We start from the raw sequence: 57,671 nt of genomic DNA, 5'->3' as shown, positions 1-57,671 counted from the left end.
TATGTTATCAATAGCTTGAAAGGAAATGAATATATACAGAATGACCTTTTTTGGATCTCGGCTTTACAGCTAATCGTATTTGTAGTCATGGTATATGTAATCATTTCTACGCTCTATTACTACGGAACCAAGGAAGGGAAAGAATCTCGATTCTTTTCGATAGGAGCGTTGATCACCACCTTGTTGTTCATGCTAACGACCTACCTGTTTGGAATTTATATTAATAATTTTTCCAATTATAATGAGTTGTATGGATCCATTGGTGCACTTTTAATAATGATGTTATATATTTGGATCAATGCAAATCTATTGCTGCTAGGATTTGAATTGAATATTTCACTGCAGCGACTTAAGGACAAATATTAATTTTAATACTAAATAACGTAAATACTCTCTCATGAAAAATCTACTTGTACTTATTATTGCTTTGGTCACCGTGAATGTGTCCATGGCACAAACCCAGGTTGGCAGTGTCACCTTGCCTAATACGCTTAGCTTTGGCGGCGACGATTTGGTGTTGAATGGCGCCGGTATTCGAAAAAAGGCGATGATACTTAAATTGTATTCCGGCGGATTATACCTTACAAAAAAATCAAGCGACGCCAAATCCATCATGAATGCCGATGAGACCATGGCCATTCGATTGGTCATCACTTCTAGTTTTGTATCCAGCGATGCGATGAAAGAAGCCGTGGAAGAAGGATTTGATGCTTCGATGGGTGGTGACACCTCTTCTTTAAACACAGAGATACAAAAGTTCATAAAATTCTTTAATGATGAGATCGTAGAAGATGACACCTTCGATATTACCTATCAAAAGGGGAAAGGCGTTGTCGCGTATAAAAATGGTAAAGAACTTGGCACTATTTCCGGAATGAAATTCAAAAGAGCACTTTTTGGTATTTGGATGGGGAATGACCCGGTGGATAGCAAGTTGAAAAAAGCCATGCTTGGTAACTAAGAAAACAGGATGATAAAAAATTTGATCTTAGTATTTGTTCTTGCTTTCGTAACAGCTGGCGTGCACTCCCAAAGTGTCCTTGGAAAATGGAAGACAGTAGACGATAAGACCGGCATTACCAAATCGGTGGTGGAGATCTACGAACAAGACGGAAAGGTGTATGGAAAAGTTGTGGAGATCTTGAATAAAGACAGACAAGACGCTGTCTGCGATCAATGTGAAGGCGCCGACAAGAACAAAAAGATCTTGGGTCTAACTATTATTCGCGGACTTGAAAAGGATGGTGATGAATACAACGGCGGACACATTTTAGATCCCGAGAACGGAAAATTGTACAAATGTTATATTGAATTAGAAGCGCCTAATAAGCTAAAAGTAAGAGGTTATATAGGATTTTCCTTACTAGGGCGATCCCAATTCTGGTATCGCGTAAAATAATACTTGTTTATAAGTAATGAGAAAGGCCGTCTATTAAATGGATGGCCTTTTTTAATTTTATAAAATAGTTCTAGCTCCTATGCTTTACAAAGGAATTATCATTTAATTACGGGAAACCTTTAATCTTAAACCAAAACAATTGGCAGGGTGCCGCCATTACAAGTTGTGTATTTTATAGATGTCATATTACCCATTCCTTTAAAACAAGCGTTCACATACCATGTGAACAAAGATGAAGCGGCATTTTTAGAACAGGGGATGCGGGTGGCTGTACCCTTCGGTAAGTCCAAAATATACACCGGAATCGTTTATGCTGTCTATGCCAATAATCCACCGGGTTATGAAACAAAATCGATTGACCAGATCTTGGATGAGTCACCCATCATTACAACGACTCAAATACGTCATTGGGAGTGGATGGCTAATTATTATATGTGTACCCTTGGGGAGGTAATTCGGGCGGCTTTGCCAAGTGCATTTTTACTGGAGAGTGAAACCATAGTGATGTTAGCTTCGGAAAAGGAAGTAGACGAATCCGGATTTTCTGATGAGGAGTTCTTGGTTTATGAGGCATTGCAGCATCAGTCCGCACTGCATATAAATGATATTCGGTCGATCTTGGACCGAAGCAATGTAGTAAGAGTGTTGCAAACCATGCTTCAGAAAGGGGTGATCCAAGTTCAAGAAGAAGTGTTCGAGCAGTATACCCCCAAATTAAAGCGCTACATTAAACTTAGTGCGCATTATTCCGAAGAAGAGAACTTAAAAGAGTTGCTGGACCTTCTAACCCGTGCTCCGAAGCAGCGTGCGGTATTGATGACACTCTTTATGCTTTCGTCACAGCAAAAGCGACCGGTGGACTCAATCACACTTCAGAAAAAAAGTGATGCCTCGGCAGCAGTCCTTAGAACATTGCTTGACAAAGGAATCCTTGAAGAATTCTACATTCAAAAAGACCGAATTGAATATTCCGGAGCGGATACAGCGGCCATCAAGACATTGAATCCTGCACAAGAGCAGGCGTTTAATGATATTAAAACCTCCTTTGAATCCTACGAAGTTACCTTATTGCACGGTGTTACTTCCAGTGGCAAGACAGAAATCTATGTGCGCCTTATGGAAGAACTGCTGGATAGCGGAAGACAAATTTTGTATATGTTGCCGGAGATCGCTTTAACGACCCAATTGATCTCCCGGCTTCAAAATTATTTTGGCGAACGGGTGTCGGTCTATCATTCTAAACACTCTATTAATGAGCGGGTGGAGGTATGGAACAATGTGTTGGATATGAAACCGAAAGTCCAAATCGTTATTGGTGCACGTTCGTCTCTTTTTCTGCCCTTTCAGAATTTAGGATTGGTGATCGTGGATGAAGAACACGAACCCTCTTTTAAGCAATACAGTCCCGCCCCTCGTTATCACGGTCGTGACAGTGCCGTTGTCTTAGCGCAATTACATAACGCCAAAGTGATTATGGGTTCTGCGACACCAGCCATAGAAACCTATCACAATGCCAAGACTCATAAATATGGTATGGTGTCTTTAAAGAAACGTTATGGGAATGTGCTCATGCCCGAAATAACCCTTATTGATATCAAGGAAAAGCATCGAAAAAAACAAATGACAGGTCATTTTAGTGATCAGTTATTGAAAGAGATGTCCGAAGCATTGGGTCATGGAGAACAAGTAATGTTGTTTCAGAACAGAAGAGGATTCTCTCCTGTTGTAGAATGTACTACCTGTGGCATAGCACCTCAATGTCCCAATTGTGATGTAAGCTTAACCTATCATCAACATAAAAATGAGTTACGCTGTCACTACTGCGGGTATCACATGATAATGCTCATAAGCTGTATGGCCTGCGGTAGCGAAACGCTGGATACGAAGGGTTTTGGAACAGAGCAAATAGAATCTGAGCTTTCTGTTTTATTCCCCGATCATCGCATTGCCCGAATGGACCAAGACACCACCAAAGGGAAATACGCTTATGCAAAATTGATCGATGCATTGGAAAATCAGGAGATCGACATATTAGTAGGAACACAAATGTTGGCAAAGGGACTGGATTTCAGGAATGTGAGTCTGGTAGGGGTGATGAATGCAGATAATCTACTCAACTTCCCCGATTTTAGAGCACATGAGCGAAGTTTTCAATTATTACAACAGGTTTCGGGTAGGGCAGGTCGTACACAAAAACGCGGTAGGGTATTGATCCAAACCTATAATCCGTACCATCAAATCCTGCAGCAGGTTAGTATGAATGATTATGAAGGAATGTACAAACAGCAAATAGAAGAACGTTATCAATACCATTATCCGCCGTTCCACCGACTTATAAAAATCACGTTCAAGGATAAGAATCAATATAAGATGCAACAAGCCGCAGCTTGGTATGGGCGTGCATTGGAGCTAAAGTTGGAAGAACATGTGCTAGGCCCCGTAGCGCCGCCGGTTGCACGAATTAGGAATAAATATATATCCAATATTCTGGTGAAAGTACCTAAGACACTCTCTTTGAAAAAAACAAAAGCATATATAGATGGAGTGCAGCGAAGTTTTAATTCACTGAAAGAATTCTCTACAGTACGCGTGTTGATAGATGTTGATACCTTTTAAGAACGGATGCTAGCGGCAAGCGCCTCCACCAAGTCAGCTTTTCGGTTTCTGCTAAGCGGCAACTGCTCTTTATCTAATTCGATCACCTTACTGTTATAACGCTCCACTTTGTCCAGATTCACTATATACGATTTATGGATACGTAAGAAGCGATCTTCCGGTAATAAGGATTCGAAGGCCTTCATAGTAGAGAGGACTACAAGCGCATCGTGTTCGGTGACAAGCTTTACGTAATCACCCAAAGCTTCGATGTACCGAAGTTCGTTAAGGAATACTTTTCGTTTTTTAAGGTTGCTCTTCACAAAAATAAAGTCTTCCTCGTCAAATCCGTCGTCATTCTTAAGCTTGTAATTGGTGATCGCTTTGTGCACTGCGTTTAGGAAACGCTCTTTAGAGATCGGTTTCCGAAGGTAATCGACAGCATCGTAATCGAACGCTTTAAAAGCGTATTTGGTCTTACCCGTCACAAAGATGATCTGTGGTTTGTGGGTAAGGTCATCTAAAAGGTCAAAACCGGACAGAATAGGCATTTCAATATCCAGAAAGATAAGATCGATCTCGGTAGTGGCCAACCCCATTTTCGCTTCAATAGCGTTGTTGTATTCGGCTACCAAATTTAGAGATGGATGATTTTCAATAAGTTTGACGATGGAAAGTCGCTGCAACGTCGAATCGTCAACAATAGCACACTTAAGTATTGGTTTATCCACTGTTAGCTAGTTTAATAATACAGCAATTATAAGTAAAAAATCGATGAATGGCAAGTTTTTTTAACATTTGTCGTGAAAATTACACACTTTATCTTTTTGTGTAGGAAAAAAACCATGTTTTGAAAGTATTTTAATAAGGGTTTGAAAATTAGAATTAATGTAGTATTTTTGCACGCTCTTGGCAAAGCGCCATGAGTATATAAATAATTTTAAGTACGATTTTTTATGAATCATTATGAAACTGTTTTCATCTTAAATCCCGTTTTATCTGAAGAACAGATAAAGGAAACAGTTAAGAAATACGAAGATATTCTTGTTTCTAAAGGTGCTAAGATGATATCAAAAGAGAATTGGGGGTTAAAGAAATTAGCCTACGCAATTCAACACAAAAAGAGTGGTTTTTACCATTTGTTCGAGCACACCGCTCCCGGTGACGCTATCAACGATTTAGAGGTTGAGTTTAGAAGGGATGAACGCATCATGCGTTATCTTACCGTTACTTTAGACAAGCATGCGATCGCTTGGGCAGAGAAGAGAAGAAACCGTAACAAACAAACCGCATAATCATGGCAACTTTACAACAACAAGCAAAAGGAAAAAAGGACGGAGAGATTAGATATCTTACTCCTTTGAACATTGAGACGTCTAAAGCTAAGAAATACTGTCGTTTTAAAAAGTCTGGTATTAAGTATGTGGATTATAAAGATCCGGATTTCTTATTGAAGTTTGTGAACGAACAAGGTAAGATCTTACCAAGGCGTTTAACAGGAACTTCGTTGAAATACCAACGCAAAGTGGCTGTTGCCGTTAAGAGAGCGCGTCATTTGGCACTAATGCCATATGTGGCCGATTTATTAAAATAAAAAGCAGATAGGATTATGGAACTTATATTAAAGAACGACGTAGAGAACCTAGGATTTGCAGACGACGTAGTGACTGTAAAGAGTGGATACGGAAGAAACTTCTTGATTCCTAACGGGCACGCTGTGTTGGCAACTCCTTCTGCGAAGAAAGTGTTGGCAGAGACGTTAAAGCAACGTGCTTACAAAGAAAAGAAGATTATTGAAGATGCTCAAAAAGAGGCTAATAAATTGAACGGTCTTGAAATAAAAATGTCTGCTAAAGCAGGAGAAGGTGACAAATTATTTGGATCTGTTACCAATGCCGATCTAGCGGAAGCTTTGGAAAAAGAAGGTGTTTCTATCGAGAAGAAATACATTTCAATATTGGGGGGTAGCATTAAGCGTACCGGTCAATACGAAGCGACAATTCGCTTCCACCGAGATGTGATCTCAAACTTCACATTCGACGTAGTAGCGGAAGCAAAGTAATTTGTTGACCAAAACATATAAAACCCTCCCTGTGAAAGCTTCGGAGGGTTTTTTTATTACATACTATGAAATATACCCGACTTACAAAAGAACAGTTTGAAGAATTACATCCCGAATTCATCAACTTCCTGGCAACACAATCTATTACGGCAAAGGAATGGGCCTCTATTAAGGAGAAGCAACCCGAAGTAGCCGAACAGGAGTTGGACGTTTTTAGCGATCTCATTTGGGAAGGGGTGTTGTCCAAAGCTGGCTATCTGGAGAACATATCGCCTCAGCAACTGTTCCTATTTAAATTAGAAGCCACGAAGATGCGCTTGATCGTTGTAAAGGTAACCGATACGACTAAAGATATTACAACGCCCGAAGGATACCGCTGGCTTCAACAAAACTATGCTTCAGATACTGTAGAGTTTCTTCAAGCCTCGAAGGAATATTCGAACGACAAGCATGGAGATATCTTTGACTTGATCCAACAAGGATCGGTCATTACGAAAGGGGAACTCTATACGTTTTTCAGCAACTTGCTTCAGCAATAAGAGTTTACTCCCACGTTGTCACTACAATTCAACCGGCGTTTCGCCATTATTCGTAGCGCAAACTCTCTATGGGATCCAATTTCGCTGCTTTTGCAGCAGGGTAGGAGCCTGCGATCACGGCTACCAGGAAAGTGATCAGTGTGGCCCAGAGCATGGCCGCCCACGGGAGCGAATAATCAAACTCAAAGATCTTGGCGATCACGAATCCGGCGACAACACCTAACAGAATCCCTAGAATACTACCAAACTGACCAATCACAATAGTTTCCATAAAGAATTGTGTAGAGATGGTGGAGCTTTTGGCGCCCATCGCTTTTCGCACGCCAATTTCCCGAGTACGTTCGGTAACCGAAACCAGCATGATGTTCATAAGCGCAATGGAAGACCCTAGAATGGTAATAATGCTAATGATCCATGCCGAAATCTCCAAAACGCCCGTGATCTGCCCAATACGATTAATGAGGTCGTCACTACGCTCGATGCCAAAATTATTCTCTTCTACAGGATTCAAACCTCGTACATTTCGGAAGGATACAATGGCTGCATCCTGAGCCCCTTGCATCATTTCCTTATCCTGCACCATCACACTAATGGTATAATTGATATTCGGGTCGGTAAAAATACCCCGTGCGACCTGAATGGGAATTAGTACTTTGAGGTCTTGGTTATTTCCAAAGGTGGACCCTTTGGATTCCAAAATTCCCACTACCTTAAACTTTACGCCGCGAATACTAATGGTCTTGTTAAGGGGATCGTCATTCTTAAAAATACTCTTGACAAAATCCGATCCAATAAGACATACCTTGTTGTTATTCTGAATATCGAAAAAAGTAAATTCCCGCCCGCGATCGACCTTGGTTCCCGTATTTTCCAAATAATGCTCGTTCACGCCATAGACTTGAACTTCGGGGTCTGTCTTCTCACTCTCGAATTTCACTTCCGCCGAACCCGTACCTCGAAAGCTCACCGATGTTTGAGAATAAGGGAAATCATACACATCGATAAATTCCCGAATATTGTCATAACTAATAATAGGATTGATCTTTTCCCGTTCCCCGCTCCCTCGGCGTTGGACATTGAATTCGTACTGTTGAATGTTAAAAGTATTCGCTCCCATCGACGCAAAATCGTTGGAAATAGTATTCTCTAATGCTTTGACCAGACTTAAAATACCCACCAAAGCAAAAATTCCTATCGCAATGATAACGATGGTAAGAACCGTTCTAAGCATTTGGCTTTTTATGGAATCCAGCGCGATACGAACATTTTCCCGAAAGAGTGAAAACATAAAGAAGAGGTTTGGTATTTCGTTAGACTATAATATGTCCATAAAGTTACAATTTCATCATTATTTTAAGATATTTGCAAGGTAATTAATTTCTGGTTCGGGACATTAGGTATCTGCATATCTATCCCTCCAATAAACCAATCATTCAACAAGTGTCTAAAAAACCCTCCATACCTAAAGGAACCCGGGATTTTTCTCCCCAAGAAGTTGCAAAGCGCCACTACATCATGGACACCATAAAAGGAAGTTTTACAGCCTTTGGTTTTCAGCCTATTGAAACACCTTCTTTCGAGAACAGCGAAACGCTTATGGGAAAATATGGAGAGGAAGGGGATCGGTTGATCTTTAAGATCTTGAATAGCGGCGATTATCTTGCGAAAGTGGATGACACTCTTTATGCTGAAAAAGACAGTACTAAAATAACTGCAAAAATTTCAGAGAAAGCCTTGCGCTATGATCTAACGGTGCCTTTTGCACGCTATGTAGTTCAGCATCAAAACGAGATCACCTTTCCTTTTAAGCGTTACCAAATACAGCCGGTTTGGCGTGCCGATCGTCCCCAGAAAGGGCGCTTTAGAGAATTTTTTCAGTGTGATGCCGATGTTGTTGGCAGTGATTCGCTGTGGCAGGAAGTGGAGCTCGTTCAATTGTACGATACCGTATTCGCTAAGCTGAAATTGGAGGGCGTCACCATTAAACTCAATAATCGAAAGATATTAAGCGGTATTGCTGAAGTAATAGGCGAAACCGATAAGCTCATCGATTTTACGGTAGCGTTAGACAAATTAGACAAGATAGGTGAAGAAGGCGTTAAGGACGAGATGCGCTCCAAAGGAATTTCGGAAGCGGCCTTACAGAAAGTACAACCGCTATTTGAAGCCAAAGGAGATGCTTCAGAAAAACTGAAACTGCTGAGTGAACTTTTAAGTACTTCAGAAACAGGAAAAAAAGGAGTATTCGAATTGGAGTTTATCGTCAATACGGTTTCAGAGTTGAAACTAAAGACCGCTACCTTAGAGGTAGATGTAACGTTGGCAAGAGGATTGAATTATTACACCGGTGCTATTTTTGAAGTATCGGCACCTCAAGGTGTGGCTATGGGCAGTATTGGTGGCGGTGGTCGTTACGATGACCTTACCGGTATTTTTGGATTAAAGGAGGTAAGCGGCGTAGGCATTTCTTTTGGTCTGGACAGAATCTATCTCGTACTTGAAGAATTGAACCTGTTTCCTGAAACAGTTTCGGAAGGCACAAAAGTCTTGTTTTTAAACTTTGGTCCGCGGGAAGCACTATATGCAATGAAAGCTATCACCCATTTACGAACCGAGGGCATACAAGCTGAACTCTATCCCGATGAAGCAAAAATGGGGAAACAAATGGGATACGCAGACAAGCGCGATATTCCGTTTGTTGTCTTGGCAGGTGAGACTGAAATGGAGGATGGAAAGTATACCCTTAAAAACATGAAGTCCGGAGAGCAAGATCAACTCGACTTTGACGCACTCTTAAAAGCGCTGAAATAAAAAAAAACCCTTCCGAACGGAAGGGTTTTTTGTAGCGAGAACGAGACTTGAACTCGTGACCTCCGGGTTATGAATCCGACGCTCTAACCACCTGAGCTACCTCGCCGTATTTTGCGACGGCAAAGATAGAAACAAATTCATGGGGCGCAAAGTTTAGTTTCATTTTTTTGATCTTCATTTCAATAAAAAAATGTCGCTTTCATTTATCCGTTAAAATTAAAATATTTATATTGGGCAGCAGCTAACTAAAACTATGGACGACAAGATTAAATACGAGATGGAGTTTCCTATACATGTTTCGCCTTCTCTTTTATACCAGTACATTTCAACGCCTTCCGGTATGAGCGAATGGTACGCAGATAATGTAAATTCCAGAGGTGAATACTTCACATTTATCTGGTCCGGCAGCGAAGAAAAAGCACGACTGCTGGGAAAGAAAAGTGGTGAGCGCATCAAGTTCAAATGGGTGGATGATGAGGAAACCGATTATTATTTCGAACTGCGCATTCAGGTCGATGAGATCACCAAGGATGTTTCTTTGATGGTAACCGACTTTGCGGAAGAGGACGAGATTGAAGAAGGGAAAATGTTGTGGGAAAATATGATCTCTAACCTAAAGCAAATTTTAGGTTCCGCTTAGTAGATCCTTCAGCCCTTGCTTTAGGTTCGCGATAAATAATAGTATCTTTGCGCCGTTTCCAATCTTAAAGAAACGGCTTTTTTATGATCAATTTTAACGGAATCATCGACGATACTTTCGAAAAGAATGCGCTTGCCTCCAACAGGGGATTACAGTACGCCGACGCCGTATTTGAAACCATAAAGGTCTCTGCCGGAAAGATCCTGTTTTGGGAAGACCACTATTTTAGATTGATGGCATCCATGCGCATCCTGCGTATGGAGATACCCATGGATTTTACAATGGAATTCTTGGAAAATGAGATCCAAAAAACGATTGCCGCTCAAAAAGAACAGGGATCGGCCTTTCGCGTTAAATTGTTGGTTTGGAGAAAACCAGGAGGGAAATATACTCCTGAAACACATGACGTGGATTATCTTATTGTTGCCAAGCTATTAACAACTCCTTTTTATATACTAAACGAAGCGCCTTATACCGTCGAACTATACAAGGACCATTATGTAACGTCCGGACTGCTTGCTACCCTTAAGACTACGGCAAAGACCATTCATGTGTTGGGTAGTATTTATGCTTCAGAAAATGAGTATGCCAATTGTTTCCTACTCAACGAAAAGAAACAGGTAGTGGAAGCGCTAAATGGCAATATTTTTTTAGTGAATGGTTATAAGATCAAAACGCCGCCCTTGGAGGATGGTTGTCTCAATGGGATTCTTCGAAAGCAGATCATGGCCATTGTAGCACAGATGCCCGACTATATCCTTGAAGAAGCTTCGGTTTCTCCCTTCGAGCTGCAAAAAGCCGATGAGATTTTTATCACAAATACCATCATGGGTATTCAGCCTATTTCGGCATATAGAAAAAAGGAATATGGTGTTTCAGTAGCAAAAGACTTGCTGGCAAAACTTAACGTAAAAGCGCGCTTAGGCTAATTGTAGATAGGGTTTTCAGGAGCATTAGACCAAATTACATAATCTCCTCCAAATTCGATCATTTTCTCTTTCCAAAAATTAGAGTACGATTTTCCAATGATATCATTTTTATAGTTATTAGGAGCGACCACCCAGCTGTTCACTTCCAATTCCTGATCTAACTGATTGCTGTCCCAACCCGAATACCCTAAAAAGAATCGAATTTGATCTTCGCGCAGCCTATCCTCTTGCAACATCCCAATTATTGCATTAAAGTCACCGCCCCAATAGATTCCGTTGGAGATTTCGATGCTATCCGGTATCAGTTCCGGGATACGATGAATAAAATACAGATTGTCTTGTTCTACAGGCCCCCCATTGTATACCATAAGATTGGATTGCACCTCTGGCACAAAATCTTTTAAGCGATACTCCAATGGCTTGTTTAGAATAAACCCAACAGATCCGGATTCATTGTATTCGGCTAGCAGCACCACCGAACGATTGAAGGAAACGTCACCTATAATAGAAGGTTCGGCCACCAGAAGGACTCCTTTGGTTGGTTTTAATGATGTCATCTTTGGGTTTTAGTTATTTAAATCTAAGTATTAATTTTTGAATAAACAACATCTGCCCTTGAAACTATGGGACATAAAAGAGAAAACCCTCTGTAACAATGCTACAGAGGGTTTTCAAATAGATACAAAGTACTTTAATTAGTTTACAGCATTTGCAAGTTCAGAACCTGCTTTGAATTTTACTACTTTCTTAGCTGCAATTCTGATAGTTTTTCCAGTTTGTGGGTTTCTTCCGTCTCTGGCAGCTCTCTTAGATACTGACCAAGATCCAAAACCTACTAATGATACTCTATTTCCTTTTTTTAGGGACTTTTCAACGTTTCCAAGGAAAGACTCTAAGGCTTTTTTAGCGGCTGCTTTTGTGATTCCGGCATCTTCTGCCATTGCATCGATTAAATCTGATTTGTTCATAGTTTACTGTTTAAATTAAAATTGTTGGTTAAACTTCTATTAATTGCTCTACAAATTTAATCGGATTATCCATCCATGCAAGTAATGACGCGGTAAATCCGCGTTTTTGTTGATAACTTAGAACCTTTGTTAATAAAGAGGGTGCATTTTCTATCAATTTAACGATAGCAATAACAGCAAGGCTTCACATCATTTTAGCGTCTTCAGCTATTGGAAACCCATTTAAAAGATCTGCTACAGGCATTCTGCGCTTCCCGGGCAATTGCAATTCTTTAATAATAAGGTAGCCGTCCTTAGTCGCTACCTTTAGCTCCTTTTTGGTTGTGTGAATACTTCCCGGTGAATCATCATGCGTCATGTTTTCGGGCATTGCTTCATAGATCTTCACCTTCAGTTCTTCACCGTTATTGTTTAATAGAGTCCAAGCCACGGGATAAGGAGATAAGCCTCTTATAAAAGCATCAATTTGCGATACACTGCAGCTCCAATCGATACGCGTATTCTCAGGACTTAGTTTTGGTGCCTCTTTATAAGAAGATGATTCAGGTTGGCGTGTGGTCTGTACCGTACCCTTGGCAATCTTCTCAACCGTAGCTACCACAAGTGCGCTTCCCAATTCCATGAGTCTATCGTGCAAACTTCCTGCGGTCTCTCTTGGCGAAATGCATATCTCTTCGGAAGCAATTATCGCTCCGGTGTCAATTTTCTCATCGATGAAAAAGGTCGTGACCCCTGTTATTGTCTCCCCATTCATGATGGCCCAATTAATGGGAGCGGCACCCCTATAGTGTGGTAATAGCGAAGCGTGTAAGTTGAATGTTCCGAGTCTCGGCATGGACCAAACAGCCTTAGGGAGCATTCTAAATGCTACCACTATCTGAAGATCGGCTTTTAATTGGGTCAATGCGGCTAAGAAATCTTCAGACTTCAAATTGGTTGGCTGTAGAATGTTTAAGCCTTGGGATTGTGCAAAGCTTTTTACTGCCGACTCACTAACCTTTCGGCCGCGACCCGCAGGTCTATCGGGCGCCGTGATCACACCTACGACCGTACAACCGGCCTCGAGTAATTTTTCTAAGACACCTACGGCAAAATCCGGAGTTCCCATAAATACAATCCGAAGGTCTTTCATCACACTATAAAATATTGGTGTTTGGTGTTCATTTTTATTTTTTCTGAATCCAGCAACAACTGAAGCACCGATAGTACTTTTGCTTCAGCGAATGTAAGCTTTTCTGAAATGACTCGCGAGCTCATCTCATTTTCTTCCAATAATTGAAGGATCGCTGCTGCTATTACCTTTGTTTCTTTGGTATTGGTTGTTGTCTTTTGTGAGGCACATACGCTACAAATTCCGCAGGGAGAAAGGGTCTCTTCACCAAAATAGGAAACCAGTTGGATGCTACGGCAAAGACTATCGTTCTCTACATACCGTAGCACAGCCTTGACCTGTTCCTGCTTCTTTGCATGAAGCACTTCAACGTCCTTTGCCACTACATTGATGGTCTTGTCATCTTCTCGGGGCACAAGAAAGGTGATCGTTGCATCGGTTTCGTAGATCATTAAGTCGATAAGGGCATCACGTTCTAATTGCTTGAGCACTTTAAGCACTTCTTGAATAGGTTGTCCGGATTTCTTAGCGACCAGTTCCAGGTTAATAAAGGTCGCCGTATCGAAAATACCACTGTACAGGCGTAGAATGGTTTTACCAATCACCGAGGCAAGTATGTCCTTCTTAAAGTAGTCAAGCACTTTTTCTGAAGGGACTAAAAACTGTAATTTCGATTTTCTTCCGAACTCTTTAGACAATTGAAGCACGCCCAATCGATCCAATGTATTCAAGCCATTATAGGTAAGCAAGGAATTTAAACTGTAGGTAGCACAAAATTCGGTAAAATTGAAATTGTGCTGTGTAAATTCACCCTCACCATACGAAACGTGAAAATAGTTGCTTAGCGTGCGATACAGCTGCTTAAGGTCCTTTGGCGTAGGAAGGGAGGCTATAAATTGTTTCTTAATTAGTGTTTTATCGTATTCACTGTACAATACAATGGCATTGGCGAAATGTCCGTCCCGTCCTGCGCGTCCCGCTTCCTGAAAATAGCTTTCCAAACTTTCCGGGAGTTGTATGTGAATCACGTAGCGCACATCGGGATGGTCTATTCCCATGCCAAAGGCATTGGTTGCCACCATGGTACTAATACTACCCGCTCGCCAGGCACGCAAGCGTTCTTCTCGGTCGATTTTCGAAATTCCTCCATGATAGAATGATGAGGAGATTCCTAAATTCTGAAGGTGTGTAGCGGTTTCAACGGCAGTGTTTCTGCTTCGTACATATACAATGGCAGATCCGGTGTTCTTCTTTAACAGTTGCTCCAGTCTGTAGAGTTTATCCTCTTCAAAATAGACCTGATACGAAAGATTTTCGCGAACAAAAGAACTTTTAAACACGGCAGGAAGTTCCATTTGCAACTGTGCAATTGTATCTTCCAGAACCTCCGGTGTAGCAGTTGCCGTAAGCGCAATTACGGGTACTAAGGGATGCAGTTCGCGCAACACAGTGATATTCCTGTAAGCCGGACGAAAATCATTCCCCCATTGTGAAATACAATGTGCTTCATCTACCGCAATTAGGTTGATGTTCATCTGCCGTAAACTGTTCTGAACGACCTCTTGCTGTAAACGTTCCGGTGAAAGGTATAAGAATTTGTAATTTCCGTAGATCGCATTATCCAGAAGGGTGCGAACCTCCTCGAAAGCAAGACCGCCCGTAATACTTAAAGCCTTTATTCCTTTTTCTTGCAGGTTCTTTACTTGATCGTTCATTAAAGCAACCAAAGGAGAGACCACTATACATATTCCCTCCAAGGCCATGGCCGGTACTTGGAAGCATAGGGATTTACCCCCGCCGGTGGTCAATAATGCCACCGTGTCCTTGCCATCCAATACAGAAGTAATGATCGCTTCCTGCATGGGTTTGAAGGAGACATAGTTCCAATAGGTGGCGAGGATTTGATGTGGTGTACTCAATAGCTATTTTCCAGATGACTTAGTATATACTCACTTCGGTTTTCGACAGATCCAACAGGTACTTCGTACACGGAATATCCGTATTTTTGGTACCCTTCCACTAGAAACCGATAGATCTTTTCGGCTTCTGCAAACGATTCGTAGCGTTCATTGTCTTGCTCATATATAGCTTCCCAGGGAGGTAGAAGAAAAATAGCATCGTAGCGATGTGTTTGGCAGACTTCGGAAAAATTTTCGGGATAATGTGATCGCACATAGTCCATATAAGCTGTAACGTCGGGCATTCCGCGATCATAGAACAAAAAACGTGTAGCATCATATTCGTTGGCACTGTGGAACTGCGCTAAACGTCCTTCCAAAAGTTTTTTGCTGAAAAGGATAGGGTTTTCTAGGAAAAGCTGCGCAATACCTTCTTTTTGGGCCTCTCGAATCACATCTCTTGAAATTTCGTGCAGACAGGCATAGCCGGAATTTTCCAAATGACTAATTAAGGTGGTTTTTCCGGAACCCGGTCCTCCGGAAATCACAATTCTTTTCGTTTTCAATCGTTTCAATTTTATACAAAGTACGTAAATATTATTGAGACCTAAAGTGTATCTTTGTCGGTACATTCCCTAGAAGTACTCCATGAAACAAGATAAGAACACCCAAGAGTTTTACGAGCGTTTAAAACAGCAACTCAGCGATGATACCGTATGGCCGGCCCCATATTTATTTAAGTTCATTGTCCCTGCCGAACTGGAAAAAATTGCAGAGATAGAAGCAATCTTCGATGGTACTGAAGCTGTGATCCATACGCGTGATTCTTCCAAAGGGAACTACACCAGCGTATCGATTAAAGTGAATATGGCATCTCCCGATGCGGTGATTGAGAAATATCTTGAAGTTTCTAATGTCGAAGGGGTTATTTCATTATAAATTTAGTATTTTGCAATCAAGATTTACTTCAGAGTACAAACTTTCCATTTAACTACACTATTTTGATAGATAATTTAGAATACAATACAGATCGTCCGCAATTGATCATTCCTGAGTACGGGCGGCACATCCAAAAAATGGTCGACTACGCCATTTCAAAAGAGGACAAAGAAGAACGCAATAAAGTGGCCAAAAGCATCATTGCAGTGATGGGGAATCTCAATCCGCATTTACGGGACGTACCCGATTTTCAGCATAAATTATGGGACCAATTGTTCATCATATCCGATTTTAAATTGGACGTGGACTCTCCCTTCGATAAGCCGTCTCGAGAAGAATTGATGGAACGGCCACAGCCGCTCAAGTATCCGCAAAATCATCCTAAGTATCGCTTCTACGGAAACAACATCAAACGTATGATCGATGTAGCTAACAGCTGGGAGGAAGGCGATAAGAAAGAAGGATTGATCCTTACCATTGCCAACCATATGAAGAAGTGTTTTTTAAATTGGAATAAGGATACTGTGGAAGATGACGTGATCTTTCAACACCTTTTTGAACTTTCCGAAGGGAAGATCAATTTGAAAAATAGCGATGAGGATTTGTCGAAACCGCACGACTTGTTGAAGAACAAGAAACGATTCAGTACCAGCAATACAAATACCTCCGGTAAAAAGAACTACAAAGGAAACCGTAACCGAAAACGTTACTAAAAAGCACGCGCACAACATATGGGAACTTTTCAAATTGAGGGCGGTCACAAGTTAAAAGGTGAAATTCGTCCGCAGGGTGCGAAGAATGAAGCCTTGCAGATCTTGTGTGCCGTATTACTTACTTCAGACGAGGTAATTATAGAAAATATACCGGATATTCGTGATGTCAATAAACTTATAGACATCTTGGGGAACTTAGGTGTTAAGATCCAAAAACTGGCCAAGGGGAAATTTGCGTTTAAAGCAGATGACCTTAAGTTGGACTACTTGGAATCTGAACTTTTTAAAAAGGAAGGGAGTTCACTTCGCGGTTCGATCATGATTGTTGGACCCTTGTTGGGTCGCTTCGGAAAAGGGTACATCCCGCGCCCCGGAGGTGATAAGATAGGACGTCGCCGCTTGGATACCCATTTTGAAGGGTTCATTAATCTGGGAGCCAAATTTAGGTACAATAAAGAAGAACGATTCTACGGAGTAGAGGCGCCTAACGGACTTACAGGTACCTATATGTTATTGGATCAGGCTTCGGTGACCGGAACGGCGAATATCGTAATGGCAGCAGTTCTTGCAAAAGGGACTACCACTATATACAATGCAGCTTGTGAACCTTATTTGCAGCAATTATGTAAAATGCTGAATGCGATGGGGGCCAAGATACAGGGTGTGGGCTCTAATCTACTTACCATAGAAGGTGTTGAAAAATTGGGAGGTTGCTCGCATAGAATCCTTCCCGACATGATAGAAATAGGAAGTTGGATAGGACTGGCGGCAATGACCCAAAGTGAGATCACAATAAAAGATGTAAGCTGGGAAAATCTTGGATTAATCCCGGATACCTTCAGAAAATTGGGTATTACGCTGGAAAAGAAAGGAGATGATATTTACATTCCTTCACAAGATGAATACGAGATACAAGGGTATATCGATGGATCCATTCTCACGGTAGCAGATGCGCCTTGGCCCGGCTTTACTCCGGATCTCTTGAGTATTGTACTGGTCGTGTGTACACAGGCAAAGGGAAGTGTTCTCATTCATCAAAAGATGTTCGAAAGCAGATTATTCTTTGTCGATAAATTAATTGACATGGGAGCTAAGATCATCTTATGCGACCCACACCGTGCTACTGTCATTGGACACAATTTTAGCTCTACGCTTAAAGCTACCACTATGGTATCGCCCGATATTCGGGCCGGGATTTCATTATTGATCGCAGCTTTGTCTGCGAAAGGAACGAGTACCATTCATAACATAGAACAAATAGATAGGGGGAATGAAAATATAGATACCCGCCTCAGAGCCATTGGTGCCAAGATCACCAGGATCGAAGCCTAAAAAAAGCCTCCAATCGGAGGCTTTTTTTATGATTTCGATTTGCGATTCTTGTTGATCTCGTCTTGAAGTTTCCGACGCAGTTGCTGTTGTTGTTCGATGGCCTTCTGTCTGTGTTCCTCAAATTCTATCTCTGTTTCTGCAAGTTTTAACTGCGCCTCTTTGGTAACCGAATTACTATTCTTGTACTTGTAGATAAAGAAGCCTAGCGCCAATAGAAGTATTAGTATAATAGACCACATGATGGTATTGTAGGTAGATTTTTCAGTAAGCATACCAAAAAGCTCGATCCCATTCTCTTTTTTTCGTGAGAGAGCAAGATCTTCCTGCGTCTTGGCAAGTTCTTGTGTTAGGGACGCAATCTTATTTTTCTGTTGATCTAAGGAAGTTTCAGAAGTTTGAATTTCGGTTTCAAGAGCAGCGATGGAATCCATGATATTTTCGCGCAATTTGTTGATCTTCGTTTTTTTGATCACTTTGTAGTCCTGATAATTGTTAGAATTATCTACTACATCCACAAATTGGTCTTCCAACGAATTGGTAAGTGTTTCTTGCGCTTCCTCTTGTGCGTGTATCATAAAGACACAAAAAAGAAAGGGGAGAAGTGTCGTTAGTTTTAATTTCATAGGTTTCGTGTTAGGCTTGTTATCGTTACTTAACACTGCAAGAGTAGAAAAATTGTACTAAACAACCCAAAATTAAGCCCTAATTAAAATTTATTTAACAGAAACCAAGGCGTCGTTATAGCAAAAATGTAGCGCACCGGAAGGACACTTTTTTATTTGCGAAATGATCTTTTCGGTCTCGGCACCGTCCAGATCGATCCAAGGTATTACTGTGGTTCTGAAAACTTCTGAAAGGCCCTTGGCACATTTCTCGGCGTGGATACATTTTCTGGGTTCGAAAGTAACGGTAATCTCACCGTTGGTGAATTGATTGTCATAGGTTTCCATAAGCATACATTTGGGGGTTATGTAACTACCTTATATTCAATTATATCGATAAATATATGTAATTAATCGGATAAATAATTAAAAATCTTAGAAAATTCCTACAAAAAGTTTAGGACACTGCTTTTTTATACGTAGACAATGCTCTTTCGCGAGCTTCTTTATGGTCGACAATCTTTTCTGGATAGCTATTGGTGTCAAACTCTGCTACCCACTTTTTTATATAGGTATGATGCTTATCAAATTTTTCAATTTGAGTGGTGGGGTTGAAGATCCTGAAATAAGGTGCGGCATCCACACCGCTTCCGGCAGCCCACTGCCAATTACCTACATTGCTGGCTTGTTCGTAATCCAGTAATTTTTCGGCAAAGTACGCTTCCCCCCATCGCCAGTCGATCAACAAGTGCTTACACAAAAAACTGGCTACCACCATCCGCACTCGATTGTGCATATATCCGCTTTCCTTTAATTGTCGCATTCCTGCATCCACTAACGGATATCCTGTTTTTCCTTGTTTCCATTTTTCAAACTGCTCTTCGTCATTCTGCCAAGTAATCCTGTCGTATTTTTTACGAAAGGCATTCTTCACCGTTTCGGGATAATGCCAAAGTATCTGCATGAAGAACTCTCTCCATATCAATTCTTCCCAAAAGGTCTCGTTCTTTTCGGCAATCGCTTTTTTGATCATTTTCCGAATACTAACCGTGCCAAAACGTAAATGAGGTCCTAAATGCGAAGTGGCATCCTCTGCGGGAAAATTACGTTTCTCTTCATAATCCTGAATGGTGGTAGGGGTTACATCATAATCGGGCACCTCTATTTTAGATTGCTCAAACCCCATGTCTGAAAGACTTAGGTTTGGCAGCCGGGAGTGCTGCAAGAGTGCGTCCATGTGTTGAGACGTGTAATAGACGTTGAGGTCGAAATCATTCTTAAATTTTTCCTTCCACGTTTTCATGTAAGGTGTATAGACGATATATGGATCCCCGTCATCTTTAACAACCTCATCTTTTTCAAAAATCACTTGATCCTTAAATGTGTGGAATCCAATCTCTTTTTCTGAAAGGAAGCTATGCACTTTTTCATCTCTTGATCTGGCGTAGGGCTCATAATCGTGATTGGTGATGACATTTGCGACATTAAATTCTGAAAGGATATGCTCAAAAACTTTCTTTGGGGTTCCATGATACAAAGCAATGCTGCTTCCATGCTCTTGCAGTTCTTTTCGCATCTTCTGAAGCGTATTAAAAATAAAACTAACCCTCGCATCGTCCTTAGGAAGTTCATCCAAGATCTCGGTATCAAAAATAAAAATCGGGAGGACCGGATGCTTGCCATGCAGTGCTTTATAAAACCCTACATTATCGTCTAGGCGAAGATCTCTCCGAAACCAGAAAATATTTACTAGATCTGCCAAACTATTGCGTATTTAATGTTGACATCCCACCGTCTACACCAAAAATCTGGCCGGTGATCCAGGTAGCCCTATCTTCCAGCAGAAACGAAGCCATCGACGCAATATCTCCGGCCGTACCTACACGCTGCATTGGATGGCGCTGCGCCATGGTATCCTTTTTAGTAGCATTGGATAACAATCGCTTGGCAAGCGGTGTATCTGTGAGCGACGGGGCGATGACGTTGACTCGAATATTGGGGGCATATTCTGCAGCCAATGCTTTTGCAAATCCTTCTATAGCCCCTTTTGCAGCTGCAACGCTGGTGTGAAAAGGCATCCCAACCTTAACGGCTACGGTACTAAAGAAGACGAGGCTGGCAGATTCTGCTGCTTTTAGTTTGGGTAGCAGTCCATGTGTTATCCTTACCAAGGAGAAAAAATTAACCGACATATCCTCTTGAAAATCTGTTGGTGATAGCATCTTAAAGGGCTTAAGATTGATGCTGCCGGGACAATATACCAATCCGTGGAGGGCGTCCGGGAGCTCGAGTTTAGTGATATCATCTTCCAGCGCATTGAAGGTATGGTGCGTGGTTCCTTCAGGAATAGATTCATTACTCCTAGAAGCAATGTGGACATCGTGTGTATCTTTTAGCAATAGAGCGATTTCCTTTCCTATACCGTAGGAACCTCCAATGAGCAGTATTGATTTCTTCATAATTTATAATTTTCCGAAGAGCGCTTCTAACTTTTCTTTGCGATAGCTGAAGATTTCATCTAGTTTAGGTTTAACAAGGAAAGGGTGGAGCCATTGGCCAACAATTCCGAAGGGCAACTTGTAATGAATAATATCCTCCATTTCTACGCCACCTTCTACTTCTTTAATAAAGTGTTTGTGTTGCCAAAGGGAATAGGGTCCAAAGCGCTGCTCGTCTACAAAATAACTTGTATCCTTTACGTGCGTAATCTCTGTCACCCACTTAGTCTTTATGTTAAGAACAGGGGTGACGATGTACTCGATGATCTGACCGGCATACATGGATCGATCTGCTCCGGACAGGATGTGAAAACCCATATAGTCCGGGGTGATGACCTTTAGATTTGCCGGATTTGAAAGAAAATCCCAAGCCTCTTGCTTTGAGATAGGAAGTCGTTGTTTGGCATGTAGTGTAAATATCTTCATAGAAACGTATCAACGCATTAATTTCCCAGATTTCTGTAGGAAAATTTCTTGTTGATACGGACCAAACGATACACTTCAAAGCCCTTGACTTTTTTCTTTCTTCCGAAAAATTTTTTTAGAAACGCGAACATGATTTCAACTTTTTCGTAAAGTTAAAACCGTTTGAGGATTAAATCTAATACTTAAACAAAAGATTAACAGTTTGTGTCACAGCAGCTATCATCTTTTACCAACCTACAACTCACAACAGCAAGCAAGCATCCTATAACGGGGGCGACAATGTAAACCCAAAGATGTTGTAAATTCCAAGACACCACTGCAGGACCTATGGATCGTGCCGGATTCATGCTCGCTCCTGTTATGGGACCGGCAAACATTGCTTCCAAAAGTACCACACCGCCTATGGCAATACCGGCGATCACTCCAATCTCTTTTGAACCTGTAGAGACATTAATAATAACGACCATCAAGAAGAAGGATAACAAAATCTCAAAAACAAAGACACGCCATACTGCTATTTGCGGCAGGGTAGCTCCCAAAGTTTCACTATCGGGAAAAAGCAAGAGTATAAAGCCACTCGCCAGAAGGGCTCCTAGTAATTGTGCAAGGATATACAAAGGAACATCTTTCCAAGGAAATTTTTTTGCATACGCAAAAGCGATGGTGACTGCAGGATTGATGTGAGCTCCGCTAATATCGCCAAACGCATAAATCATCGCCATTACAATCAATCCAAAAGTAACGGCTATTCCGGGATGAGTTACAGTCCCTAGTGTTACCTCATTAATTACGATTGATCCGGTGCCGCAAAAAACAAGTCCGAATGTGCCAATGGTTTCAGCGATAAATCGTTTCATAGCGCAAAGGTACACTAGTTTTGGAAACTGAATTTAAGGTTTTGTTAACTTTTTAAAGAAAGTGATGTTGTAACTTCGTAGCACTAAAAAATCCATAAAATCTCATCCAATGAAAAAATTATTTCTATTTGTCTGTACAGTTCTTATCGCTTTCGGCGGTTTTGCACAGATACAAACTCCGGCACCAAGTCCGTTCCAAAAAATTGAGCAGAAAGTAGGCTTGACCGATGTTACCCTCGAGTATTCCAGACCGTCCATGCGTGGCAGAACCATATTCGGGGATCTTGTTCCTTACGATAAAGTTTGGCGTACAGGTGCGAATGCGAATACAAAGATCACCTTTAGTGATGATGTCATGATTGGGGGAAACACTTTAAAGGCAGGGAGCTATGCCATATACACCAAGCCCGGCGCACAAAATTGGGAGGTCTATTTTTATAGCGACGCCAACAATTGGGGAACCCCACAAAATTGGGATGACAGTAAAGTTGCGGCCAAAGTAACAGCAAGCACATATCCGTTACCTATGGATATAGAATCATTTACTATGAGCTTTGATGATATTACAAATGATTCGGCGAATCTTGGTCTTATGTGGGAGAAAACGTATGTTGGAGTTCCCATAAAGTTCCATACCGATAAGATGGTAGGTGCGAGCATTGATAAAGTTATGAATGGCCCCGGGGCCAATGATTACTATGCCGCTGCTGTATATTATCTGGAAGCCGGAAAAGATATCAATAAGGCGAAAATGTGGATCGACAAAGCGATCGAATTGCGTGAACAACCTGCGTTTTGGTACCACAGACAACAATCGTTGATCTATGCGAAAGCAGGTGATAAAAAGGGCGCAATCAAAGCCGCTGAGAAATCACTGGAACTAGCGAAAGCAGCCGGAAACGATGATTACATCGCCTTGAATCAAAAATCGTTGAAAGAATGGGGAGCTATGTAAACTGACCATTAAAAACAAATAAAACCCCGTATCTGCGGGGTTTTTTTATGCAAGGCGATTTAAGACTTGGTGTGTTCTTTAAGAGCGGCGCGAATCTTCTTCTTAAGATCTTTGTTCTCGGTATACAGCACTATGCCCGAACGTTTCAATGCGTAGGGATTATAAATATCCTTTTCGTTAAATTCATTGAGGTCGATCCGGTCAATATTTTCTGAAGCAAACTCATAAATAAGATCTTCAAACTCGGGATTGCGTTTAAGGTCCAATACCAATCCTTTATTCTTTGAGTAGATCATTCCGAAGCGAATCGAACAGCTTTCAGAACACGGAACTTTCTTAATATCCGTTCCTTTGCTTAGGATCGCCACTTCTTGATAGTCATCAAAAAACCTGTCGTCGGTAATAATCTTTTCCACGATCATTTCGATTCTTTCATCTAAAGTAACTGCTTTCTTATATTCGGCGATCCAAGCCTTATTCGCTGCCTGGAGGCTGCATATATCGTTCCCAATATGCTGTCCGTAGCCAACCGAATTAGTTAATATGAAAAAGAACCAATAGATTTTTCTCATGATGACCTTTTTTAGAGTCGCCATAGCATGAAAGGGTAGACGGGGTAGTACGAATATAGTAAAATTCCGTCACGGTATACGAACTTTCCTACGAATTACAAGTAGGAATATTCTGAAAAACAAAGATTTAAGTGCGTGTCGCTCTCAGACGCTGTATGCCGAAAGCCATGACGATCACAGTCACACAGCCAACAAAATTGAGCCATAGGTAGGGCAAATTAATCATCTCGTATTTATCAAGCAGGAATAAGGCAATTACCAATAGTTGATTGATAAGTGCTGCTATAAATACAGCATTGCCCTTTACATACTTGAAGAAGAAGGCCAAAAGGAACACGCCCAAAATGTTTCCGTAGAAAATAGAGCCTATAATATTCACTAATTGTATTAGGTTGTCGAACAGGTTCGCAACACTCGCAACCAAAATTGCGATCACACCCCAGAGCAGCGTAAACCACTTTGAAGCTCTTACAAAATGTTTTTCGTCTCTATTCCCGACAGACCGTTTATAGAGGTCGATGGTGGTAGTTGAACCCAATGCATTCAGTTCGGAGGCAGTAGAGGACATTGCAGCACTAAGAATTACTGCCAGGAGCAGACCAATAAGTCCGCGGGGGAGGTTGTTCAATATAAAATGAATAAATACATAATCCTTATCGTTGGTTTCGGCAAGTGGATTCGCCTTCAGAATCAAAGCTTTGGATTGTTCACGCAACTCATTTTCGGTGATGTTGATGATCTGTATCTCTTCTTGTAGCATTTCTTTTTCTGAAGGTGTTTCAGTTCTGGCAAACTCAAGTTGCTTTGTTATTAACTGACTGTCCAGGGCTTCTTTTTCTGATTGCAGTTGTTTGTATTCTGAAGCGTATTCCGAAGCAAGCACATCAGCTTCCGCAGCGGGATTAAAATGTAAAGGAGAACTGTTAAACTGATAAAAAACGAAGACCATCACCCCAACCAACAATATAAAGAACTGCATGGGTACCTTTAATAAGCCGTTGAAGATCAAGCCCATTTGGCTCTGTCGCACCGATTTTCCCGAAAGATAACGCTGCACTTGGCTTTGGTCTGTCCCAAAATAAGAGAGCGCCAGAAAGCTTCCGCCAATGATACCGCTCCAAAAGGTGTAGCGGTTATTAAAATCGAAAGAAAAATCCAAGATATCCATTTTTCCGCCGGCACCTGCAATGTCCAAGGCTTTGGTAAAACTAATGTCTAAAGGGAGATAATTCAAAATCAACAAGAAAGCAATGAACATACCGCCAAAGATCACCGCCATTTGTTGTTTCTGGGTGACACTTACGGCTTTGGTACCGCCACTTACCGTGTAGATGATCACCAAGGTTCCAATAATTATGTTTAGGTACAACAAGTTCCATCCCAGTACAGCCGAGAGGATGATAGCAGGGGCGAAGATGGTAATACCGGCGGCGAGACCCCGCTGTACTAGAAAGAGAATCGCTGTGAGCGTGCGTGTCTTCCGATCAAAACGAGATTCCAAATATTCGTAGGCGGTAAATACCTTTAATTTGTGATAGATGGGTATAAAGACCAGACAGATCACTACCATTGCAATGGGTAGCCCAAAATAGAATTGAACGAATCCCATGCCGTCATGAAAGGCCTGACCGGGTGTAGATAAGAATGTAATGGCACTGGCTTGCGTGGCCATGACGCTTAGACCAATGGTCCACCAACGGGCTTCGTTACCCCCTTTAAGATAATCGGTTACGTTCTTACTGCCTCGTGTTTTATAGGTACCGTACAGTACTATGAATAATAAAGTGCCTCCCAATACAATCCAGTCTATCTGCTGCATATTATGTATAGTGTTGCATTAGAAGATAGAATAACAAAATGTAGATCGCATTGAGAACCAGAACCACGGTGTAGCTCCACTTCCATACAAATGGGTCGCGTTCTTCGCTCATATTATTTCCCGATTGAAAGCAGGTTGGCAAAAAGTCTGTAAGCTCCCGGAACACCTGCCGGTAATTCCCTGAAAAAGCTTAGTCCGGTATAAATATAGTATCCTTTTCCATAACTGGCAACCAACAATGAACCCTTTGTTTGTGGTTCCCCTTTATCGTTCATGCCTAAGACAGGTGTAAATTCATCCGACCATTCGTTTGGGAAATACAATCCGCGTTCCTGTACCCAATTATCAAAATCTTCTGTAGTAATTACATTGGGAGAGTTCATTACCTTGTGTTTAGGAGCCAAAATACGTACCTCACTCTCTTCATCAGTTACCCTGTCTCTGGATAATGTCAGTGGGAGGGGGGCGAGCGCATCAGTCACCAATCCTCTACTGGTATTGTATTGTACAATAAGGGTGCCTCCATTTTGCACGTAGCTGTTGAGTTCCTGTTGTTTGAAAGCCATTTCCGGAACCGTGTTGTAGGCGCGTATCCCAACGACTATCGCGTCAAATTTCTTTAAGTACTCTGCGATTATTTCTGAAGGCGGTATCGTAGTCACTTGATAGCCAATCTGTTTCAAGCTTTCCGGTATCGCATCTCCGGCACCGTTGATATAACCAATGTGTGATCCTTTTTTCTGAATATCGATACGTACTACCTTCGCTTCCGAAGGAACCAAAACACGCTGCAGTGGAATATGATCGTAGTCGATCGTGATCAATTCGGTGTCATGGAAAGCATCTCCCACCTGAAGCAACGGCCGTATGGTTCCCTCACTTTGATTCTTTGGAGGTGTTACGGTAAATAATAAGGTTTGCTCTTGTCCTTTGTTTGCGATCTCAAAGAATTGCTGTACCGGAGTCACGGTCCATCCTTCCGGGTGTTGTAAGGTTGCCGTACCACTTACATTGTCGCGACCGGCTCGAATGATTACAGGTACTTCTTTTGCTTCTTGAGAAGCGAATATTAGTACTTTTTCAGGGACGCTCGAGGTAACTTCAGGAAGTACTTCGAATGGTTGGTACACCTCACCGTCTACGGGATCATTATATTTATAAACGATATTGCGGACCATTGGAATCTCTACCCCGTTAATAGTAAGTAAGAATTTCACCGGAAATTGGTTTCCCTGCTCCGGAAGACCTATCAAATTAGGGTCTTCCACACGGTACATTCCCAACGTTCCTTTTTCTTTGAGCCAATAGGGAGCGCTATATGAAGTAGCAGAAAAGGAATACTCGCTGCTATCCAGAGTATAGCGTTGATTCTTAGTTAAGGGAGTTGGAGCAAATGTAGCCGGAAAAGCAACTATGGGAGAGGTAACTGCGTTAAGTAAGATGTTGGCGTTGGAACGATTCACGGCCTCAACGGTGACTGTAACAGCACCTTTGGGCGCTACGGAAGCTTGGTTAGCAACTGCTTCCAAGAAAAGCCCTGAACAATCTGCGATCACAGTTTTTAGTTCTTCTATCTTGATCGATTTCCAATGGCTTTCCGGTAGATTTTGGAGCAATTTATACGCTTGTACCAATTGCGGAATACTTTCTGAAGGATCCTTAAAATTAAAATTCTTCTCTACCTGTTCCAAGATCGCACCAATGGGTGCGCCTCCTTCTAGGCGGGACCATGATGTATCAATACCATCAAAAAGATTGGTTTTGTCTTTGGGAAAATCGCCCTTTAAAAATTCGAGGTATTCTGTTTCGCTTCCTCTGGAGCCTGTACTTCCAAATCCTTGTGATTTGTGCATGCTTCGGCTTAAAGAGGCGATCTCTCCATTGGAAAGTCCTAAGGACGGATAAAAATTTCCGGTTTCCACCTCGACCAGATTGGTTTTATCGGCTTTTTCGAAATTCTCCCTACTTCCATAGAACCACCAAGAAGTATTGAAAAATAAGCGTTTGGGCTGCCATGTTCCGTGTGCCGTTGCGATCTCGGGATATTTGGTAGGATCGTTCACAAGATCAAAAGCTTCAAAACTCAACATGGCCGAAGAAGTGTGGTGGCCGTGCGTCGATCCCGGATTTCTGTGATCAAACCGATTGATGATCACATCGGGTTTAAATTTTCTAATGGCCCGCACGACATCGGCCAGCACTTCATTTTTGTTCCAAATGGCAAGTGTCTCATCGGGGTGTTTGGAATACCCGAAATCATTGGCACGGGTAAAATATTGCAACCCTCCGTCAATACGTCTGGCGGCCAATAATTCTTGTGTACGGATTACGCCCAACAATTCTCTAATTTCCGGGCCTATAAGGTTTTGTCCACCATCTCCACGTGTTAAGGAGAGGTATGCCGTTCTGGCTTTTACGTCATTGGATAAGAATGAGATGAGTCTGGTATTCTCATCGTCGGGATGTGCCGCAATGTACAGTGCAGACCCTAAAAAGTTGAGCTTCTGAATATTCTGAAAGATCTCTGAAGCTGTTGGCTTTAGGGGTTGTTGTGAAAGTAAGGAAGAGGTTGAAAAGGTATAGGCAATCAGGATCGCAAGTAGTGTACGCATGGAAACTTCTTTGAGATGAACAAGGTTTTCAAAGATACCCAAATTAGAAAAAGGCATTAATCTATTGGCTGTTCTTTAACATTTTTGTCTTCCTCAAGCAAAAAATTATCTAATTCATCAGGTTTTATAACACTTACACCCTTTTGTAATAATAAGGAGTTAGGATAGGTCACAATTTCGCCTTGTGTGGTTCGTATAATGAGATGAAATGCCTTTATATCTTCTATGATTCCGCCGTAATCGTAGTCCTTATCGTGAATTTTAATGTAGTCTCCAATTTTGTATGGAAAGGTAAAGAACATGATCACACCGCTTGTAATATTGCTTAATATGGACCATTGAGCGAAAAATCCTATCCCTATCACGGCGAAAACGGATGACATAACCCAGCCAAGGTCTTTGAATTCCACACCCCAAATAAGGATCAATCCCAAGATGATAAGGAAGATCGTTGCAAAGTCTATGTACTTTATGATTAAACCTGTTCGATGTTCTACGCGCTCCGATTTCCTGGCAAAGCGTTTAACAAGCCGTACCAATATGAGGCGAATGATTAGGAAAATGACCAGATGGGCTCCGGTTTGTATAAGTTGTGTAAAATAATTATCTAAAATCATTGTAGTTATCTTAAGCCTAAGGAATCACGTAATACTTGATCTTTATTTCGATTCTGTGTCCAATAAGGGGTCCTAATACGTTTCATTTTCACTGCCGTAGTTTTAAGGCGGAGTGTATCCTTGGGGTCGGTAGCATTGGTTTCTTCCCACTTTTCGATCTCGTAGGGGAACCTGCTTGTAAAGTACCAGGTGATCTGTCGTTGTAGGTTTGGATAATTGACCGTATAGGAGGTAAGGGAGTCTCCTTGCTTTAAACTCGCAAATGCCGGATGGGCAGCGGCTTCTTTATGCCGAAGACGCAGGTATTCGAATGACGGTATTACAGATACATCACCGGTGGGTAATTCTTCGGGGTTGAGGCGAATAATATTCCACAGCTCATTTTCTAGCCAGGTGCGCTCCATTGTAAATTCTTGATCGGCTTCTCCTTCAAAATACGAATGCGAAATCATTTCGAAGTTCTTCCGGTTATTAAGCTGCATATACACTTGTCCGCACCATTCTTGAACCGAATGGCTTATTTTTTGAGCATGCCCCTGTGTTTCTATCGGACTAAAAACACTTGTCATGATGGAATAGGGGTAAATACCGGTCAAAAATTTCTTTGTGCTGTTCAACTTTAGAACCGATAGCGTTTCTTCGGAAGCTGTATTGGCTTTTACCTGTGCTTCGGGTAAAAAATCCTCGGTCACAAAAATGTTTACTGCTGTTCCTTCACGAAGTTCACCATAACGTTCTTGCGACAGTTGGTAGGAGGTGATCTCTGCGACCCCCGAAAACCAATACTCCTTGAATGATTCTGTGAGCATTCGGCGTTTTTCCTGCTGTTCTTCTGTTTTATGGGTCGTACTGCTTGACAAAAGGTTTTCATCTTCCTTATTTTTACACCCTAACAGGAAGAAATTGATGACAACTAAAATTGAAATGATTAAAGAAGGGAATTTCATGAGCAGGAATTTTCAGCAAAATTAAAGGAAATCTAACGTTTTCCCAGTTCCATTAACGTTTTGTAAACAAGTCGGGTAGGCAATCCCATTACGTTGAAATAACAACCTTCAATGCGCTCGATCCCAATGTAACCTATCCATTCCTGTATACCGTAACTTCCGGCCTTATCGTAAGGCAGGTAGGTATCTAAGTAGTAGTCGATCTCTTCTTCCAATAAAGGTTTGAACCAAACCTTTGTAATGTCGTGCATGGTTTTTCTGAAATCTTTTCCTGAAAAACATACAGAGGTGATCACCTCATGCATGTCACCGCTAAGCAGTTGTAACATGCGTTTGGCGTCTTCACGATCCTTGGGCTTTTCGATGGCGCCATTTTTCCAAACAATGGTATCGCTCGTGATTACGAGTTCTTTTTCTGAAAGATCTTGAAAGGCAGCGGCTTTTAATTGTGATAAATAATCTGTAATGGCTGCGCCTTTTAAATCTTTAGGGTAAGTTTCATCTACGGGCCGCACGTCTATGGTAAAATCGAGATCCAGTTCTTTAAAGAAGTTTTGGCGCCGCGGCGATCCCGAAGCGAGGATAATTTTAAATTCTTTTAGGGATTCTTTCAGCATGGTGTTTCAGTTACATAAGGCATGTTACAATTCGAACAGACGAGGGTAGAAGGCCATGGAGCAAATTCCGAAGAGCATAATAAGTTTCAGCAACCGTGATAACATTAGATAATCCTTGGGTTGTTCGGCATTCCAAGCTCGTACGCAAAAATAGAGCATAGGCGCCACAATAAGAAACAAAAAGTACAGGACCATCACCTTATCGTGATAGAGATAGCTGTACATATAGCCTACGATTAGTAAGGTAAGTAACAGACCAAGCAGAAAGACGATGGTGATCGTTCTTTTTCGACCAATGGCTATTGGCAAGGTACTAAGGCCGCCGTTCTTATCACCGTTGATGTCTAAGATATCCTTGACTAATTCTCTAATAAAATTCAATAGTAATGCAAAGAGACTGTAATGCATTAAAACCCGGAATACAGTGGCTTGTGTTTCACGGTTGTCCACTGTTATCGCCGGAAGCAGGTCAAAAAGGCCCAGAATCAAGAGGCTAATGGCTACCAGCCCTGCAATTACTACATTCCCAACTACTAATACGCCCTTTAAATAAGAGGCGTAAAGATATAAGAGCGCTGCGATCACAATAAAAAGAGCAGCAAATCCCGGTCGTTGTATGCTGTTGGAAAGATAGAATCCTAGTACTACACCTGTAACGGTACAGATGAAGTACGCTCTCAAGGCATACTTTTCAGAGATCGTCTTACCAATGAGCCGGGATGTTGGTTTGTTGATCTTGTCGATCTCTACGTCATAGATATCATTGATAATATAACCTCCCGCAGCAATGGATAGCGTGGCTAGAAGAAGCATTGCAAAATGAACTCCGTCTAATGCCATCGAAGCTTCCAAATTTTGAAAGAGTCCGTATTTCGCCACAAGCTGAACCAATGCGATAAGAACCAGGTTTACAGGTCGGATGAGTCTAAGGAAGTTCATGAAGTGAAATCAGCTGGTGTTAATCGTATTTAGCACTGGAAGGGCTCTTGCTCATCCACTTACCTTGAACTTTAAGCACTTGCTCTATGATATCGCGCACGCAGCCTTTTCCTCCTTTTTTATGTGAAACATATTTTGAGATTTGTTTGATCTCCTGCACGGAATCCTGCGGACAGCACGGTAAGCCTACGTATTGCATGACCTCCAGATCCGGAAGGTCATCTCCCATAAAGAGTACATTGTCACGATTTAAACTGTGGGCTTCCAAATAGGTTTGCAAGGCTTCGGTCTTGTGATGTGTTCCTAAGAAGATATCGGTCAAACCAAGTCCCTCAAGTCGTTTTCGTACCCCCTCGTTGGTTCCTCCCGAAATGATACACACTTTAAATCCTCTTTCCAGCGCTGTTTTTAAGGCGTATCCATCCTTGGTATTCATACTGCGATACATTTCTCCCGATGTAGTGACGAGTATGTTCCCGTCGGTTAATACACCATCCACGTCAAATACGAAGGTAGTGATGTGTTGAAGGTATTCCTTATAGCTTTTTTCCATGGGTTTTCTGAATGGATTCCGTTAGCAATGTATATATTTCCTTATAGTTGCTGTCCTGAAGCAAATGTACATGTTTTTCAATAGTATTTAGATCCTTCCGTTTGGCGGGGCCTGTTTGTGCTTCGGAAGGAGCGAGATCTTCTATCTTTCTTGCGGTTTCGGCAATAAGCGGCTTTAAGAGTTCGAAAGACAACCCCGACCGTGACGTTATGTCTGCACCAACGGCGTACATGTGGTTCACAAAATTATTTACGAACACGGCTGCCAAGTGCAGCTTTGCTCGTTCTTCGGAAGAAATGGATACTACACGTTTAGTAAGTGGGGATGCCAGCTGTTGAAGGAGCTTACGATCCCTGTCCTTGCTCGCTTCAATACAAATTGGCACCGAATTGAAATCTACAGTTCGATGTTTTGAAAAGGTTTGAAGCGGGTAAAAGACGCCTTTCCTGTTTTTTTCTGAAAGTGAATCCATAGGCACACCGCCCGAAGTGTGGACGACCAATTGATCTCGAACCGGGAGGGCTTCAGAGAATGAAGCAATGGCATCATCGGGAATGCCAATTATGTAAACGTCTGCGGGTTCTAATAGCGATAACTGCCGGGTGAAGGGGATGTCTTTTAATTCCGAAGGCAACTGAATATCACTCCTGTTATATATCTGTTTTATAGATACTTGATCTATTTCATGTAAAGCGCTACATAAATGACGATTGACATTCCCGAAACCTAAAAAAGTCACTGTGATCATACCACAAAGTAAAAACTTTTTAATGAGTCTGTTTTCAAATTATACAATAACTTTGTAACACCATGAAAAAGGATATCACTACGCGCGAAGACATTGCACTTCTGGTACGCACCTTTTACGGTCGTGTGCAAGGGGATGCCTTGCTGGGTCCTATTTTCAATGATACAATCTCGCATTGGGAATCGCACTTCGAACTGCTAACGGATTTCTGGGAAACTAATTTATTCTTTAAAAAATCCTACAAAGGGAACCCTATCACCGCTCATATTAAAGTCGATGCGGCCTTTCATGGAAGCATAAACGAAGTTCATTTCGGGACTTGGATCAACCTATGGCATCAAACCATAAACGATTTGTATGAAGGAGAAACAGCTCAAATTGCTAAAAACAGGGCTCGAAATATGGCGACATTCATACATTTGCGCATGTTCGAGGCCCGGAAAAAATGAGAACGTTAAATCGTTTATTTCGTATACAAATTAAGGGGTTAAAATGCTTGCAATTTCATAAATTTGCACCAAAATTCGCCTCATGCAAAAGAAAATAGCTGCCGTCCTCTTTTCCACACGTTTAACTGCTGTTTTATTTCTTGTTTTTGCGGCCGCTATGGCACTGGGTACCTGGTTGGATCGCTTCGAAGAGACCTCTCCAACTCCGTACACCCGAGAATTGATCTATAACGCTTGGTGGTTCGAAGCCATCATGGTGATTTTTGTGATCAATTTTGCAGGAAACATTTTTAAGTACAATCTGCTGCGGAAAGAAAAGTGGGCTACACTCACATTACACTTAGCCTTTATATTGATTCTTATAGGTGCATTTGTTACGCGTTATATAGGTTACGAAGGGGTTATAAGCATTCGTGAGGGAGCTACCGAAAATACCATGCTTTCAGAACATACCTACCTTACCACCTTTATCGATGGTGATTATGTGATAGACGGAGTCCCGCAACGCCGCAAGGTACCACCTAAGCGTTTGAACCTTTCGGAGCGCTTGGACAACGACTTCTCTCTTACAACTGATTATAACAACATACCGGTTACCATTTCTTTCAAAGATTTTATTAAGAATGCCAAGGAAGGGCTCGTACCTGCCGAAGATGGGGAAGAATACCTTAAGATCGTGGAAGCCGGAGACGGAAACCGTCATGACCATTGGATAAAAGTAGGCGGTATAAGCAATATCCATAATGTACTCTTTGCTGTGAACAATCCTACGGAGGGTGCCATTAATATTACGTACCATACCGATGGAAGTTATACTTTGGAAACACCCTTTGAAGGAAGTTTTATGCGTATGGCAGACCAAATGCAGGGGCGTGTGGTGCAAGACAGTACACAACCGCTCATGCTCCGTTCGTTGTATCAATTGGCAGGGATGGCCTTTGTGATACCGGAACCGGTTACCAAGGGTGAATATGGTATTGTGCGTGTTCCCAAGACCGAGAAGACCAATAAGGATGCCTTGATCGTAGAAGTTACGGCAGCAGGTGAAACAAAAACTGCCGAGTTACTAGGAGGGAAGGGGAGCGTACCGAATCCTACCAAGGTAGAAGTAGGAGGACTGGATGTCTATCTCACGTACGGGAGCAAAACCCGGGAATTGCCTTTTAGCATTACACTGAATGATTTTATCGCCGATAAGTATCCCGGGACAGAAAAAGGATACTCTGCATTTAAAAGTAAGGTTACGGTCAATGATTCCGAAACAGAATATTTTGATTATGAGATCTATATGAACCATGTACTAGATCATAAAGGTTACCGCTTCTTTCAGTCCGGTTTCGATCCCGATGAAAAAGGTACTATTCTTTCTATCAATCACGATTGGTGGGGCACTTGGATCACGTATATTGGTTATTTTCTGCTTTATTTGGGGTTAATGGCCATCCTTTTCGATAGAAATACACGTTTTGCCACTTTAAAGAAGATGCTCGATAAGATAAAGAAGAAAAAGTCTAAAATGGCCATGATCGCTATGCTGTTCTTTACCCTTGCTGGTTATGCACAGCAGCCCGCAGTCACTCCAAAGCACACTAAGGCCACAAAGACACAGATCGATTCCATGATCCATGCCAATGCTGTATCTAAGGAACACGCAGCAAGATTCGGGCAATTGATCATTCAGGATAACGGAAGGATGAAACCGGTAAATACATTTGCAAGCGAATTGCTTCGCAAGGTGAGCCGTAAGAACAGTTACGAAGGACTCAATCCGGATCAAGTGTTCTTATCTATGACCGAATTTCCGGCCCTTTGGTCTCAAACCCCCATCATTGCTTTAAAGCGTGGGAACGATAGTATTCGGGATGTGTTGGGCATGCCCGAAGAAACACAAAATATTGCGTTACTGGATCTGTTTGATGACGAGGCAAACTTCAAGCTGCAACCCTATCTCGAATCAGCCACCAGTAAGGCGAATCCAAATCAGTTTGAAAAGGATTTGGTGAAAGCCTATGAAAATTTCTATGTGCTGAATCAGGCGTTAAGTGGAAGTATTCTGAAGATCTTTCCGTTGCCCGACGACGAAAATAATACATGGGTCTCTTATCCCGAACTGAATGAAGCAAATTTCAAAGGCATGGATTCTACCGTGACACGTACTATTCTTCCTATCTATTTCCAAACGCTACGTCAGGCACGAGTTACCGGAGATTATTCGGAAGCAGAGCAGATATTGGACGGACTTACGCAATTTCAGAAGAAATACGGGGGCGAGGTAATGCCTTCCGAAGAAAAAATAAAAGCAGAGATCCTGTATAATAAGGTGGATCTGTTCAACCGGCTGTATAAATATTACGCTGTATTGGGTGCATTGATGTTTCTTTTTATCATTTTGCAGATTTTTACCCAAGCCAAAGTAGTGACAGGGATTATAAAAATGTTCAAAGTAATTATTTGGATTTCATTTATTCTTATGACACTCGGATTGGCGGCTAGGTGGTATATTAGCGGTCATGCGCCATGGAGTGATGCATACGAGTCTGTGGTGTATGTAGGTTGGGCAACCGTGTTCTTCGGACTTGCTTTTGGCAGAAAAAGTGATCTTACTGTGGCGTCAACTGCATTTGTTGCTGCTATTATTCTTTGGGCTGCTCATTTGAATTGGTTGGATCCTGCTATTGCAAACTTACAACCTGTTCTGGATAGCTATTGGCTAATGATACACGTAGCGGTGATCGTAGCCAGCTATGGACCTTTCACTTTGGGGATGATCTTGGGAATGACTTCGTTGCTCCTCATGCTGCTCACTACAAAAAAGAATGTGCTCCGTATGGATCTCAACATCAAAGAACTGACGATCATTACAGAAATGTCTCTCACCGTTGGGCTTGTAATGTTGACCATAGGAAATTTCCTTGGTGGGCAATGGGCCAACGAAAGTTGGGGACGATACTGGGGTTGGGATCCGAAAGAAACATGGGCATTAATCAGCATCATGATCTACGCGTTTGTAATTCACATGCGCTTAGTTCCCGGACTGCGAGGGCGATGGTTCTTTAATGTAATGGCCGTCTTTGCTTATGCATCCATTATGATGACCTACTTTGGGGTGAATTTCTATTTAAGCGGATTACATTCGTATGCGAGTGGAGATGCCCCGGCAACCCCTACATTTGTATACTACATTGTTATATTCGCCTTGCTACTTAGTACAGCAGCGTATTTTAGATCTAAGAAATTCTATAATAAAAAAGGATAAGCTCTTAAAAGCTTATCCTTTTTGCCATTAGTTGGTATTAGGTTGGGGATATATTGGAGGGCTAGTTATAGATATAGTCCGGTTGGTTATCGACCATTCGATAATCCTCTTGGATCTGTTCACTTATCTCTAATTTGTGATAGAGTTCCTTGGTTAGAAACTCTATATCAGTTTCGGTAGTATTTAGTTTTCGAGCTATTTTTGCATTGTCTTTTCCTTCTGAAATGTATTGAAGAAGCTTGATCTCCAATCCGTCGAGATCGTAGTGCATGATCAAATTCTCCAAATAAACATCCTCCATGAGTTTTGTAGCATTCTTTCGGTTCATCACCTCTTGACGCTTTAAAAAGATACGAAGTTCTGTTTGGCGTAATTGGTTTTCCTCTTTAATGGCACGCATACGATATACAATAGCGTAGGTTAGGACCAGCATTTCAACGAACAAGGCAGCTTTCAAATGATAGACTTCGGTCATTAAAAATTCGCTCTCAAGATTTTTTAACACAAAGAAATCGATTGCGAACAATAATGGAATACAGGTAGCGATCACATAGAATTTGGGATAGTTCTTTTTACTGAACAGCAGTGCTCCAACCACAAAATAAGTGGCCATAATGCTCATTAGAACAGTATTGGTGATCGTCGCTAAAACCGTGGTTTGTGAGATCCATGCCACCGTAGTTGTTACGGCAGTTACTCTTAAGAGTGCCATGGTCACCCATCGCAATTTGGGAAAATGCTCACTAAGACTCAGGTATTTTGAAGCAAATGAAGCACCAAAACCTACAGCTATTAACAGCAAAGTAGACTGCATGGCAGCAGTATTCGAAATTACGTCAAGTCCGAAGAAGGTAAATAATCCATCATTGAAGAAGAATGCTGCTATAAAGCCTGTAAGCGCCAGAGAATAATGTAGGAATATCTTCTCGTCAAAAAGGAAAAAGCATACAATGTTCAACAGGATTACCATGCATGCAAAACCGTAATACATTCCATTCTTAAAAGAAAGGGCCAATTTTTGTGCCGCCAGAGGCGTCATAGCCGTCGTAGTTTGAAAATTATTATTTAAACTGCCTGTCGCAACCATTCCATTTTTGTAAGAATTTTCTTCAATCAAGGAATATTGAAGGCTTGCCGTATTGATCGTGTTGATCGTGTTGTGATACGCTAAACTGCTTTTTGGGGATACATAGGTATTGCCATTAGGGAGTGTTGCCACCGGTGTGTCTGGTGATTTCAACTCAATTAATTTTTTTGAAGTCGCTTTAAAAGCAAGGAGTTCCGAGCGATTCATGGATGTGCTGTTTGCCGAAAATAGTGTAAGCGGACTTACAAAAATGGCAAATACAAGACACAACGCGAGGGGTAAAAATCGTAGCCTCATATAAGTAGGTTTTAATAATTTGGGTATTCGAATATACATAAAAAATACATTTCACCTAATAAATTTGCATTTAATCGATATATTAATAAAAAAAATAGCTGGGATATATTCCCAGCTATGTACGATCTTTTTGATTGAGTAGGTTTTAAGGCTTTCCAACCATATCCTCAGGTTTGACCCAGGCGTCAAACTCTTCAGCAGTGAGATATCCCAGGTTTACCGCTTCTTCCTTCAAGGTAGTACCATTGTTATGGGCAGTATTGGCTATTTCTGCAGCTTTGTAATAGCCGATTTTCGGGTTGAGGGCTGTGACCAACATAAGTGAATTATTCAATTGTTTCTTGATCACCTCGTAATTAGGTTCAATTCCCTGCGCACAATGTACGTCGAACGAAACGCAGGCATCACCCAGCAATTGTGCAGACTGAAGGAAATTAGCAGCCATCACCGGCTTGAACACGTTCAATTCATAATGCCCCTGCATGCCACCTACGGCAATAGCCATATCGTTCCCTACCACTTGTGCACATACCATAGTAAGTGCCTCGCATTGCGTAGGATTTACCTTTCCGGGCATGATGGAAGAACCGGGTTCATTTGCCGGAATGATGATCTCTCCAATGCCGCTTCGCGGACCACTGGCCAGCATTCTAATATCATTGGCGATTTTATTAAGAGCCACCGCCAATTGCTTCAAGGCTCCGTGAGACTCTACAATAGCATCATGTGCTGCCAGTGCTTCGAATTTATTTTTTGCCGTGATAAAGGGCAGTTCTGTAAATTTTGCAATGTAAGAGGCCACATTTTCAGAATACCCTTCCGGAGTATTGATACCCGTACCCACCGCCGTGCCTCCTAAGGCCAGTTGGGCAAGATGTGGTAGTGTATTTTGTAACGCGATCAAACCATGCTCTAGTTGTGATGCGTAGCCACTAAACTCTTGTCCTAAGGTTAACGGGGTCGCATCCATTAAATGGGTGCGTCCGATTTTTACTACTTTTTTAAAGTCTTCCGATTTTTGCACCAATGTCTTATGAAGTTGTTGCACTCCCGGTATGGTGGTCTCAATAAGCTTCTTGTAAGCAGCAATATGCATTCCGGTAGGAAAGGTATCGTTTGAAGACTGCGATTTATTCACATCATCATTAGGTTGAAGCGTTTTGTCTCCTTCTCCTATCTTATTTCCGACTAACTGGTGCGCTCTGTTCGCGATCACCTCATTCACGTTCATATTGCTTTGGGTTCCGCTTCCGGTTTGCCAGATCACCAGAGGAAACTGTTCGTCGTGCTTCCCAGCCAAGATCTCATCACATACCTTGGCTATGAGATCCCGTTTCTCTTCAGAAAGAACTCCTAATTCGCAATTGGTGAATGCGGCAGCTTTCTTAAGGTAAGCGAAACCATAAATGATCTCTAATGGCATGGAGGCCGGACTTCCTATTTTAAAATTATTTCGAGAGCGTTCGGTTTGAGCACCCCAAAGTTTATCGGCAGGTACTTTTACCTCGCCCATGGTATCTTTTTCAATTCTATAGTCCATAGTGTACGTTTTCAAAAAGCAGTACAAAGGTACTGAAATAGGTACACCTACTCAACCGGGCAGCAGTTAATTTCCGGTGAATAATTCAGAATTTTTTATTGTTTTTTCTGAAAAAATCCCACTATCTTTGAAACGTCTTAGAAAAACACGTTTTAATTATGTTCGAATTTGATCAATACTTAGGATTTTTAGCATTTTTAACCATCTTAACCATTGGGTTTTGGTTGATGATCTTTTTAATTTCTTTTATTCCTTACTGGATAGGAGGAGCATTGTATGAGAACTGGAAACTGAAACGTGAAGCAAAAAGAAAAGAAAGAGAAGCGTAATAACTTCTATATAATTTATAAAAAAAGGAGCTACATCGTAGCTCCTTTTTTTTATGCCGTAAATTGAACTTGCGACTGAGTGCTAACCCTCAAAATCAAAATCGTCATCGCCTCCATTACCATCACGACCCCGCTGACGCTTTTTCTGTTCGTTGAATCTATAGGTAAATGAGAATGTAAACTGGCGTTGTCTCCATTGGAATTCGCTGTAACTTCTAAAGGTTTCTGTTTCTGTGAGGGATTGTCGCCTCCTTGTATTGAACAGATCACTTACATTAAAGCCTAATGTTGCATTGTCATTGATGATATCCTTACTTAATGCCAGGTCTACCGATAACAATCCTTCGGTCTCTGTTTGAGCGTTATTGCTCGGTCCGCGATAGAAAGCATTCGTCTGCCAATCGACCTTGCCAGGTAGTGTCACCTTGGCACTTCCGCGCGCGAACCAACTGGTATTTTCAGCACCGTAATCAATGCCGTTGAACGCTCCTTCAGTAATAAACTTAAAGAAATTGAAACTGCCGTTAAGGCGAAGCCACTTTAAGGGATTGTAGAGCGCTCCGGCTTCAAAACCATATCGCGTATTCGTAGATAAGTTGATAGGGATTGTTCGGATGATCGGAATTCCGTTAGGCGTTAATTCTCCGGTATCTTCTTGAATACGTTCAAACGAATCGGTTTCATATTGGTAATAGATAGAAGACGTAAGCGTGAACTTACCCCAACGCTTTAAATACCCTAGATCGAAAGCACTTGCGTATGCGGGATCCAAATTCGGATTCCCTTGAAAGACATTTGCTTCACTGGAACGGGAAGGGAAGGGGTTAATAAACCAACTGCGCGGTCTGTTGATACGCCTGTTATACCCTAAGGTTATATTCTCACTTTCTCCCAATTCGTAGATAAGGTTCACTGTTGGAAACAGACCTGTATAATTTTTGTCAAAATTAATGTTCAGATCGCTGTTATTCGGGTTATCTACATTTTCGGCATCTACTTTTCCCTTCAGTTGTGTATTCTCCATTCGCAAGCCCAATAAAAAGGAGAACTTCCCGAATTTATTGCCATATTGCGAATACAACGCGTGTACGTTCTCGTTATACGTGAAGATATTCGACAAGCTATCGTTTCTTATAAAATTTCCGCTTGTTCCCACTTCTTCCAATAGTAGATAATCGGTAACAGTTTCTTCAAAATTGCCCCGGTATCCCGCTTCAAATTGCGCATTCTCACCAATAGGCAAAACATAATCTATTTGTGCCAAGTATTCTTGCTGATCTTCTATAGTGGTAATGTCTTCCGCAGAAAGCTCTTGGGTACTAGGAAAGGTGTTTCGTTCTTCTATAAAAGAGGTTTCGGTCTCCGTATCATTTTCATATTGTAAGTCGGCAGTAAGCTTATGACCGTCCTCACTGAAATTATTCACATAATTAAGCGAGAATTGGTAACTTTCATCTTCTTCGGTTTCGGTTTCAATTCGAGTTCTGCTTATTGCTAAGGCATTGCTTCGGTTGAATTCGTTGGTTATATTGGTAGTAACATCTTCATTATCTCCGGTTCTAAGAAATCCGGTTGCCGTTATAGAAGAATTATCGGAAAGAAAATATTCGATCCCTAAATTAGTATTGAATCCTTTCCGTAAACGGTCGTAATCACGATCCTCGATCACCAAGGGATTTTCACGCGTATCTGAAAAATAAATATTCTCAAAATACGCATTACCCGGGGCATCACTGTAGCGGAAACCGGTCGTATTAAAAATATTGAATTTATCCGTACGCAGATTAATATTTCCGGTGACACCGCTGCTTATGGGAATTCCTATATTGGTTTGTACAGAACCATTCAGCCCCAAGGTTTTTTCTTTCCGAAGGATAATGTTAATTATCCCCGCCGTACCTTCCGCATCATAACGCGCCGAAGGAGAGGTGATCACCTCCACCCGTTCAATGGATTCAGCCGGCAATTGCCGCAAGGCATCGGTGGAACCAAAGCCTGCAATGGCCGAAGGCTTCCCGTTGATTAGGATACGCACATTCTCATTACCCCGTAAACTAATTGCGCCTTCAACATCTACGTTCACAGAGGGGACATTGTTTAAAGCATCACTTACCGTGGCACCGCTGGTAGTCAGGTCTTTTCCAATGTTGTAGATCTTTTTATCCAATCGAACCTGGACCTCGGTGGTCTCTGCCTGTATTACAACTTCATCGAGACTGGCCGCATCTATAGCCAAAGTCATTGTAGGGAGGGTTGTATCTTGGAATAAACGCTGATTGGGAAGTTGTTTGGTCTTGTAGGAGATAAATTCAAATTGGACGGTATACACACCCGGTGCCACTTCTATGGCGTAATTTCCATCGATATCTGTTATGCCACCGGTAACAATACTATTATTTTGGTCAATGAATGCAACCGTAGCATACTCCAAGGGAATATTGGTTCCTTCCTCAATAATCTTTCCTGAAATGGTGACAGGGGCTTTGTTTTCAGCACGTTGTGAAAAAACAGTGGCTGTGGCTACTAAAAGTAGCAGGGCAAATATTCTTTTCATAGTCGGTTTTACTCCATTCGACTGCGAAAATACAGGCGGGTTTAAGCCTGTATTGCCAAAATTTTGTTAAATAACCTGAGTACCCTTATAAAATTGAAGTTACCGTTTCCAATGGTCTGGCAACGACCGCTTTATCTCCTTTAACTACAATAGGACGCTGTATCAACCGTGGATGTTTGAGCATGGCTGTAATAATTTCCGAATGGGATAGTTCCTTTCCTTTGTACTCGGACTTCCAGATCGCCTCATTGGTGCGTACAAGTTCTATGGGGGAGATCCCTAATTTTTGAAGCACTTGCTTTAACTGCTCTTTGGTAAAGGGTGTTTCCATATAATTGATGACTTGTACTTTTTCCGCTAAGGTTGAAAGGTAGGTGTTGCATTCTCGGGATTTGCTGCAACGGGGATTGTGGTATATTGTTAGCATGAGGACTATTAATGTTTTAATTTATTGAGTTATTGAGTTATTGAGTTATTGAGTTCTTATTTATCAAGGGATTCGTTGGGTACTTAAAATGGGAGTTTATTTAATTCCTCAGTATAATCATATTGCAAATCTTCATGTAACATTTTAATTTTTTTTTCGATCATTTCTTTCTGCTTATCATACACATACAACATGGCTTTATTCTTTTGAATGGAAGGACGAAACGCTGCCATCTTTTCGCAAAAATAGAGTAACAATTCTACTTCAGTCTCTTTGTTTTGTGAATACCGAATGTAGCGTTTAAGGATGCGAAGGATCTTTCGCAGGCTTTTCTTGATATAGTAAAAATTAGTAGGGTGTATTTCCGAAAAAAGACGGTCCAGCTCACGTTTGGTGTTTGTAATAAAACCTTGTTCGTCCTCCACATCAAACAGTAAATAGGTGAGCAGCTCTTTGTTTTCAGTCTTGTGTTTCGTCAACCTAATAACAAGTGCTTTTAGGTCTTCTGCCGATTTGTATCTTAATTCTTTCTTTAATTGTGCGAGACTGGCGGGCTTCAAGGATTTCAATTCTTTTATATTCACTTCAAATATAGCCATTCGCTTGCAATCGCATTCAAAGAAACCATAGTGATCTTTTAAATAAGAGTGTTAAATATTTGATAAAGAGATGACTGGGTAATTATTTTGTTGTATATTTATAATATCATATTGGGGTGCTAAATTATAGCTGAGAATATACCCATAAAACTTCGTCGGGTAATGCCAACTGAAGGAATATGATTTGCAAAGGGAACGTTGGTGTTTTTAAATCAAGTTCCCTTTGTTTTTTACAACTCATCACTTTTCTCTCCCTGTCCTGTCATCATCAAATAGGCTTTAAGGAAGCCATCGATATAACCGTCCAAGATTGCATCGGTATTCCCGCTTTCATGACCGGTACGTACGTCTTTTACTAGTTTGTAGGGATGTAGCACATAATTTCGAATCTGGGATCCCCATTCGATCGCCATCTTGCTGTCCTCTATCTCTGCTCGTTGTGCCTGTTGTTTCCGTAGTTCGATCTCATATAACTGAGATTTCAGCATTTGCATGGCCTTTTCACGATTTTCCAATTGCGACCGCGTTTCGCTGTTATGGATCACAATACCACTGGGGTGGTGGGTGAGTAAGGCCTTAGTTTCAACTTTATTCACATTTTGACCCCCGGCACCGCTGCTTCGGGCAAAATCCCAAGAGATGTCGGCAGGATTAATATCGATCTCAATCGAATCATCGGCGAGCGGATATACATAGACGCTGGCAAAACTGGTGTGTCGCTTCGCATTGCTGTCGAAAGGAGAAATACGCACCAGCCTGTGTACACCGTTCTCACTTTTTAGCCAACCAAAAGCATAATCGCCCTCGATCTCGAGTGTAACCGTTTTAACCCCGGCTACATCCCCGGCTTGATAATTAAGTTCTTTTACTTTAAAACCGTTCTTCTCTGCCCACATAAGATACATCCGCATGAGCATGTTGGCCCAATCACAACTTTCGGTGCCGCCGGCTCCGGCTGTAATCTGTAAAACAGCGCTAAGATCGTCTCCTTCTTCACTCAACATATTGCGGAACTCCAACGCTTCGATCGCTTCCAAGGCTTCTTGGTAGCGTGCTTCCACATTTTCGGATGTACCTTCTCCTTCTTTAAAGAATTCAAAGATCACTTCGGCATCATCTGTGAGCGTGACAGCCGTTTCATAATCGGATACCCATTTCTTCTTATTCCGAAGGACTTTCATAAAAGCCTCGGCCTCCTGCGGATTATTCCAAAAGTTGGGATCGAAGGTCTTTTCTTCGTCGTTGGTGATTTCTATGCGCTTTCCGGCAACGTCAAAGATACCTCCTTAACGCATCCAGGCGATCTCTAAGATCTTTAAGCTGATCGTATGTAATCATAGCTAAGTTTTCAACAAAAATAGGAATACCCGCGGCAAACGGAAACTATTTCAATCGAATTTTATAGTTTTAGGGCTAACTAATTGTTTAGTAGTTCTAAACGCGACCTTTTCAAGGAGCAAGAGGAGAGAATTGCTGTCAGAAATCAAATTGTATGAAATATGTGATCTGTTGTATCGCTTTTTGCTTCGGAATGACTAGCGTTTCGGGGCAATTTTTAGCAAAAAAAGAAAAGCTCCAAAAGTTTGAAGGTTTTTTTAATTTCCATTATTCTGAAACAGAAGGAAACATCTATCTGGAGGTTGATCAACTGGATACCGAATTCTTATATGTTCACTCCTTGCGCACCGGTTTGGGCTCCAACGATATTGGTCTGGACCGAGGGCAATTGGGGGGCGGTGAGGTTGTCAAGTTCGTGAAGGCAGGCAATAAGCTGTTACTTATACAACCCAATCTTCAGTTTCGTGCCGAAACTGATAATGAACTTGAAAAACGTTCCATCTCAGAAGCTTTTGCACGTTCGGTCCTTTTCGGTTTTGAGATCAAGGAAACTAAAGAGGCGACCTTTATCATCGATCTTACGCCATTCCTGCTTCAAGACGCTCACCAAGTAGCCCAAACTTTAAAAAACAACAAAGAAGGCACGTATAAGCTGGACAAAGACCGCAATGCTATTTGGATGGAACGCACAAAGGCATTCCCAAAGAATGTGGAGTTTGAAGCGATGTTGACCTTTACCGGAGAACCTTCGGGACAACACTTAAGAAGCGTTGTTCCTAATCCAACTTCAATTTCGGTGATCCAGCATCACAGTTTCGTGGAGCTGCCAAAAAATAATTACAAGCCAAGGGCGTTCGACCCACGAAGCGGTTCCTACCCTATGAGCTATATGGATTTCAGCACCCCTATTTGGGAACCTATTACCAAGCGGTTCATTATGCGCCATCGTTTGGAAAAAAAAGATCCCAAGGCTGCATTGAGTGAAGCCAAAGAACCCATTATCTATTATCTGGATCCAGGAACCCCGGAGCCCGTTCGTTCGGCTTTACTGGAAGGAGCACGCTGGTGGAATGAAGCTTTTGAAGCGATTGGATACGTAAATGCTTTTCAAGTGAAGATGCTGCCTGAAGATGCCGACCCCATGGATGTACGGTACAATGTGATACAATGGGTACATCGCTCCACCCGCGGTTGGAGTTATGGATCGACCATTTCCGACCCCCGTACGGGAGAGATCATAAAAGGGCATGTGAGTTTGGGTAGTTTGCGGATCCGTCAGGATTTTATGATCGCGCAGGCCTTAATGAATCAGCCTTTTGCGGCAAGTGACACCAATCATCAACAAATGCTGGACATGGCGTTGGCCCGCATTCGGCAGCTATCGGCCCATGAAGTAGGACATACTTTGGGATTCGCTCACAACTTCGCTGCCAGTACCAACGAGCGTGCCAGTGTTATGGATTATCCGCATCCTATGCTTCGCTTAAAGAATGATACCGTAGATATTAGTGAAGCCTACGCAACCGGGATTGGTGCCTGGGATAAGGTCACGGTAGCTTACAGTTACGGCGATGTCCCTGCCGGAATGGACGAAACCACCTATTTGAGGTCGATTTTGAAAACCGCCTTCGATCAAGGGTTGCGGTATATCACCGACAGTGATGCCCGGGCGAGGGGTGGAGCACACGCCAGAGCCCACCTATGGGATAACGCAGAGAATGCTTCGGAAGAACTTGAAGCCGTGTTAGCGCTTCGGAATAAAGCCATATCTAATTTTTCTGAAGAGAATATTCGTGCCGGGGAACCTTATTCGGTCTTAGAAGATGTCTTCGTACCATTGTATTTTTACCATAGGTTTCAAACCGAAGCGGCTGTAAAATTGATCGGCGGATTGGAATACGATTATGCGGTGAAAGGGACAGATGAAACAATTGTAAAAACCCTTCCGAAGGAAGAACAACAGAATGCTCTTAGTGCAATACTTACAACATTGGATGCCGAAACCTTGGCCATCCCTGAAGCCAAACTGAATTTATTTCCACCCCGTGCGTACGGATATTGGAGAACCAGAGAGTCGTTTAAAAGCAATATGGGCGTTGCATTCGATGCTCTGGGAGCGGCAGCAACCGCCAGCGACATGACATTGGGGTTACTGTTACATCCCGAACGCGCCAACAGGCTGGTGCAACAGAAGGCACTAGATCCTAAGACTATAGGCTTGGAAGACGTATTGAACCAATTGGTGAAAGCCACCTTCTCTCCTTCGGGAAAAACCCAATATCAAAAGGAGGTGCAAAACACCATTCAATATAGAACATTGCAACAGTTAATGCAACTCTCACTTCACAAGAATGCCCTTCCGCAGACAAAAGGGATGGTAAACGAGACCATTGATAGGCTTGCGAGAGAACTTTCAAAAAAGGAAGATGCCTTCAGCAAACAACTAAGCCGGGAAATTACTATTTTTAGAACGAAACCCGAAAATTTTACTTCCGTGGTGGTGCCGGAGATACCGGATGGCAGTCCCATTGGGAGTTTTCAATGTTTTACCATTCACCCATAAAAACATCAAAAATGAAAAATTTTATTCTTTTTATCACGCTACTAGCCGTAACTGTGAGTTACTCGCAACGCGATGAGGCCTATGTCCGCTCTGAGGTATCCAAATTTGCTGAAAGCTTGCAGGCGAGAGGGATCTCTACATTTTTTATCAATGAACGGTTTTGCACCGGGACGGTAGAAATGTTTACCTTGGACGATGGAACACGGTGTACTTCGCAAGGAACTTATTTGGAAAGTTATGTTTTTTGGGAAGAGGAGGGCCAACCCATGATCAAGAAGTTTGATAATTGCGGGTGGTTCTATAGTCTTCCTTTGGACACAACTGAGGTCATAAATTATTACAAGGAGCATACTACGGACTTACAAACCAATAAGGTAAAAAGATATGATTCGGGCCCTATACGAACCGGCCCACTCTTACGTACCGAAGTGACCAATTGTCATAGAGGCTTTCACTTTTATGATTCAGAAGGTGTCAGCAGTCAAGAATACAATCTACTTTATTTAAAAACCAATCGAGATGCTCCAAACTTAAATGCAGACTATAACAACGCATTGAAAGTAGTTCAACTAGATAAAAAATTAGACGCAATCATAGATAAAATGAACCCCCAATTTCGAAGACAAAATTTATAATCTATGATCATTGACCTACGAAGTGATACGGTGACCAAGCCTACCAAAGGCATGATGGAAGCTATTCTCAATGCCGAAACGGGAGATGACGTTTATAAGGAAGACCCCACGGTTAATAAGTTGGAAGCAAGGCTTGCAGCAATGTTTAATATGGACGAAGGTTTGTTCTTTCCAACAGGCAGTATGGCAAATCAAGCGGCCATTAAAATGCACACACAACCCGGGGAACAATTGATCTGCGACAAGTGGGCGCATGTCTATAATTATGAGGGCGGTGGTGTTTCTTTTAACAGTGGAGTTTCCTGCAAGCTCGTTGATGGTGATCGCGGAATGATCACGGCCCAACAGGTAAAAGATGCTATCAATCCTCCCGACTTCTATCACAGTCCGTTAACATCCTTGGTTTGTTTGGAAAACACCACAAACAAGGGAGGGGGAGCCTGTTATGATTTTGACGAGATGTTGCAAATTCATCATGTTGCAAAAGATAATGGTCTGAGTTTACATCTGGATGGTGCACGGTTAATGAATGCAATTGTGGCTAAAAAGGAGGACCCAAAAAAATACGGAGCGATCTTCGATACCATCTCTATTTGTCTCAGCAAAGGTCTTGGTACTCCCTTAGGAACAGTTTTGATAGGAAATAAGACCGTCATGCAAAAGGCAATGCGTGTGCGAAAAGTATTGGGCGGAGGGATGCGTCAAATAGGTTATATGGCGGGAGCCGGGTTGTATGCTCTCGATCATCATGTTGAGCGCCTAGCCGAAGACCACAAGAAGGCTAAACAGATCGCAGCGATATTAGAAGCACAAAATTATGTTCACAAGGTTGAGCCTACCGAGACCAATATTGTAATATTTTATCTTTCCGAAGGGATTTCTGAAACAAAATTTATGGAAGACCTCTCAAAGTTGGACATTAGAATTAGCAATATGGGGCAAGGGAAGCTACGTGTTGTAACACATTTAGACTATACCGATGCCATGCATGACCGTTTTTTGAATGTATTGAGTACTTACAATTAAACAAAACGTCTTTTCTAAAGTGCCTCAAACAGAGAACCATAATATTTGGGTATTGTAATGGGACATTGCGGTCTGTAAAATATCGTCCATGACATCCTGAAAATTACGCAAGTTGCAGAAACACTGCTTACTAACGTACTTGTTGAAGTCAACAGATTATTGAATTGTGATAAACGTGTACAAATGACTCACATTGTTTAGGCACCACATCACATATAGAGATAGCTGTTATTTCTTTGGAATATTCTTTAAGATCGCCAATACAAATTCCCAAAATTTTTGAGTGGAAGAAATACTCGCACGTTCATCCGGTGAATGCGCCCCTCGTATGGTGGGGCCAAATGAGATCATATCCATATCGGGATAATGTTGCCCAAGGATACCGCACTCCAATCCGGCATGACAAGCGGCGACGTGTGCTTTCTCACCATTCAACTTTGTATACAGCTCGTCCATCACTTGTAAGATAGGGCTATCCATGTTGGGGGCCCAACCCGGATAGGAACCTGAAAATTGCACGTCACAACCCGCCAACTCGAACGTAGCCTTTAAAGCATTTGCCATGTCGTTCTTTGAAGAGGCGACAGATGAACGCGTCAAACACTCAATTTTGATAGCACCTGCGGCAACAGTGATCTTTGCAATATTGTTTGAGGTTTCCACGAGGTCTTCAATTGCGGGGCTCATTCGGTACACCCCGTTATGCGCAGCGTACACAGCCCTGAGAAGTTGCTCTTGATGAGTCGCATCCATCACTTTTTCTGCGGAAGCGGAAGCGGCTTTAAAAGTGATGCTCAATCCCGGTTCCAACAGTTTGTATTCTGAAAGTATCGCCTCTTTTTGAGCATTGAACGCAAATCTGAAATCTTTTTCGTTTTCGGAAGCGATTACCACCAAGGCTTCGCTCTCTCGTGGAATAGCATTTCGCAAACTCCCTCCATGTATGGAGTGGATATGAAGATATTCTCGTGTAGCGTACAGCAAGCGATTCATTAGTTTGTTTGCATTACCCAATCCTTTATGAATATCCATCCCGCTATGCCCGCCCTGTAATCCCTTTACCGAAATCGTCCATGATTCGGCCGTTGAGGGACTCATTACTTCATCATACGTCCGGGTTGCAGTAATATCAACTCCTCCGGCACATCCAACGCCAATTTCATCATCCTCTTCAGTATCAAGATTTAAAAGGATATCTCCTTGTAACAAACCGCCTTTCAATCCCATAGCTCCGGTCATTCCGGTTTCCTCATCGATCGTAAATAATGCTTCCAGTGCAGGATGTTCGATGCTTTCACTTTCAAGAATCGCCATGATGGTGGCGACACCCAGACCGTTATCGGCTCCTAAGGTAGTCCCTCTTGCACGTACCCAGTCCCCATCTACATACATATCGATTCCTTGGGTATCAAAATCGAATTGGGTATCGTTGTTCTTTTGATGCACCATGTCTAAGTGAGATTGCATCACTACCGCTTTTCTGTCTTCCATTCCGGGTGTCGCGGGTTTTCGAATGATCACATTCCCAACCTCATCTTCTATTGTTTCAAGCTTCACACGTTTACCGAATTCTTTCATAAAGGCGATCACTCGTTCTTCTTTTTTTGAAGGGCGCGGCACTGCATTCAAATCGGCAAAATTTTTCCAAACAGCTTTGGGTTCCAAATTTTTTATGGCTTCGTTCATAGTATTATTAAAATATTACGCAAAGTTACAAGCTTTTATTACTTTTATAAAAGATTCACAAAATAGATTGGTTGCAAGATCTTCACCTATGACTAAAAACTTTTTAACGGGGATTCTTCTATGTTGTATTTCGGTGCAAGTTGCTACGCAAAACCTCTCTCAGGAACTCGACATTGTATTTTCAGATTTTGAACTGATGGGAATGTCTGTTTGGCTCTCGGTTGATAATAAAGAAACAGAGTATCATTTTGGGCTTCGAGATTTTGACCGCTCCTTGCTAATCACTCCGCAAACACATTACCGTATTGCCTCCGTCTCAAAAGCTTTTACGGCCTTGGGAATTTTAAAACTTTACGACCAAGGTGCGTTCGAGATGGATGATGCAATTTCGCCATATCTTGGGTATATGGTTGAAAATCCTTCCCACCCCGGGCTTCCCATCACTTTTCGAATGCTTCTTTCGCATACTAGTAGTTTGCAGGATGGAAGCGGATATGCCCCTTTTTTGGCGGCTACCTATTCGCAAGACCCAATTCCAAGCATTGCTGAGGTACTTATTCCGGGAGGGGTCTATTTTTCCTCCAATATGTGGCGCAGTGAATCGCCGGGGACCTTTTTTGCTTACAGCAATTTGAATTATGGTGTTTTAGGAACTCTTATAGAGAAAATAAGCGGAGTAAGATTCGATACTTTTATGAAGAATGAGATTCTTGTCCCCTTAGGGATTTCGGGTAGTTTCAATATTCAGGACCTCCCGGATATTAATGATGTGGCCGTATTATATCGCAATCAGGGTGGATGGCAACCTCAATACGACAACTATCAAGGGAACATGCCCCCACCTCCGAATCTGGGGAGTTATGTCCCCGGAACCAACGGGGTTTATTTCGCTCCCCAAGGAGGATTGCGCATTTCAGCTTCCGATACGGGAAAATTTCTTCGGTATTTGGCAACCAATGGAGGTGCTTCTAATTTGCAAATTTCAGAAGATACATTAATATTAATGAAATCCTTACAATGGGATTATAACGGAACCAACGGCGATATGTATTCAGGTCTTTTTAATCGTTGGGGACTCGGATTGCACCACGCAAATATCACTCCAAACGATGCGATATGTGAGTTTGGTAATTTCTCCTCGTTCTTGGGACACCCCGGTGAAGCGTATGGATTGATAAGTGATGCCTATTTTCTTGAAGAGTATAATGTTTCATTTTCGCTCCTTATTAATGGAAGTTGGAACGGATATCAAGCCGGGGCGGTATCATCCTTTTATACGGTGGAAGAGGCAGTGTTTTCGGCACTGTGTGATCACATAAATGAGCAATTATTCATCACAGACCTCCTAACCGACACTCTTAGCGTGTATCCGAACCCTGCTTCGGAAACACTGACCCTTGAATTGTCCAATTTTCAGCAAGTAGAAAAAATTACAATCACAAATGCGCTTGGACACCCTGTGCAGGTTCCATATTCCACACACACGACCGGCCGGGTATACGACATATCAACACTCGCTTCCGGCATCTATTTTTTGTCCTTTATGAATCACGAAACTTTCATCACTAAAAAGATACTCATTGAATAAGATACCTCGAGGAAAATTTTCATTTCGAAATCCGAAGTTATTATTGGCCCTTTTACTACCTGTGCAAATCATTTGTCTGCAAATATTGAGACATTACCCTCATGCCGTTGAAATGTATTACAGTCAAGGTATTTATCCTATCTTATCAAAGATTCCCAGATACCTTTTCGGATGGATCCCTTTTTCAATTGGAGATGTATTTTATCTATTATTGATCATCTTGGCCTTGCGCTGGATCTATAAGAACTATCATAGATTGTGGCGTGAACCTGTTTGGTTCTTTGTAGATATAACGGCGACCTTATCCATCATCTATTTTGTATTTACTATGGTTTGGGGGCTAAACTATTATCGGCTTCCGCTTCACACCACTTTGGAGCTTAGTAGTGATTACACGACCGAGGAACTTATACATACTACAAAGCGCCTTATTGCAAGATCTAACCAATTGCATCGTGAATTAGGCTATGCCGACAGTATTAAGATCGAGCTTCCATATACCCAAAATGAGATGTTCGAAAAATCGGTGAATGGCTATAAACGATTGGAAAAAGAATTTCCAAACCTCGCGTATGCTCCTAAAAGTATTAAAAAAAGCGGGTGGAGTTTGGGGCTAACATATATGGGTTACAGTGGTTATTACAACCCTTTTTCGGGAGAGGCACAGGTGAATAACCTTATAAAGACCTATAAGTTTCCTGTGGTGAGTTGTCACGAAGAAGCGCACCAAATAGGTTATGCACGAGAAAATGAAGCAAATTTTATTGCGACATTAGCAACACTGCACAATGAGGATCCCTATATTCAATACGCCGGATATATCTTTGCACTGAGGTACTGTATAAATGAGATCGCCAGAAGAGATATTGAAACTTACGACGCCATTTTACTTACTGTAAATCCGGGGATTTTAGAAAGCTATAAAGAGATGAGAGAGTTCTGGGCAAGCTATCAAAATCCGTTTGAAACCTTTTCAAAAACCTTTTGGGATCAATTTTTAAAAGCCAACAATCAATCGCAGGGTATCATGAGTTATAGCTATATGGTCGCCTTGGTCGTGAATTATTTCGAAGACAAACCTTTATAATGTTAAAATTCTTAAGAAGTTGTTAAAACCGGTCTCAGCTATGCCGTAAACTTAGTTGAGCTTCCTATATTTAAAACTTCTTAAAATTAAATCCTTCAAATGAAAAAAAGCTCTAGTATTCTCCTCGCATTCTTTTTTACATCGCTGCTTACAGCACAGGTCTATTTTCCTGAAAACGACGGTCTTAAGGAAAAGAACAACAATTATACGGCATTTACAAATGCTACCGTATTTGTTACTCCTGCCGAAGTGATCAAGAACGGGACCTTATTAATTCAGAACGGAAAAGTGATCGCTGTTGGAAAATCGGTGAACATCCCAAAAAATTCGGTTATTGTGGATCTTGACGGGAAGTATGTCTATCCTTCGTTTATTGATCCGTATACCGGCTTCGGAATAGAAAAACCAAAAAGAGCCGAAGGAAACGGCCGTTCCCCGCAGTATGAAGCAAGCAGGGAAGGTTATTATTGGAACGACCACGTGATGCCCGAAAACGCTGCGATCTCAAAATTTAAGTATGATAGTAAGGAAGCTGATGAATTTCGGAAGGCAGGTTTTGGTGTGGTTAATACACATATTATGGACGGCATTGCTCGAGGAACGGGTGTTCTCGTTGCTCTTAATGATACTCAAGGTGATGCCAACCGCATCATTGAAGATGCTTCAGGAAATTTCTTTTCATTCGAAAAAAGTGTTACCAGCAGACAATCGTATCCCGGATCTCTTATGGGCTCCATGGCATTATTACGACAAATGTATCACGACGCCGATTGGTATTCAAAGGGAAATGCGCCTACCAAGGACCGCTCTTTGGAGGCACTGATCGAAAACAAGAACCTAGTTTCTTTCTTTGAAGCAGGTAGTAAGTACAATAACCTACGTGCCGATAAAATTGGTGATCTCTTCAATATCAATTATGTGATCGTCGGGGGCGGGGACGAGTACGAGCTCATAGAGGACATTAAAGCAACCAACTCAAAATATATAATTCCGGTGAATTTCCCCGATGCCTTTGATGTTAGCAACCCCTATTTGGCCAATTATATTTCTTTGGAAGACATGCGTGCTTGGAATCAGGAGCCCATGAATCCGAAAGTACTTTCAGACAATGGTATTGTCTACGCACTTACCACGCACGAGCTTAAAAAGCCTTCAGAATTTAGTGAAAAACTGAACAAGGCATTCGACTACGGACTTAACAAGACCAAGGCACTGGAGGCACTTACCATTATTCCGGCGTCCCTCTTAGGGCAAAGTGATAAAATAGGATCCTTACAGCCCGGACGCTATGCCAATTTTCTGATAACCTCAGGACCAATCTTCGAAAAAGAAACCACACTTTACGAGAATTGGGTGCAAGGGCAGAAAAATGTGATCAACGATATGGACCAAAAGGACATTCGTGGTAGCTATAGTTTGGCTGCCAACGGAAAGAACTTTACGTTGACCATCTCGGGAGAAGCATCTAAACCAAAATCGGAAGTAAAATTGGGTGAAACAACGTACCCTTCAAAATTGGACTATTCCGGCAATTGGGTCACTCTTTCTTTCACCGATGAGGCCACCAAAGAGAGCTATATGACGTCTTCTTTGATCACTTCGGAAAGAGCCCCTTTTACGGGTAAGCTAATACTTCCCAACGGGAATGAAACTAATTTTACCGCTGTTAGAACCGGCGATGCTTCCGAAGCAAACGACAAAGAAAAGAAAGAGAAAAACAAAGATAACGCTCCGGAGATCGTTCCGGTGACCTATCCAAACGTTGGTTACGGTTTTGAGACCAAACCCCGCCAACAGGATATGTTGTTCAAGAATGCTACCGTGTGGACAGGTGAAGCCGAAGGTGTCTTGGACAACACAGATGTGCTGGTAAAGAACGGAAAAATCGTAAAGGTTGGAAAGAACCTTTCGGCGGGAGGCGCCACCGTCATTGATGCTACAGGAAAACACCTAACAGCCGGTGTGATCGATGAGCATTCACATATCGCCGCACTGGCGATCAATGAAGGAGGACATAATTCTTCGGCCGAAGTGACCATTGAAGATGTTGTAGATCCCGAAGATATCGATATCTATCGCAACCTTGCCGGGGGTGTGACTTCCATTCAGATACTTCATGGTTCGGCGAACCCCATAGGCGGTCGCTCTGCCATAATCAAACTAAAATGGGGCGAGAATGCCGATGAACTTATCTATGACAACAGTCCGAAATTTATAAAATTCGCTTTAGGGGAGAATGTAAAGCAATCCAATTGGCAAAGTTTTGAACGTTTTCCACAAACGCGTATGGGGGTGGAACAATTATTTGTAAACTACTTTAATCGCGCAAAAGAATACGATGCCAAAAAGAAGAGCGGGCAACCCTATCGCTATGACGAAGAAATGGAGGTCATTGCAGAGATCTTAAACGGAGAACGGTTTATTAGTTCACATTCCTACGTTCAAAGTGAGATCAATATGCTCATGAAGGTTGCCGAACGATTTGGATTTCGGGTGAATACCTTTACGCACATTTTAGAAGGATATAAGGTAGCCGACAAAATGAGGGAGCACGGTGTGGGTGGCTCAACCTTTAGTGATTGGTGGGCCTATAAGTTTGAAGTGAATGATGCGATCCCCTACAACGCTGCTATTATGAGTAACCAAGGGGTTACCGTAGCCATCAACAGCGATGATGCCGAGATGTCCCGAAGATTGAATCAAGAAGCAGCAAAGACTGTGAAGTACGGTGGAATGAGCGAAGAAGAAGCGTGGAAGATGGTCACGCTCAACCCTGCTAAATTATTACATCTGGACGATCGTGTTGGAAGTATAAAGGAAGGTAAGGACGCCGATCTTGTACTATGGACAGATCACCCGTTATCGGTATATGCCAAAGCCGAAAAAACAATCATAGAAGGTACAGTATATTTCGATATGGCCCAAGATAAGGCCAAACGTGAAGCGATCGCTAAAGAACGAAACAAATTGATTAAAATGATGCTCACCGAAAAGGAAGGTGGGGGAAAGACCCGTCCGCCCCAACGAAAAGAAAATATCCAATTTGAATGTGAAACCCTAAACTAAACGAAAATGAAAACATTACAGAAATTAGGCATGCTAATGGCATTGAGTATAGGGTTGAACGCATCAGCTCAACAAACCCCTGCTCCTGCTCAAACCGAAACGATCACAATAACCGGAGCCACTGCGCATCTCGGGAATGGAACTGTTCTGGAGAACAGCGTGATCACTTTTGAAGACGGTAAGATCACGATGGTTGGCGGACCTAGCAGTCCGCCAAAAGGAACCATCATTAACGCTCAGGGAAAGCACCTTTATCCCGGTTTCATCGCTCCGGCAAAATCGTTGGGTTTGGTTGAAGTTGATGCAGTACGCGCCACGAACGATCAAGATGAGTTGGGAGATTACATCCCTAACATTCGAAGTATTATAGCATATAATGCCGAAAGCAAAGTGGTGGAAAGCATGCGCCCAAATGGCGTATTGCTTGGCCAGATTGCGCCACAGGGCGGCATGATCTCGGGAACCTCTTCGATTGTGCAGTTTGATGCTTGGAATTGGGAAGATGCGGCTATAAAGGTAGACGATGGCGTACACCTCAATTGGCCCAGCAGTTTCCGGCGCGGACGTTGGTGGATGGGCGAGGACCGCGGTTGGAGTCCAAATAAAGAGTATTTGGAAGATATCAACACGTTAAAAGGGTTCATTGCGAATGCAAAAGCTTATGGAAACAGTGATGCTTCCTATGAAAATGAAGGATTTAAGAATATGCAAGGACTCTTTAACGGAACTCAGAAGCTATATGTCTATGCCAATGGAGAAAAAGAAATGATCGACGCTGTCTCTACTGCTAAGGAGAGCGGTATACAGCATGTTGTGATCGTGGGTGGCTATCAGGCACATAAGATCATTCCGTTTTTAAAACAAAACGATGTAGCTGTTTTGGTGCGTCATACACATTCCCTGCCTTTCATGGAAGATGATGATTACGATTTTCCATACAAATTACCCAAGTTGCTGGTCGATGGCGGTTTATTGGTAGCGATACAGAATTCGGATGCAGCGAACTTTCAAACCCGAAACCTTCCGTTTTATGCCGGACAATTGGTAGGGCAAGGCATGGATAAAGAAATCGCACTGCAGTTGATCACGTCCAACACAGCCAAGATATTAGGAATAGATGATACCTACGGAATGTTGGCACCCGGAAAAAGTGCTACCTTCTTTATTTCTGAAGGAGATGCACTGGATATGAGAACCAATAAACTTACCCATGCATTTATCGACGGAAGACAGATCTCCTTAGAAACACATCAAACCGAACTTTGGAAGCGCTATTCTGAAAAGTATTCCAGACAATAACCGGCAAAATAATAAAGCAACTCGAGTGAAATATCCCAAAATGGGACACCTTGGCAGCAATTTTTTAATTATGAGCAGTATACTCAGTTTACTCTACTATTTTTACATCTGCACCGGGAGCATTTTTTGCTACTGAAGCCATACCGT

The 57,671-nt window shown here is 42.0% G+C and carries 54 protein-coding genes, 1 tRNA gene and 1 riboswitch (1 of these 56 running past the window's edge); of the genes, 25 read left to right on the top strand and 30 right to left on the bottom strand.

What is annotated here, in order from left to right; translation table 11 throughout:
• The 4 genes from AACZ11_RS06535 to priA form a co-directional block, all read left to right on the top strand.
• Positions 1-366, top strand: partial view of a YihY/virulence factor BrkB family protein gene (locus AACZ11_RS06535; RefSeq protein ID WP_290624952.1) — the 3' portion only. The gene continues 579 nt to the left of window position 1, outside the view; 366 of the gene's 945 nt are visible here — the last part of the coding sequence; its start codon lies beyond the left edge, outside the window; it ends in the stop codon at positions 364-366.
• Positions 367-397: 31 nt separating this feature from the next.
• Entirely contained in the window at positions 398-961 is a 564-nt protein-coding gene (locus AACZ11_RS06530) for a chalcone isomerase family protein (RefSeq protein WP_290624951.1), read from the top strand.
• Positions 962-970: 9 nt separating this feature from the next.
• The gene (locus tag AACZ11_RS06525; RefSeq protein ID WP_290624950.1) at positions 971-1,399 is read left to right on the top strand and encodes a DUF2147 domain-containing protein; all 429 of its coding nucleotides are present in this window, start codon (positions 971-973) and stop codon (positions 1,397-1,399) included.
• 147 nt (positions 1,400-1,546) lie between these two features.
• Positions 1,547-4,015, top strand: a complete 2,469-nt coding sequence (gene priA, locus AACZ11_RS06520) for a primosomal protein N' (RefSeq protein WP_290624949.1) — start codon at positions 1,547-1,549, stop codon at positions 4,013-4,015.
• Here the strand turns inward: priA and AACZ11_RS06515 are convergent.
• Positions 4,012-4,725 carry a LytTR family DNA-binding domain-containing protein gene (locus AACZ11_RS06515; RefSeq protein ID WP_034258576.1) on the bottom strand — a complete coding sequence of 238 codons (714 nt, stop codon included), beginning with the start codon at positions 4,723-4,725 and terminating at the stop codon, positions 4,012-4,014. The two genes, priA and AACZ11_RS06515, sit on opposite strands and share 4 nt — an antisense overlap.
• A gap of 225 nt (positions 4,726-4,950) precedes the next feature.
• On the opposite strand from AACZ11_RS06515, the gene rpsF reads away from it, so the two are divergent.
• The 4 genes from rpsF (at position 4,951) to AACZ11_RS06495 (ending at position 6,595) form a co-directional block, all read left to right on the top strand.
• Positions 4,951-5,289, top strand: coding sequence for a 30S ribosomal protein S6 (gene rpsF / locus AACZ11_RS06510; protein ID WP_290624948.1), 339 nt, complete (start codon positions 4,951-4,953; stop codon positions 5,287-5,289).
• A 2-nt stretch (positions 5,290-5,291) separates the two neighbouring features.
• Positions 5,292-5,588, top strand: a complete 297-nt coding sequence (rpsR, locus tag AACZ11_RS06505) for a 30S ribosomal protein S18 (protein ID WP_034258573.1) — start codon at positions 5,292-5,294, stop codon at positions 5,586-5,588.
• A gap of 15 nt (positions 5,589-5,603) precedes the next feature.
• The gene (gene rplI / locus AACZ11_RS06500; protein WP_290624947.1) at positions 5,604-6,056 is read left to right on the top strand and encodes a 50S ribosomal protein L9; all 453 of its coding nucleotides are present in this window, start codon (positions 5,604-5,606) and stop codon (positions 6,054-6,056) included.
• Between the two features lie 65 nt (positions 6,057-6,121).
• Complete coding sequence (locus AACZ11_RS06495; protein WP_290624946.1) at positions 6,122-6,595, top strand: DUF6495 family protein; 474 nt, start codon at positions 6,122-6,124, stop codon at positions 6,593-6,595.
• 46 nt (positions 6,596-6,641) lie between these two features.
• Here the strand turns inward: AACZ11_RS06495 and AACZ11_RS06490 are convergent, their stop codons facing one another.
• The gene (locus AACZ11_RS06490) at positions 6,642-7,883 is read right to left on the bottom strand and encodes an ABC transporter permease (protein WP_290624945.1); all 1,242 of its coding nucleotides are present in this window, start codon (positions 7,881-7,883) and stop codon (positions 6,642-6,644) included.
• A gap of 152 nt (positions 7,884-8,035) precedes the next feature.
• On the opposite strand from AACZ11_RS06490, the gene hisS reads away from it, so the two are divergent.
• Entirely contained in the window at positions 8,036-9,406 is a 1,371-nt protein-coding gene (hisS, locus tag AACZ11_RS06485) for a histidine--tRNA ligase (RefSeq protein WP_290624944.1), read from the top strand.
• A gap of 32 nt (positions 9,407-9,438) precedes the next feature.
• Here hisS and AACZ11_RS06480 read toward each other — a convergent pair.
• Positions 9,439-9,512 (bottom strand) — tRNA-Met (locus tag AACZ11_RS06480).
• Positions 9,513-9,659: 147 nt separating this feature from the next.
• Between AACZ11_RS06480 and AACZ11_RS06475 the strand changes: the two genes are divergently transcribed.
• Together AACZ11_RS06475 and AACZ11_RS06470 are read left to right on the top strand one after the other, a co-directional pair.
• Positions 9,660-10,046 (top strand): START-like domain-containing protein, encoded by a 387-nt coding sequence (locus AACZ11_RS06475; RefSeq protein ID WP_034258565.1) that lies wholly within the window; start codon positions 9,660-9,662, stop codon positions 10,044-10,046.
• 83 nt (positions 10,047-10,129) lie between these two features.
• Positions 10,130-10,975, top strand: a complete 846-nt coding sequence (locus AACZ11_RS06470) for an aminotransferase class IV (protein WP_290624943.1) — start codon at positions 10,130-10,132, stop codon at positions 10,973-10,975.
• Here the strand turns inward: AACZ11_RS06470 and AACZ11_RS06465 are convergent.
• The 5 genes from AACZ11_RS06465 to AACZ11_RS06445 all read right to left on the bottom strand — a co-directional run bounded on the left by AACZ11_RS06465 (position 10,972) and on the right by AACZ11_RS06445 (position 15,518).
• A complete protein-coding gene (locus AACZ11_RS06465; protein ID WP_290624942.1) occupies positions 10,972-11,532 on the bottom strand; it encodes a YqgE/AlgH family protein in 561 nt (186 codons plus the stop codon). The genes AACZ11_RS06470 and AACZ11_RS06465 overlap by 4 nt on opposite strands.
• A gap of 138 nt (positions 11,533-11,670) precedes the next feature.
• A complete protein-coding gene (locus tag AACZ11_RS06460) occupies positions 11,671-11,943 on the bottom strand; it encodes an HU family DNA-binding protein (RefSeq protein WP_034258561.1) in 273 nt (90 codons plus the stop codon).
• A 184-nt stretch (positions 11,944-12,127) separates the two neighbouring features.
• Positions 12,128-13,075: a methionyl-tRNA formyltransferase gene (fmt, locus tag AACZ11_RS06455; protein ID WP_290624941.1), complete on the bottom strand. Its 948-nt coding sequence runs from the start codon at positions 13,073-13,075 to the stop codon at positions 12,128-12,130.
• On the bottom strand, positions 13,075-14,973 hold the full coding sequence (locus AACZ11_RS06450) for an ATP-dependent DNA helicase RecQ (protein ID WP_290624940.1): 1,899 nt from the start codon (positions 14,971-14,973) through the stop codon (positions 13,075-13,077). Before AACZ11_RS06450 ends, fmt begins: the two co-directional genes overlap by 1 nt.
• Positions 14,970-15,518, bottom strand: a complete 549-nt coding sequence (locus tag AACZ11_RS06445; protein ID WP_290624939.1) for an ATP-binding protein — start codon at positions 15,516-15,518, stop codon at positions 14,970-14,972. The genes AACZ11_RS06450 and AACZ11_RS06445 overlap by 4 nt, the downstream gene beginning before the upstream one ends.
• A gap of 82 nt (positions 15,519-15,600) precedes the next feature.
• Here AACZ11_RS06445 and AACZ11_RS06440 point away from each other — a divergent pair, with 82 nt between their 5' ends.
• From AACZ11_RS06440 to murA, 3 genes are all read left to right on the top strand, one after another.
• Positions 15,601-15,891: a DUF493 family protein gene (locus AACZ11_RS06440; RefSeq protein WP_290624938.1), complete on the top strand. Its 291-nt coding sequence runs from the start codon at positions 15,601-15,603 to the stop codon at positions 15,889-15,891.
• A 62-nt stretch (positions 15,892-15,953) separates the two neighbouring features.
• Complete coding sequence (locus tag AACZ11_RS06435) at positions 15,954-16,604, top strand: DUF4290 domain-containing protein (RefSeq protein WP_290624937.1); 651 nt, start codon at positions 15,954-15,956, stop codon at positions 16,602-16,604.
• Between the two features lie 18 nt (positions 16,605-16,622).
• Positions 16,623-17,936 (top strand): UDP-N-acetylglucosamine 1-carboxyvinyltransferase, encoded by a 1,314-nt coding sequence (murA, locus tag AACZ11_RS06430; RefSeq protein WP_290624936.1) that lies wholly within the window; start codon positions 16,623-16,625, stop codon positions 17,934-17,936.
• A 26-nt stretch (positions 17,937-17,962) separates the two neighbouring features.
• Here murA and AACZ11_RS06425 read toward each other — a convergent pair whose 3' ends face one another.
• From AACZ11_RS06425 to AACZ11_RS06400, 6 genes are all read right to left on the bottom strand, one after another.
• Entirely contained in the window at positions 17,963-18,559 is a 597-nt protein-coding gene (locus tag AACZ11_RS06425) for a tRNA (guanine-N1)-methyltransferase (RefSeq protein ID WP_290624935.1), read from the bottom strand.
• Between the two features lie 90 nt (positions 18,560-18,649).
• Positions 18,650-18,886, bottom strand: coding sequence for a (4Fe-4S)-binding protein (locus AACZ11_RS06420; RefSeq protein WP_290624934.1), 237 nt, complete (start codon positions 18,884-18,886; stop codon positions 18,650-18,652).
• A 109-nt stretch (positions 18,887-18,995) separates the two neighbouring features.
• Positions 18,996-20,300 carry a deoxyribodipyrimidine photo-lyase gene (locus AACZ11_RS06415; protein WP_290624933.1) on the bottom strand — a complete coding sequence of 435 codons (1,305 nt, stop codon included), beginning with the start codon at positions 20,298-20,300 and terminating at the stop codon, positions 18,996-18,998.
• 1 nt (position 20,301) lies between these two features.
• A complete protein-coding gene (locus AACZ11_RS06410; protein WP_290624932.1) occupies positions 20,302-20,997 on the bottom strand; it encodes an SDR family oxidoreductase in 696 nt (231 codons plus the stop codon).
• Positions 20,998-21,000: 3 nt separating this feature from the next.
• A complete protein-coding gene (locus AACZ11_RS06405) occupies positions 21,001-21,462 on the bottom strand; it encodes an SRPBCC family protein (RefSeq protein WP_290624931.1) in 462 nt (153 codons plus the stop codon).
• Between the two features lie 194 nt (positions 21,463-21,656).
• Positions 21,657-22,319 carry an MIP family channel protein gene (locus tag AACZ11_RS06400; protein ID WP_290624930.1) on the bottom strand — a complete coding sequence of 221 codons (663 nt, stop codon included), beginning with the start codon at positions 22,317-22,319 and terminating at the stop codon, positions 21,657-21,659.
• 109 nt (positions 22,320-22,428) lie between these two features.
• On the opposite strand from AACZ11_RS06400, the gene AACZ11_RS06395 reads away from it, so the two are divergent.
• Positions 22,429-23,274, top strand: a complete 846-nt coding sequence (locus AACZ11_RS06395; protein ID WP_290624929.1) for a DUF2911 domain-containing protein — start codon at positions 22,429-22,431, stop codon at positions 23,272-23,274.
• A gap of 59 nt (positions 23,275-23,333) precedes the next feature.
• Here the strand turns inward: AACZ11_RS06395 and AACZ11_RS06390 are convergent, their stop codons facing one another.
• The 9 genes from AACZ11_RS06390 to AACZ11_RS06350 form a co-directional block, all read right to left on the bottom strand.
• The gene (locus tag AACZ11_RS06390; protein ID WP_290624928.1) at positions 23,334-23,846 is read right to left on the bottom strand and encodes a hypothetical protein; all 513 of its coding nucleotides are present in this window, start codon (positions 23,844-23,846) and stop codon (positions 23,334-23,336) included.
• A gap of 127 nt (positions 23,847-23,973) precedes the next feature.
• Complete coding sequence (locus AACZ11_RS06385) at positions 23,974-25,665, bottom strand: sodium:solute symporter (protein WP_290624927.1); 1,692 nt, start codon at positions 25,663-25,665, stop codon at positions 23,974-23,976.
• Positions 25,666-25,778: 113 nt separating this feature from the next.
• Positions 25,779-28,277, bottom strand: coding sequence for a PIG-L family deacetylase (locus tag AACZ11_RS06380; protein ID WP_290624926.1), 2,499 nt, complete (start codon positions 28,275-28,277; stop codon positions 25,779-25,781).
• A gap of 56 nt (positions 28,278-28,333) precedes the next feature.
• Positions 28,334-28,894 carry a mechanosensitive ion channel domain-containing protein gene (locus tag AACZ11_RS06375; protein ID WP_290624925.1) on the bottom strand — a complete coding sequence of 187 codons (561 nt, stop codon included), beginning with the start codon at positions 28,892-28,894 and terminating at the stop codon, positions 28,334-28,336.
• Between the two features lie 5 nt (positions 28,895-28,899).
• Positions 28,900-29,841, bottom strand: a complete 942-nt coding sequence (locus AACZ11_RS06370) for a septum formation inhibitor Maf (RefSeq protein ID WP_290624924.1) — start codon at positions 29,839-29,841, stop codon at positions 28,900-28,902.
• Between the two features lie 32 nt (positions 29,842-29,873).
• A complete protein-coding gene (locus AACZ11_RS06365) occupies positions 29,874-30,458 on the bottom strand; it encodes a Maf family nucleotide pyrophosphatase (protein ID WP_290624923.1) in 585 nt (194 codons plus the stop codon).
• Positions 30,459-30,482: 24 nt separating this feature from the next.
• Complete coding sequence (locus AACZ11_RS06360) at positions 30,483-31,397, bottom strand: geranylgeranylglycerol-phosphate geranylgeranyltransferase (protein WP_290624922.1); 915 nt, start codon at positions 31,395-31,397, stop codon at positions 30,483-30,485.
• A gap of 19 nt (positions 31,398-31,416) precedes the next feature.
• A complete protein-coding gene (locus AACZ11_RS06355; protein ID WP_290624921.1) occupies positions 31,417-31,950 on the bottom strand; it encodes an HAD-IIIA family hydrolase in 534 nt (177 codons plus the stop codon).
• On the bottom strand, positions 31,934-32,698 hold the full coding sequence (locus tag AACZ11_RS06350; RefSeq protein WP_290624920.1) for a DUF2520 domain-containing protein: 765 nt from the start codon (positions 32,696-32,698) through the stop codon (positions 31,934-31,936). Before AACZ11_RS06350 ends, AACZ11_RS06355 begins: the two co-directional genes overlap by 17 nt.
• Before the next feature lie 62 nt (positions 32,699-32,760).
• Here AACZ11_RS06350 and AACZ11_RS06345 point away from each other — a divergent pair, with 62 nt between their 5' ends.
• Both AACZ11_RS06345 and ccsA read left to right on the top strand, forming a co-directional pair.
• Entirely contained in the window at positions 32,761-33,147 is a 387-nt protein-coding gene (locus tag AACZ11_RS06345; RefSeq protein ID WP_290624919.1) for a group III truncated hemoglobin, read from the top strand.
• A gap of 82 nt (positions 33,148-33,229) precedes the next feature.
• A complete protein-coding gene (gene ccsA / locus AACZ11_RS06340) occupies positions 33,230-36,403 on the top strand; it encodes a cytochrome c biogenesis protein CcsA (protein ID WP_290624918.1) in 3,174 nt (1,057 codons plus the stop codon).
• Between the two features lie 61 nt (positions 36,404-36,464).
• On the opposite strand, the gene AACZ11_RS06335 is transcribed toward ccsA, so the two are convergent.
• The gene (locus AACZ11_RS06335; RefSeq protein ID WP_290624917.1) at positions 36,465-37,787 is read right to left on the bottom strand and encodes a 7TM diverse intracellular signaling domain-containing protein; all 1,323 of its coding nucleotides are present in this window, start codon (positions 37,785-37,787) and stop codon (positions 36,465-36,467) included.
• A 145-nt stretch (positions 37,788-37,932) separates the two neighbouring features.
• Positions 37,933-39,327 carry a class II fumarate hydratase gene (gene fumC, locus AACZ11_RS06330; protein WP_290624916.1) on the bottom strand — a complete coding sequence of 465 codons (1,395 nt, stop codon included), beginning with the start codon at positions 39,325-39,327 and terminating at the stop codon, positions 37,933-37,935.
• A gap of 158 nt (positions 39,328-39,485) precedes the next feature.
• Here fumC and AACZ11_RS06325 point away from each other — a divergent pair, with 158 nt between their 5' ends.
• Complete coding sequence (locus AACZ11_RS06325) at positions 39,486-39,656, top strand: hypothetical protein (protein ID WP_034258527.1); 171 nt, start codon at positions 39,486-39,488, stop codon at positions 39,654-39,656.
• An 82-nt stretch (positions 39,657-39,738) separates the two neighbouring features.
• Here AACZ11_RS06325 and AACZ11_RS06320 read toward each other — a convergent pair whose 3' ends face one another.
• The 4 genes from AACZ11_RS06320 to prfB all read right to left on the bottom strand — a co-directional run bounded on the left by AACZ11_RS06320 (position 39,739) and on the right by prfB (position 44,574).
• Positions 39,739-42,210: a TonB-dependent receptor gene (locus AACZ11_RS06320; RefSeq protein WP_290624915.1), complete on the bottom strand. Its 2,472-nt coding sequence runs from the start codon at positions 42,208-42,210 to the stop codon at positions 39,739-39,741.
• A gap of 85 nt (positions 42,211-42,295) precedes the next feature.
• Positions 42,296-42,637 carry an arsenate reductase (glutaredoxin) gene (gene arsC, locus AACZ11_RS06315; protein WP_290624914.1) on the bottom strand — a complete coding sequence of 114 codons (342 nt, stop codon included), beginning with the start codon at positions 42,635-42,637 and terminating at the stop codon, positions 42,296-42,298.
• Positions 42,638-42,720: 83 nt separating this feature from the next.
• Positions 42,721-43,236, bottom strand: a complete 516-nt coding sequence (locus AACZ11_RS06310) for a hypothetical protein (protein WP_339831859.1) — start codon at positions 43,234-43,236, stop codon at positions 42,721-42,723.
• A gap of 102 nt (positions 43,237-43,338) precedes the next feature.
• Positions 43,339-43,430, top strand: a riboswitch (TPP riboswitch).
• A 36-nt stretch (positions 43,431-43,466) separates the two neighbouring features.
• Positions 43,467-44,574 (bottom strand): peptide chain release factor 2 gene (gene prfB / locus AACZ11_RS06305; RefSeq protein ID WP_339831858.1). Its coding sequence is split into 2 segments (ribosomal slippage): positions 43,467-44,510 and positions 44,512-44,574, totalling 1,107 coding nucleotides; the frame shifts between segments, so codons are not numbered across the junction.
• 154 nt (positions 44,575-44,728) lie between these two features.
• On the opposite strand from prfB, the gene AACZ11_RS06300 reads away from it, so the two are divergent.
• From AACZ11_RS06300 to AACZ11_RS06290, 3 genes are read left to right on the top strand one after another with little or no spacing between them, the layout of a single operon-like run.
• The gene (locus AACZ11_RS06300) at positions 44,729-47,137 is read left to right on the top strand and encodes a zinc-dependent metalloprotease (protein ID WP_290624912.1); all 2,409 of its coding nucleotides are present in this window, start codon (positions 44,729-44,731) and stop codon (positions 47,135-47,137) included.
• Positions 47,138-47,148: 11 nt separating this feature from the next.
• Positions 47,149-47,772 (top strand): hypothetical protein, encoded by a 624-nt coding sequence (locus tag AACZ11_RS06295; RefSeq protein ID WP_290624911.1) that lies wholly within the window; start codon positions 47,149-47,151, stop codon positions 47,770-47,772.
• Positions 47,773-47,775: 3 nt separating this feature from the next.
• Positions 47,776-48,798 (top strand): GntG family PLP-dependent aldolase, encoded by a 1,023-nt coding sequence (locus AACZ11_RS06290; protein WP_290624910.1) that lies wholly within the window; start codon positions 47,776-47,778, stop codon positions 48,796-48,798.
• A gap of 228 nt (positions 48,799-49,026) precedes the next feature.
• Here AACZ11_RS06290 and AACZ11_RS06285 read toward each other — a convergent pair whose 3' ends face one another.
• Positions 49,027-50,484 carry an aminoacyl-histidine dipeptidase gene (locus AACZ11_RS06285; protein WP_290624909.1) on the bottom strand — a complete coding sequence of 486 codons (1,458 nt, stop codon included), beginning with the start codon at positions 50,482-50,484 and terminating at the stop codon, positions 49,027-49,029.
• A gap of 88 nt (positions 50,485-50,572) precedes the next feature.
• On the opposite strand from AACZ11_RS06285, the gene AACZ11_RS06280 reads away from it, so the two are divergent.
• The 4 genes from AACZ11_RS06280 to AACZ11_RS06265 all read left to right on the top strand — a co-directional run bounded on the left by AACZ11_RS06280 (position 50,573) and on the right by AACZ11_RS06265 (position 57,524).
• Entirely contained in the window at positions 50,573-52,072 is a 1,500-nt protein-coding gene (locus AACZ11_RS06280; RefSeq protein WP_290624908.1) for a serine hydrolase, read from the top strand.
• Between the two features lie 85 nt (positions 52,073-52,157).
• Positions 52,158-53,159 (top strand): DUF3810 domain-containing protein, encoded by a 1,002-nt coding sequence (locus AACZ11_RS06275; protein WP_290624907.1) that lies wholly within the window; start codon positions 52,158-52,160, stop codon positions 53,157-53,159.
• A 99-nt stretch (positions 53,160-53,258) separates the two neighbouring features.
• A complete protein-coding gene (locus AACZ11_RS06270) occupies positions 53,259-56,225 on the top strand; it encodes an amidohydrolase family protein (protein WP_290624906.1) in 2,967 nt (988 codons plus the stop codon).
• Between the two features lie 6 nt (positions 56,226-56,231).
• Positions 56,232-57,524: an amidohydrolase family protein gene (locus AACZ11_RS06265; protein WP_290624905.1), complete on the top strand. Its 1,293-nt coding sequence runs from the start codon at positions 56,232-56,234 to the stop codon at positions 57,522-57,524.
• Positions 57,525-57,671 lie beyond the last annotated feature (147 nt).

It is taken from the genome of uncultured Altibacter sp. (assembly GCF_963972995.1).
Lineage (GTDB): Bacteria > Bacteroidota > Bacteroidia > Flavobacteriales > Flavobacteriaceae > Altibacter.
The sequence above is the reverse complement of the archived record's forward strand: the minus strand, read 5'-3'. Positions and strand labels throughout refer to the sequence as shown.

Coding starts and splice junctions, on each gene's coding strand:
- murA (WP_290624936.1), top strand. CDS start 16,623: ATGGGAACTTTTCAAATTGAGGGCGGTCACAAGTTAAAAGGTGAAATT.
- rplI (WP_290624947.1), top strand. CDS start 5,604: ATGGAACTTATATTAAAGAACGACGTAGAGAACCTAGGATTTGCAGAC.
- AACZ11_RS06525 (WP_290624950.1), top strand. CDS start 971: ATGATAAAAAATTTGATCTTAGTATTTGTTCTTGCTTTCGTAACAGCT.
- AACZ11_RS06320 (WP_290624915.1), bottom strand. CDS start 42,210: ATGAAAAGAATATTTGCCCTGCTACTTTTAGTAGCCACAGCCACTGTT.
- AACZ11_RS06410 (WP_290624932.1), bottom strand. CDS start 20,997: ATGAAGAAATCAATACTGCTCATTGGAGGTTCCTACGGTATAGGAAAG.
- AACZ11_RS06390 (WP_290624928.1), bottom strand. CDS start 23,846: ATGAGAAAAATCTATTGGTTCTTTTTCATATTAACTAATTCGGTTGGC.
- AACZ11_RS06295 (WP_290624911.1), top strand. CDS start 47,149: ATGAAAAATTTTATTCTTTTTATCACGCTACTAGCCGTAACTGTGAGT.
- arsC (WP_290624914.1), bottom strand. CDS start 42,637: ATGCTAACAATATACCACAATCCCCGTTGCAGCAAATCCCGAGAATGC.
- AACZ11_RS06530 (WP_290624951.1), top strand. CDS start 398: ATGAAAAATCTACTTGTACTTATTATTGCTTTGGTCACCGTGAATGTG.
- AACZ11_RS06285 (WP_290624909.1), bottom strand. CDS start 50,484: ATGAACGAAGCCATAAAAAATTTGGAACCCAAAGCTGTTTGGAAAAAT.
- AACZ11_RS06440 (WP_290624938.1), top strand. CDS start 15,601: ATGAAACAAGATAAGAACACCCAAGAGTTTTACGAGCGTTTAAAACAG.
- AACZ11_RS06425 (WP_290624935.1), bottom strand. CDS start 18,559: ATGAAATTAAAACTAACGACACTTCTCCCCTTTCTTTTTTGTGTCTTT.
- fumC (WP_290624916.1), bottom strand. CDS start 39,327: ATGGACTATAGAATTGAAAAAGATACCATGGGCGAGGTAAAAGTACCT.
- AACZ11_RS06465 (WP_290624942.1), bottom strand. CDS start 11,532: ATGACATCATTAAAACCAACCAAAGGAGTCCTTCTGGTGGCCGAACCT.
- AACZ11_RS06290 (WP_290624910.1), top strand. CDS start 47,776: ATGATCATTGACCTACGAAGTGATACGGTGACCAAGCCTACCAAAGGC.
- AACZ11_RS06325 (WP_034258527.1), top strand. CDS start 39,486: ATGTTCGAATTTGATCAATACTTAGGATTTTTAGCATTTTTAACCATC.
- AACZ11_RS06380 (WP_290624926.1), bottom strand. CDS start 28,277: ATGCGTACACTACTTGCGATCCTGATTGCCTATACCTTTTCAACCTCT.
- AACZ11_RS06405 (WP_290624931.1), bottom strand. CDS start 21,462: ATGAAGATATTTACACTACATGCCAAACAACGACTTCCTATCTCAAAG.
- AACZ11_RS06375 (WP_290624925.1), bottom strand. CDS start 28,894: ATGATTTTAGATAATTATTTTACACAACTTATACAAACCGGAGCCCAT.
- AACZ11_RS06300 (WP_290624912.1), top strand. CDS start 44,729: ATGAAATATGTGATCTGTTGTATCGCTTTTTGCTTCGGAATGACTAGC.
- AACZ11_RS06490 (WP_290624945.1), bottom strand. CDS start 7,883: ATGTTTTCACTCTTTCGGGAAAATGTTCGTATCGCGCTGGATTCCATA.
- ccsA (WP_290624918.1), top strand. CDS start 33,230: ATGCAAAAGAAAATAGCTGCCGTCCTCTTTTCCACACGTTTAACTGCT.
- AACZ11_RS06355 (WP_290624921.1), bottom strand. CDS start 31,950: ATGGAAAAAAGCTATAAGGAATACCTTCAACACATCACTACCTTCGTA.
- AACZ11_RS06350 (WP_290624920.1), bottom strand. CDS start 32,698: ATGATCACAGTGACTTTTTTAGGTTTCGGGAATGTCAATCGTCATTTA.
- AACZ11_RS06365 (WP_290624923.1), bottom strand. CDS start 30,458: ATGCTGAAAGAATCCCTAAAAGAATTTAAAATTATCCTCGCTTCGGGA.
- AACZ11_RS06360 (WP_290624922.1), bottom strand. CDS start 31,397: ATGAACTTCCTTAGACTCATCCGACCTGTAAACCTGGTTCTTATCGCA.
- AACZ11_RS06335 (WP_290624917.1), bottom strand. CDS start 37,787: ATGAGGCTACGATTTTTACCCCTCGCGTTGTGTCTTGTATTTGCCATT.
- AACZ11_RS06265 (WP_290624905.1), top strand. CDS start 56,232: ATGAAAACATTACAGAAATTAGGCATGCTAATGGCATTGAGTATAGGG.
- AACZ11_RS06460 (WP_034258561.1), bottom strand. CDS start 11,943: ATGAACAAATCAGATTTAATCGATGCAATGGCAGAAGATGCCGGAATC.
- rpsR (WP_034258573.1), top strand. CDS start 5,292: ATGGCAACTTTACAACAACAAGCAAAAGGAAAAAAGGACGGAGAGATT.
- AACZ11_RS06400 (WP_290624930.1), bottom strand. CDS start 22,319: ATGAAACGATTTATCGCTGAAACCATTGGCACATTCGGACTTGTTTTT.
- AACZ11_RS06495 (WP_290624946.1), top strand. CDS start 6,122: ATGAAATATACCCGACTTACAAAAGAACAGTTTGAAGAATTACATCCC.
- AACZ11_RS06395 (WP_290624929.1), top strand. CDS start 22,429: ATGAAAAAATTATTTCTATTTGTCTGTACAGTTCTTATCGCTTTCGGC.
- AACZ11_RS06385 (WP_290624927.1), bottom strand. CDS start 25,665: ATGCAGCAGATAGACTGGATTGTATTGGGAGGCACTTTATTATTCATA.
- AACZ11_RS06470 (WP_290624943.1), top strand. CDS start 10,130: ATGATCAATTTTAACGGAATCATCGACGATACTTTCGAAAAGAATGCG.
- fmt (WP_290624941.1), bottom strand. CDS start 13,075: ATGAAAGACCTTCGGATTGTATTTATGGGAACTCCGGATTTTGCCGTA.
- rpsF (WP_290624948.1), top strand. CDS start 4,951: ATGAATCATTATGAAACTGTTTTCATCTTAAATCCCGTTTTATCTGAA.
- AACZ11_RS06370 (WP_290624924.1), bottom strand. CDS start 29,841: ATGAAATTCCCTTCTTTAATCATTTCAATTTTAGTTGTCATCAATTTC.
- AACZ11_RS06310 (WP_339831859.1), bottom strand. CDS start 43,236: ATGGCTATATTTGAAGTGAATATAAAAGAATTGAAATCCTTGAAGCCC.
- AACZ11_RS06345 (WP_290624919.1), top strand. CDS start 32,761: ATGAAAAAGGATATCACTACGCGCGAAGACATTGCACTTCTGGTACGC.
- AACZ11_RS06270 (WP_290624906.1), top strand. CDS start 53,259: ATGAAAAAAAGCTCTAGTATTCTCCTCGCATTCTTTTTTACATCGCTG.
- AACZ11_RS06475 (WP_034258565.1), top strand. CDS start 9,660: ATGGACGACAAGATTAAATACGAGATGGAGTTTCCTATACATGTTTCG.
- AACZ11_RS06420 (WP_290624934.1), bottom strand. CDS start 18,886: ATGGAAACCTATGACAATCAATTCACCAACGGTGAGATTACCGTTACT.
- AACZ11_RS06280 (WP_290624908.1), top strand. CDS start 50,573: ATGACTAAAAACTTTTTAACGGGGATTCTTCTATGTTGTATTTCGGTG.